General features: G+C 74.0%; 17 protein-coding genes and 2 pseudogenes. 12 read left to right on the top strand and 7 right to left on the bottom strand.

Annotated features, from left to right (window positions below):
* Window positions 1-139: 139 nt before the first annotated feature.
* Window positions 140-1,180, bottom strand: a complete 1,041-nt coding sequence (locus ACZ63H_RS26955; protein WP_469869253.1) for a hypothetical protein — start codon at window positions 1,178-1,180, stop codon at window positions 140-142.
* 216 nt (window positions 1,181-1,396) lie between these two features.
* On the opposite strand from ACZ63H_RS26955, the gene ACZ63H_RS26950 reads away from it, so the two are divergent.
* Complete coding sequence (locus ACZ63H_RS26950; protein ID WP_469869251.1) at window positions 1,397-1,885, top strand: hypothetical protein; 489 nt, start codon at window positions 1,397-1,399, stop codon at window positions 1,883-1,885.
* Window positions 1,886-1,898: 13 nt separating this feature from the next.
* On the opposite strand, the gene ACZ63H_RS26945 is transcribed toward ACZ63H_RS26950, so the two are convergent.
* From ACZ63H_RS26945 to ACZ63H_RS26935, 3 genes are all read right to left on the bottom strand, one after another.
* Window positions 1,899-2,396, bottom strand: a complete 498-nt coding sequence (locus ACZ63H_RS26945) for a DUF3618 domain-containing protein (protein ID WP_469869250.1) — start codon at window positions 2,394-2,396, stop codon at window positions 1,899-1,901.
* Window positions 2,393-2,821: a phage holin family protein gene (locus ACZ63H_RS26940; protein ID WP_469869248.1), complete on the bottom strand. Its 429-nt coding sequence runs from the start codon at window positions 2,819-2,821 to the stop codon at window positions 2,393-2,395. The genes ACZ63H_RS26945 and ACZ63H_RS26940 overlap by 4 nt, the downstream gene beginning before the upstream one ends.
* Window positions 2,822-3,248: 427 nt before the next feature.
* Window positions 3,249-4,241 (bottom strand): dienelactone hydrolase family protein, encoded by a 993-nt coding sequence (locus ACZ63H_RS26935; RefSeq protein ID WP_469869246.1) that lies wholly within the window; start codon window positions 4,239-4,241, stop codon window positions 3,249-3,251.
* A 438-nt stretch (window positions 4,242-4,679) separates the two neighbouring features.
* On the opposite strand from ACZ63H_RS26935, the gene ACZ63H_RS26930 reads away from it, so the two are divergent.
* Complete coding sequence (locus tag ACZ63H_RS26930) at window positions 4,680-6,497, top strand: rhamnogalacturonan lyase (RefSeq protein ID WP_469869257.1); 1,818 nt, start codon at window positions 4,680-4,682, stop codon at window positions 6,495-6,497.
* Window positions 6,498-6,641: 144 nt separating this feature from the next.
* Here the strand turns inward: ACZ63H_RS26930 and ACZ63H_RS26925 are convergent, their stop codons facing one another.
* From ACZ63H_RS26925 to lpdA, 3 genes are all read right to left on the bottom strand, one after another.
* Entirely contained in the window at window positions 6,642-7,658 is a 1,017-nt protein-coding gene (locus tag ACZ63H_RS26925) for a zinc-dependent alcohol dehydrogenase family protein (protein ID WP_469869244.1), read from the bottom strand.
* A 292-nt stretch (window positions 7,659-7,950) separates the two neighbouring features.
* Window positions 7,951-8,667: an MIP family channel protein gene (locus ACZ63H_RS26920; RefSeq protein WP_469869255.1), complete on the bottom strand. Its 717-nt coding sequence runs from the start codon at window positions 8,665-8,667 to the stop codon at window positions 7,951-7,953.
* A gap of 392 nt (window positions 8,668-9,059) precedes the next feature.
* Window positions 9,060-10,460: a dihydrolipoyl dehydrogenase gene (gene lpdA / locus ACZ63H_RS26915; protein ID WP_469869242.1), complete on the bottom strand. Its 1,401-nt coding sequence runs from the start codon at window positions 10,458-10,460 to the stop codon at window positions 9,060-9,062.
* A 1,209-nt stretch (window positions 10,461-11,669) separates the two neighbouring features.
* Here lpdA and ACZ63H_RS26910 point away from each other — a divergent pair.
* The 10 genes and pseudogenes from ACZ63H_RS26910 to ACZ63H_RS26865 all read left to right on the top strand — a co-directional run bounded on the left by ACZ63H_RS26910 (window position 11,670) and on the right by ACZ63H_RS26865 (window position 52,201).
* Window positions 11,670-13,577, top strand: a complete 1,908-nt coding sequence (locus tag ACZ63H_RS26910) for an acyl-CoA dehydrogenase (protein ID WP_469869240.1) — start codon at window positions 11,670-11,672, stop codon at window positions 13,575-13,577.
* A gap of 61 nt (window positions 13,578-13,638) precedes the next feature.
* Window positions 13,639-26,868, top strand: coding sequence for a type I polyketide synthase (locus tag ACZ63H_RS26905; protein WP_469869238.1), 13,230 nt, complete (start codon window positions 13,639-13,641; stop codon window positions 26,866-26,868).
* Between the two features lie 89 nt (window positions 26,869-26,957).
* Window positions 26,958-32,315, top strand: a pseudogene (locus ACZ63H_RS26900) (type I polyketide synthase); the annotation flags it as partial.
* A gap of 54 nt (window positions 32,316-32,369) precedes the next feature.
* Window positions 32,370-41,876 carry an SDR family NAD(P)-dependent oxidoreductase gene (locus ACZ63H_RS26895; protein ID WP_469869236.1) on the top strand — a complete coding sequence of 3,169 codons (9,507 nt, stop codon included), beginning with the start codon at window positions 32,370-32,372 and terminating at the stop codon, window positions 41,874-41,876.
* A gap of 26 nt (window positions 41,877-41,902) precedes the next feature.
* Window positions 41,903-46,042: pseudogene (locus ACZ63H_RS26890) on the top strand (type I polyketide synthase); the annotation flags it as partial.
* Window positions 46,039-46,800, top strand: coding sequence for a thioesterase II family protein (locus ACZ63H_RS26885; RefSeq protein ID WP_469869234.1), 762 nt, complete (start codon window positions 46,039-46,041; stop codon window positions 46,798-46,800). The pseudogene ACZ63H_RS26890 and the gene ACZ63H_RS26885, both read left to right, overlap by 4 nt.
* A gap of 67 nt (window positions 46,801-46,867) precedes the next feature.
* The gene (locus ACZ63H_RS26880; RefSeq protein ID WP_469869232.1) at window positions 46,868-48,298 is read left to right on the top strand and encodes an MFS transporter; all 1,431 of its coding nucleotides are present in this window, start codon (window positions 46,868-46,870) and stop codon (window positions 48,296-48,298) included.
* Between the two features lie 40 nt (window positions 48,299-48,338).
* Window positions 48,339-49,532, top strand: a complete 1,194-nt coding sequence (locus tag ACZ63H_RS26875; RefSeq protein ID WP_469869230.1) for a cytochrome P450 family protein — start codon at window positions 48,339-48,341, stop codon at window positions 49,530-49,532.
* A 78-nt stretch (window positions 49,533-49,610) separates the two neighbouring features.
* Window positions 49,611-50,951 carry a crotonyl-CoA carboxylase/reductase gene (gene ccrA, locus ACZ63H_RS26870; RefSeq protein ID WP_469869228.1) on the top strand — a complete coding sequence of 447 codons (1,341 nt, stop codon included), beginning with the start codon at window positions 49,611-49,613 and terminating at the stop codon, window positions 50,949-50,951.
* 38 nt (window positions 50,952-50,989) lie between these two features.
* Complete coding sequence (locus tag ACZ63H_RS26865; protein WP_469869226.1) at window positions 50,990-52,201, top strand: cytochrome P450; 1,212 nt, start codon at window positions 50,990-50,992, stop codon at window positions 52,199-52,201.
* Window positions 52,202-52,301: the final 100 nt, after the last annotated feature.

Genomic DNA, 52,301 nt, shown 5'->3' with positions numbered 1-52,301 from the left:
CCCCCCCGGGCCCCCTCCGCAAGCCCCCTCCCACCCCCCCACCCCCCCCCCCCCCCCCCCCCACCCCCCCCCCCCCCCCCCCCCCCTCCCCCCCCCCGCCGCCCGGGGCTCCTCCCGTCATGGGTGCCGGCGCCGCAGCTCAGGTGGTGATCCGGGCGCGGCTGCTGCGGTCGTCGTTCTCCGGGGTGCGCTCGCGGTCCTTCCGCTTGGGGGCGGCGAGTTCCGTCTCCTGGTGGTTGTAGATGCCGATCGGCTTCGGCGCCAGCTTCTGCTTGTTCTCGGTCACCTTGGCGCGGGTGCGCACCACGGCGTAGAGGTCGGAGGCCGTGGCGGCTCCCGTCTTGTACTGCTCGTACTGCTCGGGCGTCAGGTACTTGGCCTTGAAGACCTGGAGCACCGCCTCCGCGCCGAGCCCGCCCTTCACCACGACCTCCTGGGACGCCTTGGCGAAGTTCTCGGCGCTGCCGCCGCTGTCGCCGAAGACGGCGGCGAGCTGCTCGGGGTCGGTCGTGTCGTAGACCCTGCCCTCCACGACCCTGGCCCCCTCGGGCAGCTTCACCTTGGCGATGCGTGACTCGTTCTCCGCGGCCCACGCCGCGGCCGTCTTCAGGCTGCGGGTGAAGGAGACCCAGGACGACTTGACCTTCGCCCTGCTGCCGGCGCGGATGTGATCGGCGGCGGACTTGGTGACATCGTGGCCGACCGGCGGGCGCAGGCCGTTGCGCAGGGGCAGTTCCTCGGGGCGGAGCGTGCGGTAGAAGACGTTGGGGTCCTCGCTCTCCGACTCGCCCTCGGATTCCGGGTGGACGTCGCGGTAGCGGGGCATGATGGCGCGCAGCGCCTGCTCGGACAGGCTGTCCCGCTCGTCGGGGTGCGCGGCGCGCAGGCGGTCCAGCTCCTTCGTCTTCTTGGCCCGCAGCAGCTGGGTCGCGAGCACGACGCGCTGCTCGGGGGAGAGGCCGCCGGTCTCCACGGACTGCTTGGAGCGCGGGTCGGTCACGGCGACCCGCTGCACCACGGGGGCGAGGGCCCGGACCGCCGCGGCGTTGCCCGCGGTGCGCTGGAGGTGGAGCAGCGCCCCGGGGGCCGGCGCGTGCGTGCCCGGACGCGGTGCCCGCGCGGGCGCCCGACGTTCCTCGTCCTGCGCACTCCGTCGCGCTCGATGTCCCTGGGCGTACATACACCGCTCCTTTGCCGGGTCAGCTCCCGCGCAGCGTACCGCGCCTCCTCGCTCCGGCAGGGGGGCACGTCGCGGTGCCGTCGCCGTCATGTCACGAACGTGTCCTGAGCGCGTGCGAGAGGCAACGGGGGCGACCCCACCGGTCATCAAGGAGGGCAGAAGGCCACACGGGCGCACAGTCGCCCGGATCGCACGCCAACGAAGGACGGACCCAGCATGCGCACTCGGAAGATCCCGGCACTGACCATCACCGCCGTGGCCCTCGGCCTGGCACTGACGGCGTGCAGCGACGACGGCACCGCCGACACGTCCCCTTCCGCTTCCGCGAGCGACTCGTCGGCCACGGCCACGGCCACGAGCACCCCGCAGCCCGACACGGCGAAGGGCGAACCGTCGGGCGCGCCCGGCACGTCGTCGGGCGCGCCCGCCAAGTCCGCCCCCGCGGAGGGCACATCGTCGGGCGCGTCCACCAAGGCCGCCATGAAGTGCACGGACCGGATCGACTACGCGGGCGACCCGCGTTCCAACGCCGAGATCAACTCCATCGGCGCCGAGACGGGGACGTGTCCGCCGGTCCAGAAGCCGGCGTCCGACGACAAGAAGTGCACCGACCAGCTCGACTACGCGGGCGACGTGCGTTCCAACGCCGAGATCAACTCCATCGGCGCGGAAACGGGCACGTGCCCGCCGGTCAAGCGGAAGTAGCGCGCCGCTTCGGCTACCTCTTGCGGCGGCACGCCAGCCACAGCACGAGTGCCGTGCCGCCGGCGAGCAGCAGTGTGCGGTTGTCGCGGGTCCAGCGCGCGGTTTCGGCGGTGGTCCGGCGCACCGGCTCGGGTGCCTTCTCCTGCCACAGCCGGCCCGCCTGGGCGGCCTTGTCGCGGGTCTGGCCGGCCACGCGGCTCGCCTTGTCCTTGAGGAGCGGCTGTGCCTGATGAGCGAGGTCGCCCGCCTTGTCCTTCAGCTGCGCGGCCTTCACGGCGGCCTGCTCCTTCACGTCGGCGGCCTTCACGGCCGCCTGTTCCTTGACGTCGGCGGCCTTCGCCGCGGCCTGTTCCCTCACATCCGCGGCCTTCTCCTGAGCACGGGCCTTGACGTCGGTCTTCGCCGCGAGTGCCTCGACCGTCTCGCCCAGCTCGTGCCGGGTCTGCTCGACCTGCTCGCGCAGTTCCTCGGGGCTCGCGGCGGTGGGCTCGTCGTGGGGCGGCTGGGTCATCGGTGCGCACTCTCCTTGATCTCGGCCACGTCGGCCTTGACGTTCTCGATCGTCTGCTGCGGTGCGGGCGGCGCGGCCTCGGCGAACTGCTTCTTCCCGGTCAGCGCCATCACCCCGGCGACAACGCCGAGCACGGCGGTGACGATCAGGGCCGCGGCCCACACCGGCAGCACCACGGCCAGAGCCGCGATCACGGTGGCGACCAGGGCCTGGAGCATCAGGAACCCGACCAGCCCGGCGCCGCCGAACAGTCCGCCGCCCTTGCCGTAGCGCTTGCCTTTTTCCTTCATCTCCGCCTGCGCCAGGCGCAGCTCGCCCCGCACCAGATCGGTCAGCTGCTGCGAGGCCCGCTGGACCAGCTCACCCACCGGTTCGGACCCGTGCGCCCGATGGCCTGCCTCATAGTGGGGCTGCGTACTGGACACGGTGATCACCTTCCCGATGTGCTGTGCATGGCATGCGGTACTTCCGTCTCGCAGACGCGGGTACCCAGGTCCCGGCGGTTCACCGGCCCGGCATCGGTGGCCGCGGGGAGCAGGTCGCCCTTCGTGTCACCGGCCGCGATCCGGAGCGTGCCGGCCCTGACGTCCCCGGCTGCCCCAGCCGACCGGGCAGCGGCCGCCGGGATCGGCCGTGGTGGAGTCGACGGCCGGCCGGACCGTCACCGCTGAGACGGTGGCCGTGGTGCGCGGGGTGCTCGCGCGGTCCCGGCGTGCGGCCCGGGCGTGCGGTCCGTGCCGCCGAGGCGTGGCCGGGGGCCGGGCTCGGCATCCGGGGGCCGGTGCACGCCGCCGGCCGCGTCGGCACGGGGGCCGCGCGGCCGGCGGACGGGTGGGGCCGGCTGACGACCGGTCAGGGGCGTGCCGGCAGCGGCGCCGATCCGGCGGCCCGGGCGTCGGCCGTCGTGCCGGCCGGCAGCAGCGGGCACGTGGCGCGGTACTTCGAGACGCCGGACGGATCGGCCAACGTCGGGCACAGGAACGGGGCGTAGCGGGCGTCCTGGTCCACGAACGTCTTCAGCCAGGGGATCAGGATCCGCGTCACCTGCGCGTTGGCCCGGGTGGGGAAGAGGTGGTCCGCCCCGGTGAGCTGGAGGTACGCGCTCTGCGTCGTGGCCGGCAGGGCGGCGGACAGCCCGTCGAGGTACGACGGGGTGACCGTGGTGTCCGCCGCGCCGCCCATGATCATCGTCGGTACCCGGTCGGCCGTCGGGCTCCCCGACGGCTTGAACGGGGCCAGGCCGACGGCGGCCTTCAGCGACGGCCGCCGCTCGGCCGCGACCAGCGCTCCGCCCCCGCCCATGGAGTGGCCCACCACCGACAGCCGGGCCGGGTCCACCCGGTCGCGCACCGGGCTCTTCTGGGTGAGGTAGTCCAGCGCGGCCAGCAACTGCGTGCCCCGCGCGGTGTCGAAGTCGGTACGGCTGTTGGTCTCCACGCCGATCACGACGAAACCGAACGAGGCCAGCCAGTGCCCCATCCACGCCTCCTCGTCGGCGAAGCGCGCGGTGTAGCCGGGCACGATCGCGACCGCGCCCCAGGTGCCCTGGCTCCTGTCGGTCGGGTAGTAGATCATGCCGCCGTTGAAACCGTTCCCGGGAGCCACGCTCAGCTGGGCGGTGGCGAACGTGCCCCGGGTGGCCGCGACACTGGCGAGCGTGGGGTCCGGGCCCCGCTGGTAGGGGCTTCCGGTGGGCGCCGCCGGAGCCGTGTGGTGCGGGGCGGGGGCGGCGGTCGCCGGGGCCGTCGTCGCCACGGCGGGGGTGAGCAGTCCGAGGAACACCGCCGACAGGACGGCGATCCGCCGCCACGGCCTCCGGACGGCTTGTGCGGGTGCAACGGGCATGGGAAGGAGCCTCCTTGACGGACAAGGGAGCAGCCGGAGAGCCGGGCGTGCGTGCGGGGGCGCGGCTCGAAGGGGGTGTGAACGCTCCCGGAAGGTGGGGGGTGGGGGCGGGTGAGCGGGGGCGCGAGCCGGGTACGGGAGCCCGGGATGCCGCGCCCCGGACCGAGGGGAGCGCTCCCGCGCGCTCCCCGGCGCATCACGCAGTTTCCCGACGGCCCTCCTGACTGTCAATCAGGAGGCGGGAGAAAGCCACGGATCCCAACACTGCCGAACACGAACCCTGACGGAATCCTTGACCCCGCGTCGGGTCCTCCCTAACCTCACACGCCGTGGGAGCGTTCCCATCGCCATCCTTCGGAGGCCAGCGTGACCGACGCACACCCGCTCGCCCGCACCCCGCGGCGCTTCCGGAGCACGGCACACCGGCTGACCGTCGGCCTGTCCGCCGCCGCGCTGGCCCTCACCGCGCTCGCCGGACTGCCGGGGACCGCGCACGCGGCGACCGCCCGGCAGGTGGAACGCCTCGACCGGGGCCTGACCAGCGTCCACACCGGCAGCGGCAACCTGGTCTCCTGGCGCTGGCTCGCCACCGATCCGAACGACGTGGCGTTCAACGTCTACCGCGGCGGCACCAAGCTCAACTCCTCACCCGTGACCGCCTCGACGAACTACTTCGACCCCGGCGCCCCCGACTCGGCCGACTACACGGTGCGCGCGGTGGTGGGCGGCGCCGAGCAGCCCGCCTCGGAGCACGCGCTCCAGTTCCGGCCCGGCTATCTCGACGTACCGATCTCACCGCCGGCCGGCGGCACCACCCCGGACGGGGTGGCGTACACCTACGAGGCCAACGACGCCAGTGCCGGCGACCTCGACGGCGACGGCCGGCTCGACCTGGTCCTGAAGTGGCAGCCGACCAACGCCAAGGACAACTCCCAGTCCGGGTACACCGGCAACACCTACGTCGACGGCATACGGCTGGACGGCACCCGCCTGTGGCGCGTCGACCTGGGCCGCAACATCCGCTCCGGCGCCCACTACACGCAGTTCCAGGTGTACGACTACGACGGCGACGGCAAGGCCGAGGTGGCGGTGAAGACCGCCGACGGCACCCGGGACGGCACCGGCGCGGTCATCGGCGACGCCTCGGCCGACCACCGCAACTCCAGCGGCTACGTCCTGTCCGGCCCCGAGTACCTGACCATGTTCAACGGGCAGACCGGCAAGGCGATGCAGAGCGTCGACTACGTCCCGGCCCGCGGCACGGTCTCCTCCTGGGGCGACTCCTACGGCAACCGCGTCGACCGCTTCCTCGCCGGCACCGCCTACCTGGACGGCGCCCGCCCCTCCCTGATCACGGCGCGCGGCTACTACACCCGTACCGTCGTCGCCGCCTGGGACTGGCGGGGCGGCCGGTTCACCCGCCGCTGGACCTTCGACACCAACTCCTCCACCAACTCCGGCAAGGGGTACGACGGCCAGGGCAACCACGCCCTGTCGGTCGCGGACGTGGACGCCGACGGCAGGGACGAGATCGTCTACGGCGCGATGACCGTGGACGACAACGGCGCCGGCCTGTGGACCACCCGGATGGGGCACGGCGACGCGGCGCACCTCGGCGACCTCGACCCGTCCCGGCCGGGCCTGGAGTACTTCAAGGTGGACGAGGAGTCGGGCAAGCCGGGCTCCTGGATGGCCGACGCGCGCACCGGGCAGATCCTGTGGCAGACCGCCTCGGGCTCCGACAACGGCCGGGGCGTCGCGGGCGACGTCTACGCCGGCAGCCCGGGCGCCGAGGCGTGGTCGGCCTCCGACACCACCCTGCGCTCCGCCACCGGCGCCTCCCTGGGCCGGGAACCGTCCAGCGTCAACTTCCTGTCGTGGTGGGACGGCGACACCGTCCGCGAACTCCTCGACGGCACCCACATCGACAAGTACGGCACCTCCGGTGACACCCGCCTGCTGACCGGCTCCGGGGTCTCCTCGAACAACGGCACCAAGTCCACGCCCGCGCTGTCCGGGGACCTCCTCGGCGACTGGCGCGAGGAGGTCGTCTGGCGGACCGCCGACAACCGGGCCCTGCGGATCTACTCGACGCCGTACCAGACCGGCACCAGGATCACCACGCTGCTCCACGACACCCAGTACCGTACGGCTCTGGCCTGGCAGAACACCGCCTACAACCAGCCGCCGCACCCGAGCTTCTTCCTCGGTGCCGACATGCCCACCGCGCCCCGGCCCACCGTCTACACGCCCTGAACGGCGAACGCGGGCGGGCCCGTCGGGGGAACACGGGCCCGCCCGCGCGGCGCGCCGGGGGTCGGCCGGTGGGGACGGTGACGGTCCGTGACCGGTGGTCCCCGAGGGGAGGGGCAAGGCCGGCCGGGGCCCGCCGGGGCTTGATCAGGGCTTGAGGAGGGTTTTGACGGCGCGGCGCTCGTCCATGGCCCGGTAGCCCTCGGCGACCTGCTCCAGGGGGAGGGTGAGGTCGAAGACCTTGCCGGGGTCGATGCGGCCGCTCAGGACGAGGTCGATCAGGTCGGGCAGGTAGCGGCGTACGGGGGCGGGGCCGCCACGCAGGCCGACGTGGGAGAAGAACAGCTCCTGGCCGTCGATCGCCACCTCGTGGGGGACGCCGACGAAGCCGACGCTGCCACCGGGGCGGGCCGAGCGCAGGGCCTGCCGCATGGCCTCGGCGGTGCCGACGCACTCCAGGACCGCGTCGGCGCCGATGCCGCCGGTCAGGTCCTTGACACGGGCGACGCCCTCCTCGCCACGCTCGGTGACGATGTCGGTGGCGCCGAACTCCCGGGCGAGCCGCTGCCGGGGCTCGTGGCGGCTCATGGCGATGATCCGGTCCGCGCCCAGCTCCTTGGCGGCGATGACTCCGCACAGGCCGACCGCGCCGTCACCGACCACCACGGCGGTCGAGCCGGGCCGGACCTCGGCGGCCAGCGCGGCGTACCAGCCGGTGCCCATCACGTCGGACACGGCCAGCAGACCGGGCCAGAACTCCTCGTCCGGCACGTCCCGGGTGGCGACCAGGGTGCCGTCGGCGTGCGGGATGCGGACGTACTCGGCCTGGCACGTGCTCATGAACTCGCGGTGCAGGCAGTTGGACTGCCAGCCGTTGCGGCAGTTGGCGCAGGTGTTGTCCGAGGTCGCGAACGACCCGACGACGAACCGGCCCGGCTCGACGGAGGTGACCTCGCTGCCGACCTCCTCGACGAAACCGACGTACTCGTGGCCCATCGGGTGCGGCTCGCCGAGCGGCTCCAGACCCCGGTACGGCCACAGGTCGGAGCCGCACACACAGGTGACGGCGGTGCGGATCACCGCGTCCGTCGGTTCGAGGATCCTCGGCGCGTCGAGGTTCTCCAGGCGTATGTCGCGGGGGGCGTGGATCACTGTTCCGCGCATGGGGTGAAGTCCTTACGTGCTGGTGGGGCGGGTCGCCGGGGCGGCGCGGGGACGCCGCCGGGGCCGGCCCGTGTGTGGTTTGCCCGACGCGCCGTTCGCCCGACCGGGCGCGCGACGCCGACGCCGGTGTCCTCGGCGGGCTGCCCGGCGGGGCACACCCGGGAGCGCCAGGGGCGCGGCCGGCATGTGCCACCTCTTCCAGGTAACCGGCTTTCCGGCCGATCAGCGAGTCACCGGCGAGGGGTGTACCGCCGGTACACCCCTTCCGCCCCGTGCGGGTCGTACCGCCGACTCAGGTGGCCGCCACCTCGTCGGCGATCGTGCGCTCCTCGCCCGTCGGGTGCGTCACGTGGTGGACGAGCGCCGCGAGCAGCCCGCCGACCAGCGGCGCGACGATGAACAACCACAGCTGCGACAGCGCGGGGCCACCGGCGAACAGGGCCGGGCCGAGGCTGCGCGCCGGATTGACCGACGTGCCGGTCAGCGGGATGCCGAGGAGGTGGATGACGGCGAGGGCGATGCCGATCGGGAGGCCGTCGAAGCCGACGACCGCGACCCGGTGCGTCACCCCGAGCACCACGAACACGAGGAGGAAGGTGAGGACGACCTCGGCGAGGAACGCGCCGCCGGTGTTGATGTGCACCGCGGACCGGTCCCCGTAGCCGTTGCTGCCGAAGGCGCCGTCGGCGTGGAAGCCGGGCACCTGCTTGGCGAGCAGGAAGAGCAGGGCCGCCCCGGCGATGCCGCCGGCGAACTGCGCGATCCAGTAGCCGATCGCGGTGACCACGTCGATGCGGCGGGCGCACAGCATGCCCAGGGTCACCGCCGGATTGACGTGGCACCCGGAGATCGGCCCGAGCGCGTAGGCGAGGGCGAGCAGCACGAAGCCGAAGGCCAGCGCGATCCCCAAGGTGCCGAGGAACTCGACCCCCAGCACCGCGCAGCCCACGGCGAAGAAGACCAGAAGCAGAGTCCCGAGGAACTCCGACGCCAACGCCCGCGTGCGCATCGCCATCGCCACCACCCTCACCTACGCCGATTTCAGTCGTGTCGTAAGGAAGCCTCGGCCGGACGGGGTACGCGCGCCCGTCGGAGGGCCGTGATACGGGGCCGAAGGAGTGACGGACGGACCTTGCCGGCCCCGCCCCGGTCGCCTCGCGACGGCAGCGCGTGCGACTCCGGCGGGCCGGCCGACGAGGGCTTGGCCGTCCTGGGGGCCGGCGGCGGACATGCCTTGCGGGCGGACCGGCGCCGGCCCCCGCTGGAAGGGGCCGGTGCTCGCGGAGCGCGGAGGGAGAGCCCGCCACCGGCGCAAAGTCCCAGAGAAGTCCCACGGACGTAGCTGCCCCCTGTCCGACCTGCGGTGAGGCAGGTCGGACAGGGGGCAGCGACACCGGCACATCACATGTTGATCATGTGACCGGCCAGGCCGTGGACGGCCTCCTTGACCGCCTCGCCGAGCGTCGGGTGCGCGTGCACGTTGCGGGCGACCTCGTGGACCGTGAGGTCCCACTGCTGGGCGAGCGTCAGCTCGGGCAGCAGTTCGGTGACCTCGGGGCCGATGAGGTGGGCGCCGAGCAGCTCACCGTGCGTGCCGTCGCTGATGATCTTCACGAAGCCGACGGGGTGCCCCAGACCGTGCGCCTTGCCGTTGGCGGTGAAGGGGAACTTGGCCACCTGGACGTCGTAGCCCCGCTCGCGTGCCTGGGCCTCCGTCCAGCCGAAGCTGGCCACCTGCGGCTGGCAGTAGGTGGCCCGCGGAATCATGGTGTAGTCCAGCTCCATGGTCTCCGCGTCGGCGATGGTCTCCGCCGCCACGACACCCATGGACTCGGCGGCGTGCGCCAGCATCAGCTTGGCGGTGACGTCACCGATCGCGAAGATGTGCGGCACGCTGGTGCGGCACCGCCCGTCGACGTCGATGGCGCCGCGCTCGGTGAGGCGCACCCCGGTGTTCTCCAGGCCGTAGCCCTGGACGTTCGGCGCGAAGCCGATGGCCTGGAGCACCTTGTCCGTCTCCAGGGTCCGGCGCTCGCCGTTCTTGTCGACGGTCACCCGGACCCGCGGGCCGGAGTCGTCGATGCTCACCACGGCGGTGCCGGTGAGCACCTCGATGCCGAGCCTGCGGTAGTGCTTCGCCAGTTCCTTGGAGATCTCCTCGTCCTCCAGCGGGACCATGCGGTCGAGGAACTCCACGATGGTGACGTCCACGCCGTAGCTGCGCAGCACGTAGGCGAATTCCACACCGATGGCGCCGGCGCCCGCGATGACGATGCTGTCCGGCAGCGTCTCGCTGAGGATCTGGCTCTCGTAGGTGACCACGCGGTCCGACAGGGAGGTGCCGGGCAGCAGCCGGGGAGTGGCGCCGGCGGCGATGATGCAGTGGCCGAAAGTCACCGTCTCCGTGTGCCCGTCCGAGTGGGTCACCGTCAGGGTGTGGTCGTCGGCGAAGACACCCCGCCCCTCGAACTGGGTGATGGCGTTCTTCTTCATCAGATAGTGAACGCCCTTGACCCGGCCGTCGGCGACCTTGCGGCTGCGCTCGTGGGCCACCCGGTAGTCCGCGGACACATGGTCGCCCACGGTGATTCCGTACGCCTTGGCCTCGTTCGTGACGAACTGCACCATCTCGGCGTTGCGCAGCAGTGCCTTGGAGGGGATGCAGCCGACGTTGAGGCAGACACCTCCCCAGTACCGCTCCTCCACCACCGCGGTGGACAGGCCCAGTTGCGCGCTGCGAACCGCGGCGGTGTAGCCGCCCGGGCCCGCTCCTAGAACAACGACATCGAAATGTTGGCTCACAAGGAGTTGATCCTTGTCCGGCTGCGGCGTCACGCGCAACCCACTCGAATCGGCCCTGACGGGCGCCCAGTTGGTGTGGTGAGGCTACCAACAGCCGATCGGTCCGCCGGGAGTGATCTTCGACACTCCTGTTCTGGAGGCGGCCCGTCCGGTGCCGTGATAGGTATTGATCGGCCGTGGCGAGATGCCAACGCAGCGTGGCTGAAAGCTGCGAACGGCTGCAGAGCAACGTGTCTAAGGGGGATAGGCGACGTGCCTGACGGTGCGGAGATCAGTTGTGCCCGGGTGTTCCCGGGGGGCGAACCAGGCGCAGACGCCTCCGCTCTCCGCGCGGCCACCCCGAGTCACCCGACGGCGCCGGCCGAGCCGGCCGGCCCGTCCGTCCCGACCGTGTCCTCCGCCCTCCGCCCGTCGTTAACCCGCACCGGCACGCCCGGCACGCCCGGCACGCCCGGCACGCCCGGCACGCCCGGCACGCCCGGCACGCCCGGCACGCCCGGCACGCCCGGCACGCCCGGCACGCCCGGCCCGGCCGCACACCGGACCGCCGCGGACGACACCCGGACCGGCCTCACGCAGGCCCGCCCGCACCCGCTCCGCCCGGAGGGCCGCGACCCCTCCACCCCGCCCCACCGCCGCATCCGCCGACGCGGCACCGCCCTCCCGTCCGACCGCCACCATCCGCAGACCGACGGCAGCGCCCCCGTACCCTCCGTGCCGCCCCTCCCGGCCGCCGGCGACCTCGTCGCCGCGCCGCCCCCGGCACACGTGAGCCTCATCCGGCCCCGGGCCGGGCAACCGCACCACCGCGAACGAGAACTGACGCCCCATCGGCACCGCCGCACCGGTGCCCCCGCACCCTTCACCCGCGAGGCGCGGCCCGACGCGGCCGCACGCCCGATCCGCGGACTTCGCACCCGGACCGCACGTCCGGGCGAAGCGCCGCCGGCGCGGACCAGGACGTCCCCGCACCCGCACGACTGACCCGTCCCGGGAGCCACGGAACGGTTCCGCGGTTCCCGCCTGCCCACATCAGCTCACCTCACCCTTCGCTCACCACCGCCCGCGGGCCGGCCGCCGTGCCGCCGCGTGCCCGGACGCGGCCGCCGCGGCCCCGCTTGCCGCCCGCCGCGCCCGTGCGGCGGCGCGCGCCCGCGCGCCCACGCCTTCACACACCGACGACGAAGACGGAACAGGGGAACCATCACCATGGCACCAGGCACCTCACCGCGCGACACCCTGTCCTCGCTCGTGCACGGCGACTCCTACCGCGAGGCGCTGCCGCGACTGACCGAGATCTTCGCGCCGGAGCTGTTCGCCAGACCGTCCGGCCTGGCCGACCAGGACCGCCACACGCTCACCTACCAGCGACTGCGGCACATCAACGACCAACTCGACCTGAGCACACCGCTGTTGACCCAGCGCGACCTGCTCTTCCCGCTGCTGGAATGGGTCGCCCTCGCCGACCCCTCCCTCTTCTACGCCTTCTTCCTGCACCACTGCACGACGGTCGGCGCCCTGCTGGAGTTCGGCGCGGGCCGCGACGACCTCGACGACATCGTGGCCCGGCTCGCGTCCACCGAGACGGTGGGCGCCCTGCTGATGACCGAACTCGGCCACGGCAACAGCAACGCCGCCGTGCGCACCGAGGCCGTCTACGACCCGGACACCCGCGAGTTCGTCCTCACCACCCCCGGCCCGGAAGCCGTCAAGTACCCGCCGAGCGTGGCGTGTGCGGGCCTCGCCCGGCTCGGCATCGTCACGGCCAAGCTCGTCGTCGGCGGAGAGGACCGCGGGCTGTTCTGCTTCGTCGTCCCCCTCCGGGACGCCACCGGACCCTGCCCGGGCGTGGTGATCGAACCGCAGGACTCGGCCCCCATCCTGCCCCTCGACTGGGCGACCGTCTCCTTCCACGGCGTACGCGTCCCCTTCCGCAACTGGTTGCGCGACTCCGCCTCGATCGACGAGGACGGCACCTTCACCGACACCCTCAGCACCCCCGCGCTGCGCTCCCGGCAGGCATCCCGGCTGATCCGCTACGTCTGGGAGGTGGCCGCCGTCGGCCTCGCCGCCGTGACCCGGGCCTCGGCCGCCGTCGCCGTACGGCACGCCCACGCCCGCCACACCAACGGCACCTTCGCCGGATTCGCCGACCCCATGCCGGTCATCCGCTACCGCAACCAGCAGCGCACCCTGTTCGGCGCCCTGTCCGCCGCCTACGTGTCCGCCATGGCCGCGAAGTCCTTCTCCGGACCCGAGCCGGTCGGCCGCAGCGCCGGCGAGATCCGCACCCTGTTCACGCTGAAGGCGGAGATCGACCGGATCGCCGAGCGCGTCACCGCCGACACCCGCGCCGCCTCCGGAGTCCTCGGCTTCAGCCCGAGCAACCGCTTCCTGGACTACCAGGGCCTCGCCCACGCCTTCAACGCCGCCGGACTGAGCACCCAGGTCCTCCATCTCAACGCCGCCTGGACCATGGCCCTCGGCTTCGACTACGAGCCGCCCGCCGACGAGTCCGCCGCGACCGAGGGCCTCGACCTGCGCGACCCGGCGAGGTGGCGGGCGCTGGCCGGCACCCGGGAACGGCGCCTGCACGCGCGCCTGGTCGCCGAACTCGGCGCCGCCCGGGCCGCCGGTCTCGGCGAGTTCGACGTCTGGAACGACCGCTTCGACCTGGCCGAACAGCTCGCCGAGGCACACGCCCTGCGCCTGCTGGTCGACCTGGTCCGCACCGAGACCGACGCCCTGCCGGACGCCGGGACCCGGCGCACGGCCCTCGACCTGTGCTCCCTGCACCTGCTGGGCGAGATCTCCGCGCACAGCGGCTGGTACCTCGCCGAGGGACTGATCACCGCCGAGGAGGCCGGCGCCCTGCCCGGCCTGCTCGACCGGATCTGCGCCGACGTCGCCCCGCACGCCCTGGAACTGGCCGACGCCCTGGACGTGCCCTACGACCTCGTCGGCGCGCCCATCGCGCACGCCGACTACGCGACCGCGTTCACCAAGACCACGTTCACGCCCGCGTCCGACGCCGCCACGGTCTTCGAGACCCCGTCCGGCGGGACCCCGTCCGGCGCCGCCGCGTCACCCGAGTCCGCGCTCGCCGACCCCGCGTAGCCGGGACGGAACCGCCCGCTCACCCGTCCTGGACCGCCCTGCCCCGAAGGTTTGCAGCATCATGCGAGATTCCTCCCAGGCCCGCGCCCGGCTCACGTCCGACACCTCCGCCGACACCGCCACCGGCACGCCGGCCGGCACCTCCGCCGGCACCGGGGCCGCCTCCCGGGACGCTTCGCCGGCCGAGGCCATCGCCGTCGTCGGCATGGCCTGCCGGCTGCCCGGTGCCTCCGGCCCCGACGCGTTCGCCCGGCTCCTGCGCGACGGCGTCGACGCCGTCCGGGAAGTCCCCGCCGACCGCTGGGACGCGGCGGAGCACACCGGCGAGGCGACGGACACACCCGGCGCGCGCACCCGGTGGGGCGGCTTCCTCGACGACGTGGACCGGTTCGACGCGGCCTTCTTCGGCATCTCCCCGCGCGAGGCCACCGCGATGGACCCGCAGCAGCGGATCACGCTGGAACTCGGCTGGGAGGCGCTGGAGGACGCCGGGATCCTCCCGGAGTCGCTGCGCGGCACCGACACGGGCGTCTTCGTCGGCGCGATCTGGGACGACTACGCCACGCTCGCCCGCCGCCGGGGCACCACCGGCATCACCCCGCACACCCTCACCGGCCTCCAGCGCGGCATCATCGCCAACCGCCTGTCCTACGTCCTCGGCCTGCGCGGACCCAGCATGACCGTGGACAGCGGCCAGTCCTCCTCCCTCACCGCCGTCCACCTGGCCTGCGAGAGCCTGCGCGGCGGCGAGACCCGCGTCGCCCTCGCCGGCGGCGTCAACCTCGACCTGGTCCCCGAAAGCGCCCTGACCGTCGCCGAGTTCGGCGCCCTCTCGCCCGACGGCCGCTGCTTCACCTTCGACAGCCGCGCGGGCGGCATCGTGCGCGGCGAGGGCGGCGGCCTCGTCGTCCTCAAGCGGCTGTCCGACGCGCTCGCCGACGGCGACCGCGTCCACTGCCTGATCCGGGGCAGCGCCGTCAACAACGACGGCGGCGGCGCCGGCCTCGCCAGCCCCAGCCGCGAGGCCCAGGCCGACGTCCTGCGCCGCGCCTACCGCAACGCCGGAGTGCGCCCGGCCGACGTCCGGTACGTCGAACTGCACGGCACCGGCACCCGGGTCGGCGACCCGATCGAGGCCGCCGCCCTCGGCGAGGTGCTCGGCGCCGGCCGGCCGGCCGACGCCCCGCTGCTCGTCGGCTCGGTCAAGACCAACATCGGGCACCTGGAAGGCGCCGCCGGCATCGCCGGTCTCCTCAAGACCGCGCTCGCCCTCAAGCACCGGGAACTCCCCCCGAGCCTCCACTTCCGCACCCCCAACCCGGACATCCCGCTGGCCGAGCTGCGACTGAAGGTCCGCACCGAGAACGGCCCCTGGCCGGGGGACGACGGCCCGCTGATCGCCGGCGTCAGCTCCTTCGGGGTCGGCGGCACCAACTGCCATGTGGTGCTGGAGGACTGGCGGCAGGACACGGAGTCCGACGGTGCCGGCGACGCACCGTCCCCGGGCCGGGCCGCCACCTCCACCGCGACCGACACCGTGGAAACCGGTTCCGCCCCCGTACCGTGGCCGATCTCCGCCAGGACCGAGGCGGCCCTGCGCGGGCAGGCCCGGGCACTGCTCGACCGGCTGGACGACACCGTGCCCCCGGCGCACATCGGCCACTCCCTGGCCACCACCCGTACCGCCTTCCCGCACCGGGCCGTCCTCCTCGGCACCACCACCGAGGACTTCCGCGCCCGCCTGACCGACCTGGCCGCCGGCCGCCCGGCCACCGGACTCGTCCAGGGCGTCGCCCCCCGCCCGACGGGCCGGCCCGTCTTCGTCTTCCCCGGCCAGGGATCCCAGTGGGCCGGCATGGCCGTCGGCCTCATGGACACCTCGCCGGTCTTCGCCGCCCACATCCGACGCTGCGAACAGGCACTCGCCCCGCACGTCCCCTGGTCGCTCACGCACGTGCTGCGCGGCGGCAGCGAGACCGACCCCGAGCTGTCCCTCGACCGCCTCGACGTCGTCCACCCGGTCCTGTTCGCGGTGATGGTCTCCCTCGCCGAGCTGTGGCGCTCCCACGGCGTCGAACCCGGAGCCGTCGTCGGCCACTCGCAGGGCGAGATCGCCGCCGCGCACGTGGCCGGCGCGTTCTCCCTGGAGGAGGCGGCCCGCGTGGTCGCCCTGCGCAGCAAGGCGTTCGCGCTGCTGGCCGGCACCGGCGGCATGGCCTCGATCGCGCTGCCCGCCGCCGAGGTCGCGGACCTCCTCACCCCGTGGGCCGACCGGCTGTCCATCGCCGCGATCAACGGCCCCCGCGCCGTCACCGTCTCCGGCGACGTGCCCGCCCTGCACGAGCTGATCGCCCGGTGCGAGAACCGGGACATCCGCGTCCGCCTGCTGCCCATCGACTGCGCCGGCCACTCCGCGCACGTCGAGCGGATCCGCGAACCCCTGCTGGACCTGCTCGGCACCGTGACCCCCAGGTCCGCCGAGGTGCCGTTCTACTCGACCGTCGAAGGCCGCTGGCTGGACACCGCCGGGCTCGACGCCCAGTACTGGTACCGCAACTCCCGGCGCACCGTCGGCTTCGAACCCGCCGTACGGGCCCTCGCCGAAGCCGGACACGTAACGTTCATCGAGGTCAGCCCGCACCCCATCCTCGCCGCCGGCATCCAGGAGACCGTCGAGGACTCCTCCTCCGCCAAAGCACTCGTCGTCGGCTCCCTGCGGCGCGGCGAGGGCGGACCCGACCGGATGCTCACCGCCCTGGCCGAGGCGTCCGTGCACGGTGTCGCCGTCGACTGGTCCACGGCCTACGCCGGCACCGGCGCCCGCCGCGTCGACCTGCCCACCTACGCCTTCCAGCGCCGCCGGTTCTGGCTGGACGCACCGGCCGCCACCCGCACCGCGCCGACCACCCCCGGCACACCGGCGCCCGCCCCGGAGGCGGACGACGACACCGCCGCCGACGAGGCACCGCTGCGCGAGCGGTGGGCCGCGCTCGGCGAGAAGGCGAGCCAGGACGCGGCCCTCGACCTGGTCCGCACCCACCTCGGCGTCGTGCTCGGCACCGACGGAACCGACGAGATCGACGTCGAGGCGTCCTTCCGTGAGCTGGGCTTCGACTCGATGATGGCCGTCGAGCTGCGGAACCGGCTGAACACGGCGACGGGGCTGCGGCTGCCGAGCACGGTCGTCTTCGACCACCCGTCCGCCGCCGCCCTGGCCCGCTTCCTGCGCGCCGAACTGCTCGGGCTGTCCCCGACCGACCCGCAGACCGCCCCACCGCTCCCCACGGGCGGCGCCGACACCGACACCGAGCCGGTGGCGATCGTGGGGATGGGGTGCCGGTTCCCGGGTGGGGTGGGTTCGCCGGAGGAGTTGTGGCGGCTGGTGGTGTCCGGTGCGGACGCCGTGTCGTCGTGGCCGGCGGACCGGGGCTGGGACGTGGAGGGGCTGTACGACCCGGATCCGGACGCGGTGGGCAAGTCGTACTCGCGGTCGGGTGGTTTCCTGTACGACGCGGCGGAGTTCGACGCCGGGTTCTTCGGGATCTCGCCGCGTGAGGCGCTGGCGATGGATCCGCAGCAGCGGTTGCTGCTGGAGACATCGTGGGAGGCGTTCGAGCGGGCGGGCATCGACCCGGCGTCGCTGCGCGGCAGCCGGACCGGCGTCTACGTCGGCGCCATGGTCCAGGAGTACGGCCCCCGCCTCGCCGACGCCACCCCCGAGAGCGAGGGCTACCTCCTCACCGGCACGCACGGCAGCGTCACCGCGGGCCGGTTGTCGTACACGTTCGGTCTGGAGGGGCCGGCGGTGACGGTGGACACGGCGTGTTCGTCGTCGTTGGTGGCGTTGCACCTGGCGGTGCAGGCGCTGCGGCGTGGTGAGTGCTCGATGGCGCTGGCGGGCGGTGCCACGGTGATGTCGTCACCCGGCCTGTTCGTGGAGTTCAGCAGGCAGCGGGGGCTGGCGGCGGACGGTCGGTGCAAGGCGTTCGCCGAGGGCGCGGACGGTACCGGCTGGGCCGAGGGCGTGGGTGTGCTGGTGGTGGAGCGGTTGTCGGACGCCCTGCGGTTGGGGCATCCGGTGCTGGCCGTGGTCCGGGGTACGGCCGTCAACCAGGACGGTGCGAGCAATGGTCTGACGGCGCCGAACGGATTGTCGCAGCAGCGGGTGATCCGGCAGGCGCTGGCGGACGCCCGGCTGAGCCCGGCGGACGTGGACGTGGTCGAGGCCCACGGGACGGGGACGCGGCTGGGCGACCCCATCGAGGCCCAGGCGCTCATCGCCTCCTACGGACAGGAGCGACCCGAAGAAAATCCGCTGTTCCTGGGGTCGTTGAAGTCGAACATCGGTCACACGCAGGCGGCCGCGGGCGTGGGTGGGGTCATCAAGATGGTGATGGCGCTGCGTAATGGTGTGCTGCCGAAGACCCTGCACGTGGACGCGCCGTCGTCGCACGTGGACTGGTCGGCCGGTGCAGTGGAGCTGCTGACCGAGGAACGCGAGTGGCCCGCGCTCGACCGGCCGCGCCGGGCCGCCGTCTCGTCCTTCGGCATGAGCGGGACCAACGCGCATGTGATCGTGGAGCAGGGTCCCGAGCCGGAGGTCGTCGCCTCCGTCGAGTCCCGGGGGCTGCTTCCGTGGGTGGTGTCGGGCAAGTCGGAGGGGGCGTTGCGGGCGCAGGCGGAGGCTCTGCGCGCGTTCGTGGCCGATCGTCCGGGGCTTGATGTTGCTGGTGTGGCGGCTGGGTTGGTGGGGTCGCGGTCGGTGTTCGAGCACCGGGGTGTGGTGGTCGGCCGGGATCGGGATGAGGTGTTGGCGGGTTTGGGGGCGTTGGCGTCGGGGGGTGTGGTGCCGGGTGTGGTGACGGGTGTGGGTGTCGCCGGTCGGCGTGTGGTGTTCGTGTTTCCTGGTCAGGGGTCGCAGTGGGTGGGTATGGCGGCTGGGTTGTGGGAGTCGTCGGGGGTGTTCGCGGGGGCGATGGAGCGGTGTGAGGCCGCGTTGGCTCCGTTCGTGGACTGGTCGTTGTCGGCGGTGGTGCGGGGTGAGGAGGGTGCGCCGGGGTTGGACCGGGTGGATGTGGTGCAGCCGGTGTTGTTCGCGGTGATGGTGTCGTTGGCGCAGTTGTGGCGGTCGTGTGGTGTGGAGCCGGCGGCTGTGGTGGGGCATTCGCAGGGGGAGATCGCGGCTGCTGCGGTGTCGGGTGCGCTGTCGCTGGAGGACGCGGCGCGGGTGGTGGCGTTGCGCAGCAAGGCGTTGGGTGTGCTGGCGGGGCGTGGCGGGATGGTGTCCGTGGCACTACCCGTCGAGCGGGTCCAGGGTTTGCTGGGTGAGGGGTTGTCGGTGGCCGCCGTCAACGGGCCGGCCTCCACGGTGGTCTCCGGTGACGTGGATGCGCTGGATGCGTTGCTGGCCCAGTGCGAGGCGGACGGTGTCCGGGCCCGTCGTATCCCGGTCGACTATGCCTCGCACTCCGCTCATGTCGAGCAGATCCGTGAGGAGTTGCTGGCACTGCTGGAGCCGGTGCGGCCTCAGGTGGGTCAAGTGCCGTTCTACTCCTCGGTCACCGGTCAGGCGGTGGACGGCTCCGAGCTGGACGGGGAGTACTGGTACACGAATCTGCGTCGGACGGTCGATTTCCATGGTGCGACGAGGGCTCTTCTCGCGGATGGTTTCGATGCGTTCGTGGAGGTGAGTGCGCATCCGGTGCTGACGGCGTCGGTGGAGGAGAGTGTCGAGGAGGCGGATGCCGGGGCGGTGGTGCTGGGCACGCTGCGTCGTAACGAGGACGAGCAGCGGCGTTTCACCCTCGCCCTGGCGGAGGCTTTCGTCGCGGGGCTGGACGTCGACTGGGGTCTTGAGGGCCGGATGTCGGACTTCCTTGACCTGCCGACGTATGCCTTCCAGCGGGAGCGGTACTGGCTCGACGGGTCGGCCGGTGCTGTGGCCCCGGATGCCGGGGACCCGGAGGAGAGCCGGTTCTGGGCGGCCGTGGACCGCGAGGACCGGGCGGAACTCGCCGAACTGCTCGGTGTGGACGACGCCGCCCGGCTGGACGAGGTCGTGGGGCTGCTCGGTCCTTGGCGCAGGGACAACCGGGAGCGCACCGAGACCGACGCCTGGCACTACCGCGTGGACTGGCGGCCGGTGCCCGAGGCGCGGTCGGTGTCGCTCGGCGGGGCCTGGCTGCTGGCCGTTCCCGGCGGTGCGCCGGCCCATCCGTGGGCGGAGCCGGTCGAAGAGGCCCTGTCGGCGGCCGGCGCCCGGGTCGTACGGCTGACCGTGGAGGCGGACGACGACCGGGAGCGGCTGGCCCGGCGGGTCACCGAAGCGGTCGGCGGGCTCGACGGTGTCACGCCGGCCGGGGTCCTCTCCCTCCCGGACTTGGCCGCCCCGGCGGACGCGGCGAGCCCGGATGCCCGGATGCTCACGGCCGCCCCGGCCCGCGCGCTGCTGCTGATCCAGGCGCTCGGCGACGCCGCCGTGTCCGCACCCCTGTGGTGCCTGACCAGCGGAGCCGTCCAGGTGCCCGGCGCCGGGACGGCGATACGGCCCGATCAGGCACAGGTGTGGGGCATCGGCCTGGTGGCCGCGCTGGAGCACTCCGAGCGCTGGGGCGGCCTGGCCGACCTGCCCGAGACCCCCGACCCGAGGGTGCTGCGCGCGCTGTGCGGCGTGCTCGCCGGGAAGCGGGGCGAGGACCAGCTCGCGCTGCGCCCGTCCGGGGTGTTCGCCCGGCGGCTGGTACGGGTCGCCCGCAAGGCACCGCACGGCCGCCCGGCCTGGCAGCCGCGCGGAACCGTCCTGATCACCGGCGGCACCGGCGGTGTCGGCCGCCGCTTCGCCCGCCGGCTCGCGGCCGACGGCGCCGCGCACCTCGTCCTCACCAGCCGCCGGGGCCGCTCCGCGCCCGGCGCCGAGGAACTGGAGGCCGAGCTGACCGCCCTCGGCATACGGGTCACCATCGCGGCCTGCGATGTCGCGGACCGGGACGCGCTCGCCGCACTCGTCGCCCGGGTCACCGCCGACGGCGAGCCCGTGCGCGCCGTCGTCCACGCGGCCGGTACGACCGAGACCGCGCCGCTCGCCGAAACGGACCTGGACCTGCTGACCCGGCTCACCTCCGCGAAGGTGCTGGGCGCCCACCACCTGGACGACCTCTTCCGCGACACCGACCTGGACGCGTTCGTCCTCTTCTCCTCCGGCGCCGGAATCTGGGGCGGCGGCGGACAGGGCGCGTACGCGGCGGCCAACGCCTACCTCGACGCGCTCGCCCTGCGGCGCCGGGCCCGCGGACAAACCGCCCTGTCGGTGGCCTGGGGCCTGTGGGGCGGCGGCGGAATGGCCGCCGGCGAGGTCGGCGACCGGATCCTCAGCCGGGGCGTGCGGGTCATGGACCCGGACCGGGCGGTCGCCGCGCTCGCCCCCGCCACGGCGGGCACGGACCCGACCAGGATCGTCGCCGACATCGACTGGGAGGTCTTCGCACCCCAGTTCACCGCCGTGCGGCCCGCCCCGCTGCTCTCCGACCTGCCCGAGGTGCGGGAGGCGCTGGCCGAGCCGGACGGCACGCCGGCGGGACCGGCCGCCGGCACCGCCTCCTCGACGCTGCTCGACGGACTGAGCGAGGCGGAGCAGTACCCCGCCGTGCTGGATCTGGTCCGGACCCAGGCCGCCGCGGCGCTCGGCCACAGCGCGCCGGACGCCGTCGAGGCCGACCGCGCCTTCCGTGAGCTGGGCTTCGACTCGATGATGGCCGTCGAGCTGCGGAACCGGCTGAACACGGCGACGGGGCTGCGGCTGCCGAGCACGGTCGTCTTCGACCACCCGTCGGCCGCCTCCCTCGCCCGCTTCGTGCGCGCCCGGCTGCTGGGGCTGTCCGGTGACCCGGCCGAGGTGGAGCCCTCGCCGCCGGCGCTCCCGGGCGATGCCGACGCCGACGCGGAACCGGTGGCGATCGTGGGCATCGGTTGCCGTTACCCCGGCGGCGTCGGCTCCCCGGAGGACCTGTGGCGGCTGGTCGTCACGGGAACGGACGCGGTGTCGGGCTTCCCCGCCGACCGCGGCTGGGACCTGGAGGGGCTGTACGACCCGGACCCGGACGCGGTGGGCAAGTCGTACACCCGGTCCGGTGGTTTCCTGCACGACGCGGCGGAGTTCGACGCCGGGTTCTTCGGGATCTCGCCGCGTGAGGCGCTGGCGATGGATCCGCAGCAGCGGTTGCTGCTGGAGACGTCGTGGGAGGCGTTCGAGCGGGCGGGCATCGACCCGGCGTCGCTGCGCGGCAGCCGGACCGGCGTCTACATGGGCGCCATGGTCCAGGACTACGGGCACCGCCTGCACCAGGGCACGGCCGAGACGGAGGGCCACATCCTGACCGGCACCACCGGAAGCGTGGTCTCGGGCCGGCTGTCGTACACGTTCGGCCTGGAGGGGCCGGCCGTCACCGTCGACACCGGATGCTCCTCCTCCCTGGTCACCCTGCACCTCGCGGTGCGCGCGCTGCGCAGCGGTGAATGCTCCCTGGCCCTGGCCGGCGGAGTGACGGTCATGCCGACCCCCGGCCCCTTCATCGAGTTCAGCAGGCAGCGGGGGCTGGCGGCGGACGGCCGGTGCAAGGCGTTCGCCGAGGCCGCCGACGGCACGGGCTGGTCCGAGGGTGTGGGCGTGCTGGTGGTGGAGCGGTTGTCGGACGCCCTGCGGCTGGGGCACCCGGTGCTGGCCGTGGTCCGGGGGAGTGCGGTCAACCAGGACGGTGCGAGCAATGGTCTGACGGCGCCGAACGGGTTGTCGCAGCAGCGGGTGATCCGGCAGGCGCTGGCGGATGCCCGGCTGAGCCCGGCGGACGTGGACGTGGTCGAGGCGCACGGGACGGGGACGCGGCTGGGCGACCCCATCGAGGCCCAGGCACTGCTGGCCACCTACGGCCAGGAACGGACTGGCGAAGTGCCCCTGTTCCTGGGCTCGTTCAAGTCGAACGTCGGTCATACACAGGCGGCCGCGGGCGTGGGTGGGGTCATCAAGATGGTGATGGCGCTGCGTAATGGTGTGCTGCCGAAGACCCTGCACGTGGACGCGCCGTCGTCGCACGTGGACTGGTCGGCCGGTGCGGTGGAGCTGCTGACCGAGGAACGGGAGTGGCCCGACGTCGACCGCCCCCGCCGGGCCGGTGTGTCCGCGTTCGGCGTCGGCGGGACCAACGCGCACGTCGTCATCGAACAGCCGCCCGTGACCACGCCTGACGACTCCGGGCCCGAGGACGGTGCACCCGGTGTGGTGCCGTGGGTGGTGTCGGGCAAGTCGGAGGGGGCGTTGCGGGCGCAGGCGGAGGCTCTGCGCGCGTTCGTGGCCGGGCGTGCTGATGTGGATCTGGCTGGTGTGGCGGCTGGGTTGGTGGGGTCGCGGTCGGTGTTCGAGCACCGGGGTGTGGTGGTCGGTCGGGATCGGGATGAGGTGTTGGCGGGTTTGGGGGCGTTGGCGTCGGGGGGTGTGGCGCCGGGTGTGGTGACGGGTGTGGGTGTCGCCGGTCGGCGTGTGGTGTTCGTGTTTCCTGGTCAGGGGTCGCAGTGGGTGGGTATGGCGGCTGGGTTGTGGGAGTCGTCGGGGGTGTTCGCGGGGGCGATGGAGCGGTGTGAGGCCGCGTTGGCTCCGTTCGTGGACTGGTCGTTGTCGGCGGTGGTGCGGGGAGAAGCGGACGCGCCGGGGTTGGACCGGGTGGATGTGGTGCAGCCGGTGTTGTTCGCGGTGATGGTGTCGTTGGCGGAGTTGTGGCGGTCGTGTGGTGTGGTGCCGGCGGCTGTGGTGGGGCATTCGCAGGGGGAGATCGCGGCTGCTGCGGTGTCGGGTGCGTTGTCGTTGGAGGACGCGGCGCGGGTGGTGGCGTTGCGGAGCAAGGCGTTGGGTGTGCTGGCGGGGCGTGGCGGGATGGTGTCCGTGGCGCTTCCCGTCCATGAGGCTCAGGGCTTGTTGGGTGAGGGGTTGTCGGTGGCCGCCGTCAACGGGCCGGCCTCCACGGTGGTCTCCGGTGACGTGGATGCGCTGGAAATGCTGTTGGCGCGCTGTGAGGCCGATGGTGTCCGGGCCCGTCGTATCCCGGTGGACTACGCCTCGCACTCCGCTCATGTCGAGCAGATCCGTGAGGAGTTGCTGGCACTGCTGGAGCCGGTGCGGCCCCGGGCAGGGCAGGTGCCGTTGTATTCGTCGGTGACGGGCCAGGTCGTCGATGGCTCGGAGTTGGATGCCGGGTACTGGTACACGAATCTGCGTCGGACGGTTGATTTCCATGGTGCGACGAGGGCTCTTCTCGCGGATGGTTTTGACGCGTTCGTGGAGGTGAGTGCGCATCCGGTGCTGACGGCGTCGGTGGAGGAGAGTGCCGAGGAGGCGGATGCCGGGGCGGTGGTGCTGGGCACCCTGCGTCGTAACGAGGACGAGCAGCGGCGTTTCACCCTCGCCCTGGCGGAGGCTTTCGTGGCGGGGCTGGACGTCGACTGGGGTCTTGAGGGCCGGATGTCGGACTTCTTGGAGTTGCCGACGTATGCGTTCCAGCGGGAGCGGTACTGGCTTGAGCCGGTCCGGTCGGGTGGGGGTGATCCTGCTGATCTGGGTCTGGAGGGGCTTGGGCACGGTTTGTTGGGTGTGTTGGTGCCGGTGCCGGATTCCGATGGTGTGGTGCTGACGGGGTCGTTGTCGTTGCGGTCGCGGCCGTGGCTGGCGGAGCACGCGGTGTTCGGTACGGCGTTGCTTCCGGGGACGGCCTTCGTGGAGATGGCCCTCCGCGCCGGAGCGGAAGCCGGCACCCCCGTGGTGCGGGACCTGGTGCTGGAGGCGCCGCTGCTGGTGCCGGACCAGGGCGAGGCACGGCTCCACGTGAGCGTGGGCGGAGTGGACGAGGACGGTTGCCGGACGCTGGTGGTGCGCTCCCGTACCGACCGGGATTGGACGGTGCACGCCCGGGGCCTCCTGGCTCCCGAGGCGGTGGACGAGCCCGTCCTCCCGCCGGTGGCGTGGCCGCCGGTGGGCGTGGAGTCGGTGGATGTCTCGGCGTTGTACGAGGATTTCGGTGCCGCCGGGTATGACTATGGGCCTCTTTTCCGGGGTGTGCGTGCGGTGTGGCGCGGGGCCGGGGAGGTGTTCGCGGAGGTCGAGTTGCCGTCCGGTGGCGGTGAGGGCTTTGCGTTGCATCCGGCGTTGCTGGACGCGGCTCTGCACGCGTTGGTGTTGATCGATCCGGATGCGGATGGTGTCGGTGTGCCGAGGCTGCCGTTCTCGTGGGCGGGTGTGTCGCTGGTGTCCTCCGGTGCGAGGGCGCTGCGTGTGCGGATCGCGGAGGCGGGCGAGGGCGCGGTGTCCTTGTCGGCGACCGATGCGGCGGGACGGCCGGTGGTGTCCGTGGACTCCCTGGCGCTGCGCGCCGTCAGTCCTGAGCAACTGCGGGCCGGGCAGGAGGGCCTGTACCGGGTGGAGTGGCAGCCAGTCCAGGCCGCTTCCGCGTCCGCGACTGATGGTGACCACCTGGTCCTGGGTGCCGACCTGGACCTGTCCGCTCTCGGTGACTCCGTGCCCGGCATCGTCGTGGCCCCCGTCGTGACGGGTGAGTTCCCGGAGGAGGATCGCCTGGCCGGTGAGGCGCGGGCGGTCACCGGGCGGGTGCTCGGACTGGTGCAGCGGTTCCTGGGTGAGGAGCGGTGGTCGTCGTCGCGGTTGGTGGTGGTCACCCGTGGTGCGGTGGCGGTGCGGCCGGGCGAGGATGTGCCGGACCTGGCGGCCGCGCCGGTGTGGGGGCTGGTGCGCTCGGCGCAGCGGGAGCACCCCGACCGGCTGTGGCTGGTCGACGGGGCCGAGCCGGAGTCGGTGTCCACGCTGCCGCTGAAGCGGGAGCCTCAGTTGGCGGTGCGGGACGGCGCGTTGTTCGCGCCGAGGCTGGTGCGGCACCGTCCTTCCGCCGCCGACGCGGGCGCGGGTCTGGCCGGGACGGTGCTGCTGACGGGTGGTACCGGCACCGTGGGTGCCCTGGTGGCCCGGCATCTGGTCGTCGCGCATGGTGTGCGGGATCTGCTGCTGACCAGCCGGCGTGGTGAACGGGCGCCGGGTGTCGCCGGATTGGTGTCCGAGCTGACCGGGTTGGGTGCCCGGGTGACGGTCGTGGCCTGTGATGTGGCGGACGCCGATGCGCTGGCCGGTGTGCTGGCGGGGATCCCGGAGGACCGGCCGCTGTCGGCGGTGGTCCACGCGGCGGGTGTGCTGGACGACGCCGTGGTCACCGGACTGACGCCCGGCCACCTGGACCGGGTGCTGCGGCCGAAGGTCGACGCCGCGCTCAACCTGCACCGGCTCACCCGCCACCACCCCCTCAAGGCGTTCATCCTCTTCTCGGGAGCGGCGGCCACCTTCGGGAGCGCAGGGCAGGCGCACTACGCGGCGGCCAACATGTTCCTGGAGGCGCTGGCGGCACACCGTGCGGCGGCCGGGCTGCCCGGAACCGCCCTCGGCTGGGGCTTCTGGGCCGAGCGCAGCGAGATGACGGAACACCTCGACACGGTCGCGATGCGCCGCATCTCCGGGATCGGCCTCGCCGAGATGACCTCGGAGCAGGGGCTCGGACTGTTCGACGCGGCGGTGGCCGCCGGGCAGGCGTTCGTCCTGCCCGCCCTGCTCAACGAGGCGAGCCTGCGGGAGCAGGCCGCCGCCGGCAGCCTGCCGGCCGTCCTGCGGGAACTGGTCCGCAGGCCCGCGCGGCAGGCCGCCGCCCCGGCGGACACCGGTCCGGTCACGGACGCCGGCACGCTGGCCGAGCGGCTGGCGGCGGCCCCCGAGGCGGAGCGGACGGAGCAACTGCGCGCCTTGGTCTGCGCCCAGGCCGCCGGGGTCCTCGGCCACGCGTCGGCGACCGCCGTCCAGGCCCACCAGACCTTCAAGGAGCTGGGGTTCGACTCCTTGGGCGCGGTGGAGCTGCGCAACCGCCTGATGCGGGCCACGGGCCTGCGCCTGTCGGCCACGCTGGCCTTCGACTATCCGACACCGGCCGCGCTCGCCGACCACCTGTGGGACGCGCTGCGGCCGGACGAGGAGACGTTGGCCGACCGGGTGCTGGGCGACCTCGACGAACTGGAGTCGGCGCTCGCCACGCTGGCCCCCGACGAACAGGCCCGCGACCGCGTCCTGAGCCGGATGCAGCAACTCGTCGCCAAGCACCTCGGTGCCGGGTCCGCAGCCGACGGCGAACCGTCGGGCGCCGAACGGTTCGACGCGGCCAGCGACGACGAGCTGTTCGACTTCCTCGACAAAGGCATCTGACACCGGGGCCGGGCGACGGACCGCCAGAACTTTCACGCAAGGGGGAGAAAGTGAACACCGAGGACAAGCTGCGCTCGTACCTCAAGCAGGCTGCCGCCGATCTGCACGACACCCGTGAGCGCCTGCGCAAGGCGCAGGACGACGCCCACGAGCCGGTGGCGATCGTGGGGATGGGGTGCCGGTTCCCGGGTGGGGTGGGTTCGCCGGAGGAGTTGTGGCGGCTGGTGGTGTCCGGTGCGGACGCCGTGTCGTCGTGGCCGGCGGACCGGGGCTGGGACGTGGAAGGGTTGTACGACCCGGATCCGGACGCGGTGGGCAAGTCGTACTCGCGGTCGGGTGGTTTCCTGTACGACGCGGCGGAGTTCGACGCCGACTTCTTCGGTATCTCTCCTCGCGAGGCCCTGGCGACCGACCCGCAGCAGCGGTTGCTGCTGGAGACATCCTGGGAGGCGTTCGAGCGGGCGGGCATCGACCCGGCGTCGCTGCGCGGCAGCCGTACCGGCGTCTACATGGGTCTGATGTACCAGGACTACGGGTCCCGGGTCGGCAAGGCCCCCGAGGAACTGGAGGGCTACCTCCTCAACGGCAGCGCGGGGAGCATCGCCGCGGGCCGGTTGTCGTACACGTTCGGTCTGGAAGGGCCGGCGGTGACGGTGGACACGGCGTGTTCGTCGTCGTTGGTGGCGTTGCACCTGGCGGTGCAGGCGCTGCGGCGGGGTGAGTGCTCGATGGCGTTGGCGGGCGGTGCCACGGTGATGTCGTCGCCCGGCCTGTTCGTGGAGTTCAGCCGACAGCGCGGCATGTCTCCCGACGGGCGGTGCAAGGCGTTCGCCGAGGCCGCCGACGGCACGGGTTGGGCCGAAGGTGTGGGCGTCCTCGTCGTGGAGCGGTTGTCGGACGCCCTGCGGTTGGGGCATCCGGTGCTGGCCGTGGTGCGGGGGAGTGCGGTCAATCAGGACGGTGCGAGCAATGGTCTGACTGCGCCGAACGGTCCTTCGCAGCAGCGGGTGATCCGGCAGGCGCTCGCCGACGCCCGGCTCACCGCCGCCGACGTGGACGCCGTGGAGGCGCACGGGACGGGGACGCGGCTGGGCGATCCCATCGAGGCGCAGGCGCTGCTGGCCACCTACGGGCAGGAGCGGCCCGGTGATCGGCCGCTGTACCTCGGCTCGTTGAAGTCGAACATCGGGCACGCTCAGGCGGCTGCGGGTGTGGGTGGGGTCATCAAGATGGTGATGGCGCTGCGTAATGGTGTGCTGCCGAAGACCCTGCATGTGGATGTGCCGTCGTCGCACGTGGACTGGTCGGCGGGTGCGGTAGAGCTGCTGACCGAGGATCGTGAGTGGCCCGACGTCGACCGCCCCCGCCGGGCCGGTGTGTCCGCGTTCGGTGCCAGTGGCACGAACGCGCATGTGATCGTGGAGCAGGGTCCCGAGCCGGAGGTCGTCGCCTCCGTCGAGTCCCGGGGGCTGCTTCCGTGGGTGGTGTCGGGCAAGTCGGAGGGGGCGTTGCGGGCGCAGGCGGAGGCTCTGCGTGCGTTCGTGGTCGGGCGTGCTGATGTGGATCTGGCTGGTGTGGCGGCTGGGTTGGTGGGGTCGCGGTCGGTGTTCGAGCACCGGGGTGTGGTGGTCGGCCGGGATCGGGATGAGGTGTTGGCGGGTCTGGGGGCGTTGGCGTCGGGGGGTGTGGCGCCGGGTGTGGTGACGGGTGTGGGTGCCGGCGGTCGGCGTGTGGTGTTCGTGTTTCCTGGTCAGGGGTCGCAGTGGGTGGGTATGGCGGCTGGGTTGTGGGAGTCGTCGGGGGTGTTCGCGGGGGCGATGGAGCGGTGTGAGGCCGCGTTGGCTCCGTTCGTGGACTGGTCGTTGTCGGCGGTGGTGCGGGGTGAGGAGGGTGCGCCGGGGTTGGACCGGGTGGATGTGGTGCAGCCGGTGTTGTTCGCGGTGATGGTGTCGTTGGCGCAGTTGTGGCGGTCGTGTGGTGTGGTGCCGGCGGCTGTGGTGGGGCATTCGCAGGGTGAGATCGCGGCTGCTGCGGTGTCGGGTGCGTTGTCGCTGGAGGACGCGGCGCGGGTGGTGGCGTTGCGGAGCAAGGCGTTGGGTGTGCTGGCGGGGCGTGGCGGGATGGTGTCCGTGGCGCTACCCGTCCATGAGGCTCAGGGTTTGCTGGGTGAGGGGTTGTCGGTGGCCGCCGTCAACGGGCCGGCCTCCACGGTGGTCTCCGGTGACGTGGATGCGCTGGAAGTGCTGTTGGCGCGCTGTGAGGCCGATGGTGTCCGGGCCCGTCGTATCCCGGTCGACTACGCCTCGCACTCCGCTCATGTCGAGCAGATCCGCGACGACTTGAAGGACCTCCTCCAGGCCGTACGACCCCGGGCGGGGCAAGTGCCGTTCTACTCCTCGGTCACCGGTCAGGTGGTGGACGGCTCCGAGCTGGACGGGGAGTACTGGTACACGAATCTGCGTCGGACGGTTGATTTCCATGGTGCGACGAGGGCTCTTCTCGCGGATGGTTTTGACGCGTTCGTGGAGGTGAGTGCGCATCCGGTGCTGACGGCGTCGGTGGAGGAGAGTGCCGAGGAGGCGGATGCCGGGGCGGTGGTGCTGGGCACCCTGCGTCGTAACGAGGACGAGCAGCGGCGTTTCACCCTCGCCCTGGCGGAGGCTTTCGTCGCGGGGCTGGACGTCGACTGGGGTCTTGAGGGCCGGATGTCGGACTTCTTGGAGTTGCCGACGTATGCGTTCCAGCGGGAGCGGTACTGGCTTGAGCCGGTCCGGTCGGGTGTGGGTGATCCTGCTGATCTGGGTCTGGAGGGGCTTGGGCACGGTTTGTTGGGTGTGTTGGTGCCGGTGCCGGATTCCGATGGTGTGGTGCTGACGGGGTCGTTGTCGTTGCGGTCGCGGCCGTGGCTGGCGGAGCACGCGGTGTTCGGTACGGCGTTGCTTCCGGGGACGGCCTTCGTGGAGATGGCCCTCCGCGCCGGGGCCGAGGTCGGTGCCGGGACCGTGGAGGAACTGGTGCTGGAGGCACCGCTGCTGCTCGCGGACGAGGAGGACGTCCGTCTGCACGTGAGCGTGGCCGGCGCGGACGACTCCGGACGCCGTGCGGTCGTCGTCCGCTCCCGCTCCGGGGACGAGGAGTGGACCGTCCACGCGCGCGGAGTGGTCGCGCCCCCCGCCCCCGGTGAGCAGGCCGCTCCCGTCGTCTGGCCGCCGGTGGGTGCGGAACCGGTGGATGTCTCGTCGCTGTATGACGATTTCGGTGCTGCCGGGTATGACTATGGGCCTCTTTTCCGGGGTGTGCGTGCGGTGTGGCGCGGGGCCGGGGAGGTGTTCGCGGAGGTCGAGTTGCCGTCCGGTGGCGGTGAGGGCTTCGCGTTGCATCCGGCGTTGCTGGACGCGGCTCTGCACGCGCTGGTGTTGATCGATCCGGATGCGGATGGTGTCGGCGTGCCGCGGCTGCCGTTCTCGTGGGCGGGTGTGTCGCTGGTGTCCTCCGGTGCGAGGGCGCTGCGCGTGCGGATCGCCGAGGCGGGCGAGGGCGCGGTGTCCCTGGCGGCGACCGATACGGCGGGACGGCCGGTGGTGTCCGTGGACTCCCTGGCGCTGCGCGCCGTCAGCCCCGAGCAACTGCGGGCCGGACAGGAGCACCTCTACCGCCTGGAGTGGCAGCAGGTTCCGGCCGCGCCCACGACCGCCGACGGCTGCCTCGTCCTCGATCCCGACCTGGAACTCCCGACCCTCGGCGAGCCGGCGCCCGGCATCGTCGTGGCCCCGGTCGTGACGGGTGAGGACGATGTGGCCGGGGAGGCGCGCACGATCACCGCCCGGGTCCTGGCGCTGGTGCAGCGCTTCCTGAGCGAAGAGGCTTGGGCTTCCTCGCGGTTGGTGGTGGTCACCCGTGGTGCGGTGGCGGTGCGGCCGGGCGAGGATGTGCCGGACCTGGCGGCCGCCCCGGTGTGGGGGCTGGTGCGCTCGGCGCAGCGGGAGCACCCCGACCGGCTGTGGCTGGTCGACGGCGCCGACGAGGCGAAGGCCGCGAGTCTCGCCGTAGGAGACGAGCCTCAGTTGGCGGTGCGGGACGGGGCGTTGTTCGCGCCGAGGCTGGTGCGGCACCGTGCGTCCACCGCCGACGCGGGCGCGGGTCTGGCCGGGACGGTGCTGCTCACGGGTGGTACCGGCACCGTGGGTGCCCTGGTGGCCCGGCATCTGGTCGTCGCGCATGGTGTGCGGGATCTGCTGCTGACCAGCCGGCGTGGTGAACGGGCGCCGGGTGTCGCCGGGTTGGTGTCCGAGCTGACCGGGTTGGGTGCCCGGGTGACGGTCGTGGCCTGTGATGTGGCGGACGCCGATGCGCTGGCCGGTGTGCTGGCGGGGATCCCGGAGGACCGGCCGCTGTCGGCGGTGGTCCACGCGGCGGGTGTGCTGGACGACGCCGTGGTCACCGGACTGACGCCGGGCCACCTGGACCGGGTGCTGCGGCCGAAGGTCGACGCCGCGCTCAACCTGCACCGGCTCACCCGCCACCACCCCCTCAAGGCGTTCATCCTGTTCTCCTCCGCGGCCGGTGTGCTCGGCAGCCCCGGGCAGGGCAACTACGCGGCGGCCAACGTGTTCCTGGACGCCCTCGCCGCGCACCGTGCCGCGGCCGGGCTGCCGGCGCTGTCCCTGCCGTGGGGGCTGTGGAGCGAGCGCAGCGAACTGACGGCGTCGGTCACCGAGGCGGGCGGGTCCGGGGTGCTGGGCCTGTCGTCCGAGGAGGCGCTCAGGCTCCTCGACGCGGCATGGGGGTCCGCCGAACCCGTGCTGGCGCCGGTCCGCCTCGACCACGCGGTGCTCCGCCGCCAGGACGCGCTGTCGCCCGTGCTGCGGCACGAGGTGCGCCGCCCCGGGAACGCCGGGCGGACCGCCGTACGGGCCGCGACCACGTCCGCCCGGGAACGGCTGCTCGGGCTGCCGGAGGAGGAGCGCGGGGCGGCCCTGCTGGACCTGGTGCGCACCCACGCCGCCGCCGTGCTGGGGCACACCGCGACCGGTTCGGTGACGGCGGAACGCGCCTTCAAGGAGCTGGGCTTCGACTCCCTCACCGCCGTCCAGTTGCGCAACCGGCTGAGCGCGGCGACCGGGGTGAAGCTCCCGCCGACCGTCGTGTTCGACCACCCGACCCCGGCCGACCTGGCCGACCACCTCCACGGCGGACTGTTCGGCGCCGGTGAGGAGCCGCGGACCGACTCCGTCGGCGTTCTCGCGGAGCTGGACCGGCTGGAGTCCGCCCTGCTCTCCTCCGCCGCCCGGCTCGCGGACCCGGAGCAGGTGTCGTCCCGGCTGCGCGCCCTCGCCGCGAAGGTCGCGGGCGCGGGGGACGGCGGCGCGGACATCGACCAGGAAATCGCCTCGGCCACAGCTGACGAGCTGCTCGGCCTCATCGACAAGGAATTCGGCTCCGTGTGACCCGGACCCGTCCCGGGCGATGAGCGGCACCTTCCACGCGATCTTCGAAAGGCATTGGGCAAGGCGATGGCAGAGCAGGAAAAACTCCTTGAGTACCTGAAGCGGATGACGGCCGACCTCCGGCAGGCGAACCAGAGGCTCGGCGACGTCGACGCCAAGGCGCACGAGCCGGTGGCCATCGTCGGGATCGGCTGCCGGTTCCCCGGCGGGGTGCGGTCACCGGAGGAGCTGTGGGAGCTGGTGGCGGGCGGCTCGGACGCGATCTCCGGGTTCCCCGTCGACCGGGGCTGGGACCTGGACGGTCTCTACGACCCGGACCCGGAGGCGCGCGGGAAGGTCTACGCCCGCGAGGGCGGTTTCCTGCACGACGCGGCGGAGTTCGACGCCGGGTTCTTCGGGATATCGCCGCGTGAGGCGCTGGCGATGGATCCGCAGCAGCGGCTGCTGCTGGAGACGTCGTGGGAGGCCGTCGAGCGGGCGGGCATCGACCCGGCGTCGCTGCGCGGCAGCCGTACCGGCGTCTACATGGGCCTGATGTACCACGACTACGCCGTCCACGCCGCCGGGGTGCCGGAGGACCTGGAGGGTCACCTCGGCACCGGCACGGCGGGCAGCATCGCGGCCGGACGCATCGCGTACACCTTCGGTTTGGAGGGCCCCACCCTCACGGTGGACACGGCGTGTTCGTCGTCGCTGGTCACCCTGCACCTGGCGGTGCAGGCGCTGCGGCGGGGCGAGTGTGAGATGGCGCTGGCGGGCGGGGTGACGGTGATGTCGTCGCCGGCCGCGTTCCTGGACTTCAGCCGGCAGCGAGGGCTGTCCCCGGACGGGCGGTGCAAGGCGTTCGCGGAGGACGCGGACGGCACCGGCTTCGGCGAGGGTGTGGGCGTCCTCGTCGTGGAGCGGTTGTCGGACGCCCTGCGGTTGGGGCATCCGGTGCTGGCCGTGGTGCGGGGGAGTGCGGTCAATCAGGACGGTGCGAGCAATGGTCTGACTGCGCCGAACGGTCCTTCGCAGCAGCGGGTGATCCGCCAGGCGCTCGCCGATGCCCGGCTCAGCGCCGCCGACGTGGACGCGGTGGAGGCGCACGGGACGGGGACGCGACTGGGCGACCCGATCGAGGCCCAGGCACTCCTCGCGACCTACGGGCAGGAACGCCCCGCCGGACAGCCCTTGTTCCTGGGGTCGTTGAAGTCGAACATCGGGCACGCTCAGGCTGCCGCCGGTGTGGGTGGGGTCATCAAGATGGTGATGGCGCTGCGCAATGGTGTGCTGCCGAAGACCCTGCACGTGGACGCGCCGTCGTCGCACGTGGACTGGTCGGCGGGCGCGGTGGAGCTGCTGACCGAGCGGCGGGAGTGGCCCGACGTCGACCGGCCGCGCCGGGCCGCCGTGTCCTCCTTCGGGCTGAGCGGCACCAACGCCCACGTCATCCTCGAACAGGTCACCGCTCCGGAACCGGAAGCGGTCTCCCGCCCGCCGCACGGGTCGCTGCCCTGGGTGCTGTCGGCCAAGTCCGAGGCGGCGCTGCGCGCGCAGGCCGAGCGGCTGCACGCCTTCGTCGCCGAGCGACCCGGACTCGACCTGGTCGACACCGCGTACTCGCTGCTGCGCCGCCGCGCCGGCTTCGACCACCGGGCGGTCGTCCTGGCCGGGGACCGCGCCGGACTGCTGGCCGGCCTCGCCGCCCTGGCCGCCGGCGAACCCTCCCCGCACGTGGTCCGGGGCACGCGCGACGACGGCAGACTGGCCTTCCTGTTCACCTTCCAGGGCAGCCAGCGCCTCGGCATGGGCCGCGAGTTGTACGGCGCCTTCCCCGCCTACGCGGCGGCCTTCGACGAGGTGTGCGCCGCCCTCGACCCACGTCTCGGACGGCCGCTGAAGGACATCGTCTTCGCGGCCGAGGACACCCCCGAGGCCGCGCTGCTGGCCCAGGCCGAGTACGGCCACCCGGCGGTGTTCGCCCTGGAGGTCGCCCTCTACCGGCTCCTCGAACACTGGGGCATCCGGCCCGACGTCGTCTTCGGCGGCTCCAACGGCGACTCGGCCCTCCTGCACGTGACCGGGGCGCTGTCCCTGGAGGACGCGGCGGCCTTCGTCACCACCCGGGGCCGGCTGCTCCAGCAGACCCCGCCCGGCGGCACCATGGTCGCGATCGAGGCGTCCGAGGAGGAGGTCCGCGCCTCCCTGGAGGGCCGCACCGGCACCGTGGACATCGCCCTGGTCAACGGCCCCCGCCAGGTCGTCGTCTCCGGTGACGAGGAACTCGTCGCGCGCATCGGCGAGGAATGGCGGGCCGCCGGCCGGCGCACCCACCGGATGTCCTTCGGCCGGGCGTTCCACTCCGCGCACATGGAACCGGTCCTCGAACCGTTCGTCGCCGCCGTCCGGGGCCTGGACCTCCACCGGCCGCGCATTCCCGTCGTCAACTGCCTCGACGGCCGGCTCGCCGACCCGGACGAGCTGTGCTCCCCGGAATACTGGGGCCGCCACGTCCGGGGCGCCGTACGGTTCCTGGACGGCATGCGCACCCTGGAGGCCGAGGGCGTGCGCACCTACCTGGAACTCGGCCCGGTCGCGATGCAGTCCCTGATGGGCCGCGAATGCCTCGCCGAGGACAGCGACGCCGTGCTGCTGCCCACCCTCGCCGAGGGCCGCCCCGAGCCCGACACCCTGCTGACGGCCCTCGCCCACCTGTACGCGCGCGGCGCCGACATCGACGCCGACGCCTTCTTCGGGCACCTCGCCCCGCGCCGCACCGACCTGCCCACCTACGCCTTCGACCACGCCCACTACTGGCTCGCCGACTCCCCGGCCACCGGCCCCGCCCGCCCCGCCGAACTGGGCCTCGGCGCCGCCGACCACCCCCTGCTGGGCGCGGCGGTGTCGGTGGCCGGCGCCGACGAACTGCTGCTCACCGGGCGGCTGTCGGTGCGCACCCACCCGTGGCTCGCGGACCACGCGGTGGCCGGTACGGTGCTGCTGCCCGGCACCGCCCTCGCCGACCTGGCGCTCCACGCGGCCGACCTGTCCGGCTGCCGCGAGATCGGGCAGCTGACCCTGGAGTCCCCGCTCGTCCTGCCCGAACACGGCGCCGTACAGGTCCAGTTGGCCGTCGCGGCCGCCGACGGGACGGGCCGCAGGGAACTGACCGTCTTCGCCCGGCCCGACGACGCGCCCGACCGGCCCTGGACCCGGCACGCCACCGCCACCCTGATCCCGGGCGGCCCCGGCGAACCCGGCTTCGACCTCGCCGTCTGGCCGCCGCGGGACGCCCGGCCGCTGCCCGTGGACACCCTGTACGACGACCTCGCCGCCGCCGGGCTCGACTACGGCCCCGCCTTCCGGGGCGTCCGCGCGGCCTGGCGGCGCGGCACCGAGATCTACGCCGAGGTCGCCCTGACCGGCGAGCCGGCCGAGGGCTACGGCGTCCACCCCGCCCTGCTGGACAGCGCGCTGCACGCCTGGAGCCTCGCCGCACCGGCCGGCCGGGACCGGCCGCGGCTGCCGTTCCACTGGTCCGGCGTACGGCTCCACGCGACCGGCGCCGACACGCTCCGGGTGCGGCTGGCCCCGGCCGGCCAGGACGCGATGAGCCTCGCGGTCGCCGACCCGACCGGAGCGCCGGTGGCGTCCGTCGACGTGCTGACGGTACGCCCCGTCACCGCCGACGCGCTGCGCACCCCGCCCGTCGCGGACGCCCTGTACCGGCTCGACTGGCTGCCCGCGGACCCGGCGGAGCCGCTGGCCCCCGGCCGCTGGGCCGGCGTCGGCCCCGCCGCGGACGACCACTACCCGGACCTGGCGGCCCTCGCCGCCGCGCTCGACGACGGGACGCCCCTGCCGGACGCCGTCGTCGTCCACGAGCGTCCCGGACCGAACGACCTGCACGACGCCGTCCACCGCACGCTGCGGCTGCTGCGCGACTGGCTGGCCGACGACCGCTTCGCCGCCGCCCGCCTGGTCCTCGTCACCGGCGGCGCGACGGGGGAGCAGGTCACCCACCCGGCCGCCGCCGCGCTGCACGGCCTGGTCCGCTCCGCGCAGACCGAGCACCCCGGCCGGTTCGTCCTGGTCGACACCGACCGGCCCGAAGCCCCGCCGACGGAGGCCGTGCTCGGCACCGAGCCGCAGTTCCGCGTCCGCGCCGGCACCTGGTCGGTGGCCCGGCTGGTACGGGCGGAGGCCACCGGCGGGGCCCCGGCCGCCGCGGAGTCCACAACGTCCGCCCCCGCCTTCCGCCCCGGCGGAACCGTGCTGATCACCGGCGGCACCGGCACCCTCGGCGCCGCCCTGGCGCGGCATCTGGTGACGGCGCACGGGGTGCGGCACCTGCTGCTCACCAGCCGGCGGGGCCCGGCCGCGGAGGGCGCCGAGGAACTGGTGGCCGACCTGGGCGCGCTCGGCGCCACCGTGTCGGTCGTCGCCTGCGACGTGGCCGACCGGACCGCCCTCGCCGCGACCCTCGCCGGCATCCCCGCCGCACACCCGCTGACCGGCGTCGTGCACGCGGCCGGGGTCGTCGCCGACGGGCTGCTGGAATCCCTCACCCCGGAGCAGGCCGACGCGGTGCTGCGGCCCAAGGCCGACGCCGCACTGCACCTCCACGCACTCACCCGGGACGCGGACCTGGACCAGTTCGTGCTGTTCTCCTCCGCCGCCGGGGTGTTCGGCGGCGCGGGACAGGGCGCGTACGCGGCGGCCAACGCCTTCCTGGACGGCCTGGCCGCCCACCGCCGCGCGGCCGGCCTGCCCGCGCTGTCGCTGGCCTGGGGCCTGTGGGGCGAGCGCAGCGGCATCACCGGCCACCTGGCCGGGACGGACCTCGCGCGCATCGAACGGGCCGGGTTCGTCCCGCTCACCGTCCAGGACGGACTCGCGCTCTTCGACGCCTGCCTCACCGCCGGCCGGGCGGCCCTGCTGCCGATGCGCCTGGACACCGCGCCCCGCCCCGGCCGGGAGGTGCCGCCGCTGCTCGGCGGGCTGGTCCGCACCGCCCGCCGCGCCGCCCGGACCGCCGCCGCGCCCGCCACGACGCTGCGCGACCGGCTGCTCGCACTGCCCGCCGCCGAACGCGACGGCCTGCTCCTCGACCTGGTCCGCACCCACGCCGCGACCGTCCTCGGCCACACGGCACCCGACGCCATCGGCGCCCGGCACACCTTCCGCGACCTCGGCGTCGACTCGCTCAGCGCCGTCGAACTGCGCAACGCGCTCAGCCCCCTCACCGGGCTGGCCCTGCCCCCCACCCTCGTCTTCGACTACCCGACCCCGGCCGCGCTGGCGGAGTACCTGCGCCGGGAAATCCTGGCCGAGCACGCCGACACCGACACCCCCCGGCCCGCTGCCGGCACCGGTGCGGAGGACGAGCCGGTGGCCATCGTCGGGATCGGCTGCCGGTTCCCCGGCGGGGTGCGGTCCCCGGAGGAGCTGTGGGAGCTGGTGGCGGGCGGTTCGGACGCGATCTCCGGGTTCCCCGTCGACCGGGGCTGGGACCTGGACGGTCTCTACGACCCGGACCCCGGCGTACGCGACAAGGTGTACACCCGCGAGGGCGGTTTCCTGCACGACGCCGCCGAGTTCGACGCGGCCTTCTTCGGGATCTCGCCGCGTGAGGCGCTGGCGATGGATCCGCAGCAGCGGTTGCTGCTGGAGACGTCGTGGGAGGCCGTCGAGCGGGCGGGCATCGACCCGGCGTCGCTGCGCGGCAGCCGTACCGGCGTCTACATGGGCCTGATGAACCGCGACTACCTCACCCGGCTGCGCGCCATCCCCGAGGAACTGGAGGCGTTCCGCGGCACCGGCACGGCGGGCAGTGTGGCGGCCGGCCGGCTGTCGTACACCTTCGGCCTGGAGGGCCCGGCCGTCACGGTCGATACGGCGTGTTCGTCGTCGCTGGTCACCCTGCACCTGGCGGTGCAGGCGCTGCGGCGGGGCGAGTGCTCGATGGCGTTGGCGGGCGGGGTGACGGTGATGTCGTCGCCGGCCGCGTTCCTGGACTTCAGCCGGCAGCGGGGGCTGTCCCCCGACGGGCGGTGCAAGGCGTTCGCCGAGGGCGCGGACGGCACCGGCTGGGCCGAGGGCGCCGGTGTGCTGGTGGTGGAGCGGTTGTCGGACGCCCTGCGGCTGGGGCATCCGGTGCTGGCCGTAGTGCGGGGCAGCGCCGTCAACCAGGACGGTGCGAGTAACGGGTTGACCGCGCCGAACGGTCCTTCGCAGCAGCGGGTGATCCGGCAGGCGCTCGCCGACGCCCGGCTCACCGCCGCCGACGTGGACGCGGTGGAGGCGCACGGGACGGGGACGCGGCTGGGCGATCCCATCGAGGCCCAGGCACTCCTCGCGACCTACGGGCAGGAACGCCCCGCCGGGCAGCCCCTGTATCTGGGGTCGTTGAAGTCGAACATCGGGCACGCTCAGGCTGCCGCCGGTGTGGGTGGGGTCATCAAGATGGTGATGGCGCTGCGCAATGGTGTGCTGCCGAAGACCCTGCATGTGGACGCGCCGTCGTCGCATGTGGACTGGTCGGCGGGCGCGGTGGAGCTGCTGACCGAGCGGCGGGAGTGGCCGGACGTCGACCGGCCGCGCCGGGCCGCCGTGTCCTCCTTCGGGCTGAGCGGCACCAACGCCCACGTCATCCTCGAACAGGCCCCCGCACCCGAAGGGGCCCCGCAGGCGGACCTCACCCCGGTCCCCTGGGTGGTTTCCGGCAAGACCGAGACGGCGCTGCGCGCGCAGGCCGAGCGGCTGCACGCCTTCGTCACCGCACGCCCCGGACTCGACCTGGCCGCGGCCGGGCACGCCCTGCTGACCACCCGGACCACGTTCGAACACCGCGCCGTGGTACTCGCCCAGGACCGCGCCGAACTCCTGCGCGGACTGGCCGCCGTGGCCGCCGGAGAACCCGCCGCCGAGGTCGCCGAGGGCCGGCGCGGCTCCGGCCGGCTCGCGGTCCTCTTCACCGGCCAGGGCAGCCAGCGCCTGGGCATGGGACGGGGGTTGTACGACACCTACCCCGTCTTCGCGACGGCCTTCGACGAGGTGTGCGCCGCCCTCGACCCGCATCTCGGGCGGCCCCTGAAGGACGTCGTCTTCGCCGGCGCGGACAGCCCCGAGGCCGGGTTGATCCATCGGACCGGGTTCACCCAGCCCGCCGTGTTCGCCCTGGAGGTCGCCCTCTACCGCCTCCTCGAACACTGGGGCGTCCGGCCCGACGCCGTGGCCGGGCACTCCATCGGCGAACTGGCCGCCGCACACGTCACCGGCGTCCTCTCGCTGCCGGACGCCGCCGCCCTGGTCGCGGCCCGCGGACGGCTGATGCAGGACCTGCCGGCGGGCGGCGCCATGATCGCCGTACAGGCCACCGAGTCCGAAGTCCTGCCCCTCATCGGCGAAAGGGCGGACCGGGTCGGCGTCGCCGCCGTCAACGGGCCCGCCGCCGTCGTCCTGTCCGGCGCCGAGGACGCCGTACTGGACATCGCCGAGCGGCTGCGCGAGCGGGGCCGCAAGACCAAGCGGCTGGAGGTCAGCCACGCCTTCCACTCACCGCTCATGGACCCCATGCTCGACGCCTTCGCCGAGGTGGCGCGGAGCGTCCGGTACGCCGGGGCCGGCACGCCGTTCGTCTCCACCGTGACCGGCGGACCGGTGCCGGCGGAGGAACCGGGCCGCCCCGAGTACTGGGTACGGCACGTACGGCAGCCCGTGCGCTTCCACGACGCCGTGACCGCCCTGGCAGCCGACGGGGTGACCACCTTCCTGGAGGTCGGCCCGGACGGCGTGCTGTCCGCGATGGGCCCCAACTGCCTTGCCGAAAACGCCGATTCGGTCACCTTCGTGCCGAGCCTGCGCGGTGGCGCCGACGAGGCGCGGAGCCTCGCCAAGGCCGTGATCCGGCTGCACGCGCACGGCGTCGCCGTGGACTGGGCGGCGTTCAGCGGCACCCCGGTGGACTGGTCGGCGGCGTTCGACGGCCTCCGACCGCCCCGCGCCGAGCTGCCCACCTACGCCTTCCAGCGGCAGCGGTACTGGCTCGACGCGCCGCCCGCCGGCCCGGAGGACCTGGGCGCGGCCGGGCTCGGCACGGCGGACCACCCGCTGCTGGGCGCCGCCGTCGAACTGCCCGGCACCGACGGGATGGTGTTCACCGGACGCCTCACCGCCGGCACCCACCCCTGGCTCGCCGGGCACACCCTCGGCGGAACGCCGGTGCTGCCCGCCTCGGCCGTGCTGGAGACCGTCCTGCGCGCCGGGGACGAGACCGGCTGCGGCGCGATCGGGGACCTCGCCCTGGACGCCCCGCTCGTCCTGCCGGCGCGGGGAGCGGTCCGGCTGCGCCTGACCGTCGGCCCGTTCGCCGACGGCCACCGCACCGTCGAACTGCACACGCGGCCCGAGAGCGCGTCCGGCCCCGGCGGCTGGACCCGCAACGCCCACGGCACCCTGCGCCCCGCCGGGCCGGCCCCGGCCGACGCCCCGGCCGCGGGCCCCGCCCCGGAAGGTCCCGCCGCCGAGACCCCGCCCACGGACACCACCCCCACCACCTGGCCCCCCACCGGCGCCGAACCGGTCGCGGCCGACGAGCTGTACGGGCTGCTCGCGGCGGCCGGGCTCGCGCACGGGCCGGCGCTCCGGGCCGTACGGGCCGTGTGGCGCCGGGACACGGAGCTGTTCGCCGAGGTCGCCCTCGGGGCGGACGAGGCGCGGGACGCGGACCGGTACGGCATCCACCCCGTCCTGCTGGACGGCGCGCTGCACCCGCTGGGCCTGACCGGTCCGGCCGGGCCGCTGCCCGTCACCTGGTCCGGCCTCACCCTGCACGCCACCGGGGCCACGAGCGTCCGGGTCCGGATCACCCCGGTCGCGCCGGACGCCGTCTCGGTGCTGCTGACCGACCCGGCCGGACTGCCGGTAGCCTCCGCCGACCGGGTGGGACTGGGCCCCGTACCGGCCGGCCCGCCCCGCCCGGCGGCGGACCGCACCGGCCCGGCGGCGGACCGCACCACCCCCGCGTCCCCGCCGGTCCGGCGCGCGGTCACGGCCGCGCCCGCCGCCGCGCCCGGGGCCCGGGAGCGGCTGCTCGCGCTGGCACCGGACGAGCGGGCCCGCGCCCTGCTGGACATCGTCCGCCGGGGCACCGCCGTGGTCTTCGGGCACGCCGGTCCCGACGACGTGGACCCGGGGCAGTCCTTCAAGGACATCGGCATCGACTCGCTCACCGCCGTGGAACTGCGCGACCGGGTGACGGCGGCCACCGGCCTCCAGGTACCGCCGACCGTGCTGTTCGACTGCCCCACCCCCGCCGCGCTCGCCGAGCGGCTGGCGGAGGAGGCCGCGGCCGAGCTGTCCGGTGTCCGCGCACTCCACCGCGAACTGGACCGGCTGGAGGAGCTGCTGGCCGCGCTGCCCGGCGCGGGCCCCGAACACGAGGAGATCCACGCCCGGCTGCGGGCCCTCACCGGCGCCCCGGAGCGGCCGGTGGACCGCCCGGCGGCGACCGACCTGGAGTCGGCCACCGCCGAGGAGATCTTCGACCTGCTGGACGCCGAACTGGAGTCGCCGTGAGCACGGAAACTGTGACCAACGAGGCGAAGTACCTCGACTACCTCAAGCGCGCGACGGCCGACCTGCGCGAGGCCCGGCGGCAGGTGCGCGAGCTGACCGAGAGCCGGCACGAACCGGTGGCGATCATCGGCATGAGCTGCCGCTATCCGGGCGGGGTCGAGGACCCGGACGGGCTGTGGGAGCTGGTGTCCGAGGGCCGGGACGCCATCACCGGCTTCCCGGACAACCGGGGCTGGCCGGACGACGTGGCGGGCCGGGGCGGATTCCTGCACCACGCCGACGAGTTCGACGCCGACTTCTTCGGCATCTCCCCGCGCGAGGCGCTGGCCATGGACCCCCAGCAGCGGCTGCTGATGGAGGCGGCCTGGGAGGTGTTCGAGGCGGCCGGGCTGGACCCGTCGGCCGTCCGGGGCGAACCGGTCGGCGTCTTCACCGGACTGAACCTGCACGACTACGCCACCCGGGCCGAGGCCATCCCCGCCGAGGCGATGGGCTACCTGAGCACCGGCAACTCCGGCAGCGTCGCCTCCGGGCGGATCGCCTACTTCCTCGGCCTGGAGGGACCGGCCCTCACCGTCGACACCGCCTGCTCCTCCTCCCTGGTGGCGCTGCACCTGGCCGCGCAGGCGCTGCGGCGCGGGGAGTGCGCGATGGCCCTGGCGGGCGGCGCCACCGTGATGAGCTCGCCCGGCGCGTTCGCGGACTTCGGCGCCCAGGGCGGGCTGGCCCCCGACGGCCGCTGCAAGTCGTTCGCCGCCGCGGCCGACGGCACCGCCTGGGGCGAGGGCGTGGGTCTGCTGTTGCTGGAACGGCTGTCCGACGCCCGGCGGCTCGGACACCCGGTGCTGGCCGTGGTGCGGGGCAGCGCGGTCAACCAGGACGGCGCCAGCAACGGCCTGACCGCGCCCAACGGCCGGGCCCAGCGCCGGGTGATCCGGCAGGCACTGGCCGACGCCCGGCTGAAGCCCGGGGACGTCGACGCCGTCGAGGCGCACGGCACCGGCACCCGGCTCGGCGACCCCATCGAGGCCCAGGCCCTGCTCGCCACCTACGGCCAGAACCGGCCGGCCGGACGGCCGCTGCGGCTCGGCTCGCTGAAGTCGAACATCGGTCACACCATGGCGGCGGCCGGCGTCGGCGGTGTGATCAAGATGGTGCAGGCCATGCGCCACGGCACCCTGCCCCGCACCCTGCACGTCGACGAGCCGTCCCCGCGGATCGACTGGTCGGCGGGGTCCGTCGAGCTGCTGACCGAGGCCCGGCCGTGGCCCCGCGCGGACCACCCGCGCCGCGCCGCCGTCTCCTCCTTCGGCATGAGCGGCACCAACGCCCACGTCATCCTGGAACAGCACGAGGAACCCGCCGAGCCCCCGGCACCCCCCGGCGAACCCGCGCCCGGCACGACGGCCACCGCGGCGACCACCGCGACGACCACCGCGGCGACCACCGCGGCGACCACCGCGGCGGCCCCGGCCGGAGCCGCCCCCGGGACGGCCCGGGCCGGCGCGGTCGCCCCCGGGACAGTCCCGGCCGGTGCCGCCGCCGCCGGCGTGGCCTCGGCCGGTGCCGCCACCGCCGCAACACCGGCCACGGCAAACCCGGAGGCGGCCGTCGGGGAGGCGGACCCGGCCGGACCGGCCCCCGCCGACGCACCCCCCGCCACCCCCCTCCCCTTCCTCCTCTCCGCCCGCACCCCCGCAGCCCTGCGGGCGCAGGCCGGCCGGCTGCGGGCGCATCTGGCCGAGCGTCCGGAGCTGTCCGTCGCCGACGTCGCCTGGTCGTTGGCCACCGGGCGGGCCGCGCTGGACCACCGCGCGGTCGTGGTCGCCGACGGCCGGGACGGGCTGCTGGCCCGGCTCGGCGCCCTGGCGGACGGGCAGGACGCCCCGGGGACGGTGCGCGGCGCCACCGCCGCCCGCGCGGCCGGCCGTACCGCCTTCGTCTTCCCCGGCCAGGGCTCCCAGTGGCCGGGCATGGCCACCGGGCTCGCCGCCGCCTCCCCGGTGTTCCGGGACCGCCTGCGGGCCTGCGAGGAGGCGCTCGCCCCGCACGTGGACTGGTCGCTGGCCGCCGTGCTGCGCGGCGAGCCGGACGCGCCCTCGCTGGACCGGGTGGACGTGGTCCAGCCCGCCCTGTTCGCCGTGATGGTGTCGCTGGCCGCCCTGTGGCGATCCTACGGCGTCGAGCCGGACGCCGTCGCCGGGCACTCGCAGGGCGAGATCGCGGCGGCCTGTGTCGCCGGCGCCCTGTCGCTGGAGGACGCCGCGCTGGTGGTCGCGCTGCGCAGCCGGGTACTGACCCGGCTGGCCGGAGGCGGCGGCATGGTGTCGGTCGCGCTCCCCGCCGGGCAGGTGACCCCCCGGCTCGCCCCGTGGGCGGACCGGCTCGCCGTCGCCGCCGTCAACGGCCCCGGCACCACCGTGGTGGCGGGCGAGGCCGCCGCCCTGGACGCGTTCCGCGCGGCCGCCGAGGCGGACGGGGTGCGGGTGCGCCGCATCCCGGTGGACTACGCCTCCCACTCGCCGCAGGTCGAGGCCGTCCGCGAGGACGTGCTCGCCCGGCTGGCCGCCGTCACGCCCAAGCCCGCCGACATACCCTTCTACTCGTCCGTCACCGGCACCCGGCTCACCGGCACCGAGCTGGACGCCGGGTACTGGTACCGCAACCTGCGCCGGACCGTGCGGTTCGAGGAGACGGTACGGCTGCTCGTCCAGGACGGCGTCCGGTACTTCGTGGAGGCGAGCCCGCACCCCGTGCTCGCCGGCGGCACCACGGAGACCGCCGAGACCACCGGGGCCGGGCACGCCGTCACGGTGACCGGCTCCCTGGTGCGCGACGAGGGACACCCCGGCCGCTTCCTGGCCTCGGCGGCCGAACTCCACGTGCGCGGCGGCGCCGTCGACTTCACCGCCGCCCTCCCGGCCGGACGGCGCGTGGAACTGCCCCGCTACGCCTTCCAGCGGCGCTCGTACTGGCTGGCGTCCACCCCCGCCGTCGCCCTGCCCGCCGCGTCCGCGCCCGCGCCCGCCGCCGCGGCGCAGGACACCGAGACGCTGCCCACACTCCTGGCCCGGCTCGCCGACGACACGGAACGGACGGCCGCGGTCACCGGCCACGTCCGCGCGGCCGCCGCCGCCGTCCTGGGCCACGCCGGCCCGGAGGACGTCGACCCGGACCGGTCCTTCGTGGAACTCGGGTTCGAATCCCTGACCGCGCTCCACCTGCGCAACCGGCTCCGCGACTCCACCGGGCTGCCGCTGCCCGCCACCCTGGTCTTCGACCACCCCACGGCGCGCGCGCTGGCCGCCCACCTCGCCGAGCGGCTGGCCGGCACGCCCGGCGAACCGGCCGGCGACCCGCTGACCGGGCTGTTCCGGCAGGCCCACCGCACCGGCAGACTCACCGAGGGCTTCACGCTGCTGACCGCCGCCGCAGCACTGCGACCCGACTTCGCCCGGCGCGCCGACGCCGACCGCTGGCCCGCCCCGGTCCGGATCACCGCCGGCACCGGAGACCTCGCCGTGCTGTGCTTCCCCTCGCTCAGCGCCGTCTCCGGACCGCAGGAGTACCTGCGGCTCGGCGCGGCCCTCGGCTCCGCCGGCGAGGTGTGGGCGCTGCCGCACCCCGGCTTCGCCCCCGGCGAACCGCTGCCCCGCACCGCCGGGGCGCTGACCGCCGCGCACGCCGAGACCGCCCTCGAACTGGCCGCCGGCCGCCCGCTGGTGCTGCTCGGCCGGTCCTCCGGCGGCTGGATCGCGCACGCCGTCGCCGAACACCTGGCCGCGGCCGGCACCCCGGCCGCCGCCGTCGTCCTGGCCGACACCTTCTCCCGCGCCGCCGACCGCTCCAGCACCCGGCTGATGGTCTCGCAGCTGCTGGAGAACGAGGAGGCCGCCGAACTCCTCGACGACCAGCGGCTGGTGGCGATGGGCGGCTACTTCCGGGCCTTCGCCGACTGGACCCCGCACCCCCTGGACACCCCCGTGCTGCTGCTGCGCGCCACCGCCGAGGTGCCCGGCGCCGAGCAGGGCGCACGCGGGGCCGGCTGGGAGCACGCCCAGCACGTGGTCGACGTACCCGGCGACCACTTCTCGATGCTCGACACCCACCATCGGACAACCGCCGACGCCATCGCGTCCTGGCTGCGCACGGAGGTACGGGGATGACCAACACCCCCACCGCACACGAACTCTGGCTCCGCCCCTACCACCCGGCGCCCCAGGACGGCGACCTGACGCTGGTCTGCTTCCCGCACGCCGGCGGCTCCGCCAGCTACTTCCGCCCCCTCGCGGACGCCCTGGCCGACACCGCCGAGGTGCTGCCGGTGCAGTACCCGGGACGGCAGGACCGGCGCGCCGAGCCGCCCCTCACCTCGGTCGCCCGGCTCGCCGACGAGGTCACCGCCGTCCTGCGGTCGCTGCCCCGGCGCCGGCTGGTGCTGTTCGGGCACAGCATGGGCGCCTGCGTGGCCTTCGAGGTGGCCCGCCGGATCGAGCGGGACCCCGGCCTGGACCTGCGCGGACTGATCGCCTCCGGCCGCACCGCCCCGCCCACGCTGCGCGACACCAAGGTCCGCTTCATGGACGACGACGCGGTCATCGCCGAGATCCGCCGCCTGAACGGCACCGACGACCGGCTGCTCCTGGACGACGACGTGATCCGGATGATCATGCCGGCCATCCGCGGCGACTACCTGGCGGTGGAGTCGTACCGGTACGAGCCCGGGCCGCCCCTGCGCTGCCCGGTCAGCGTGCTCGTCGGCGACGACGACCCGCAGGTCAGCCTCGCCGAGGCCGAGCAGTGGCGCGCGCACACCGCGGGCGACTTCCGGCTGCGCGCCTTCCCCGGCGGCCACTTCTACCTGGCCGAGCAGAAGGACCGGGTGGTCCGGGCGCTCGCCGAGGACCTGGCCCGCTTCCGCTGACCGCACCCCCTCGCGGGCCGGCGCCCCCCTCGCCGGCCCCCGCCCCCCGACACAGAAAGAACGATCGATGGCAAACGAAGCGGCTGCCCCGGCACGCCCGCCGTTCGGACTGACCGTCCTCGCCGTGTCCCTGCCGATGTTCATGGTCGCGCTGGACAACCTGGTGGTCACCAACGCCCTCGCGTCCATCCGGCGCGACCTGGACGCCTCGGTGCAGGGCCTGCAGTGGGTCACCAACAGCTACATCCTCGGCTTCGCCGGCCTGCTGCTGGTCGCGGCCGGACTCGGCGACCGCTACGGGCGCCGCAAGGTGTTCGTCACCGGGCTCACGCTGTTCGTGCTGTTCTCCGTCGGCTGCGCGCTGTCCACCTCCACCGGCGCGCTCATCACGCTGCGCGCCCTGCAGGGCATGAGCGCGGCGGCCGTCCTGCCGCTGTCGCTGACCATGCTGACCGTGGCCGTGCCGCCGGAGAAGCGGGGCGTGGCCATCGGCGTGTGGTCCAGCATCAGCAGCCTCGCCGTCGGCATCGCCCCGCTGATCGGCGGCGCCGTCACCACCGGCATCGGCTGGCACTGGCTGTTCTGGCTGAACGTCCCGATCGGGCTCGTCGCCGTGCCGCTGGTGCTGCGCGTGCACCGCGAGAGCCGGGGCGCGGCCGCCGGACTGGACCCGCTCGGGCTGCTGCTCGGCGCGGCCGGCGTGCTCGCCCTCGTCTGGGCCATCGTGGACAGCAGCGACCACGGCTGGACCTCCGGCCGCGTCCTCGGCCTGTACGCCGCCGCGGCCGTCCTGCTGGTGGCGTTCGTGCTGTGGGAGCGCCGCGCCCCCGCACCGCTGCTGCCGTTGCGGATCTACCGCAGCCGCGCCTTCACCCTGACCAACATCTCGTCCCTGGCGGTGTACTTCGGGCTGTTCGGGTCGATCTTCTTCCTCGCCCAGTACCTCCAGGTGGCCCGCGGCCACTCGCCGTTCGTGGCCGGCCTGTGGACCCTGCCCTGGGCCGTCATGCCGACGATCTGCGCCCCGTACGCGGGCAAGCTCATCCCCAAGGTGGGCCCGGCCCGGCTGATCGCGGCCGGACTCGCACTGGCCGCCGTGGGCCTGGCCTGGTGCGCGCTGATCTCCGACCCGGCCACCGCGGACTGGCAGATGGTGGTGCCGTACATGCTGTGCGGCATCGGCACCGGACTGATCTTCGCGCCGAGCGCGACCGTCGTGGTCAGCTCCGTCCAGCCGCAGGACATCGGCAAGGCCTCCGGCACCAACGCCACCGTCCGGGAGATCGGCAGCGCCCTCGGCATCGCCGTCCTCACCACCGTGTTCACCGCCCGCGGCGGCACCTACACCTCCGCGCGGGCCTTCACCGACGCGATGATCCCCGGCCTGTGGATCTGCGTCGCGGTCCTGCTGGCCGGCGGCGCGGTCGCGCTGGGCATCCCGGCCCTCAGGCCCCCCGCCGCCGCACCCGCGCCGGCCCGGCAGCCCGCCCTCGACTGAGCCCCGCACCCCGCCCCGACACACAAGGAGCACACCCCGCATGGTCACCTTCGCCGACCTGTACGCCGACTACGGCGTGAAGACCCCGCACCACCTCTTCGAGCGCCTGCGCGAGGACCGTCCGCTCTTCCAGGTCGAACTGCCCAACGGCGTACCGCTGTGGCTGGTCACCCGGTACGCCGACTGCCGCGCCGGACTCGGCGACGCCCGGCTGTCCAACCGCATCGGCACCCGGATCGTCGCCCAGGACGTCCTGCCCGCCGAGATCCGCGCCAGCATGGGCACCCACATGCTCCGGGTCGACGGCACCGACCACACCCGGCTGCGGCGCCTGGTCTCCTCGGTGTTCACCGCCAAGCGGATCGAGCACCTCAGGCCGATGATCGAGCAGATGACCGGCGACCTGCTGGACAAGATGGCCGTCCAGGAACAGCCCGACGCCATCCGCGACCTCGCCTACCCGCTGCCCATGCAGGTCATCTGCGAGCTGCTCGGGGTGCCCGTCGCCGACCACGAGCGCTTCCGCACCTGGTCCAACGCCTACCTGGCGGGCGTCGGCACCCAGAACTTCCCCGTCGACGTGGTCACCGAGTTCGTCCACTACGTCCGCGACCTCGTCGCGCAGAAGCGGGCCGAACCGGACGACAAGCTGCTGTCCGCGATGATCGCCGCCCGCGACGACGAGGACCGGCTCGCCGAGCACGAGCTGACCTCGATGTGCTTCCTGCTCATCATCGCCGGCTACGAGACCACCGTGAACCTCCTCGGCAACGGCACCGCCCTGCTGCTGGACCGGCCCGAACTGGCCGCGCGGCTGCGCGCCGACCACGACGCCATCCCGGCCGCCGTGGAGGAGTTCCTGCGCTTCGAGAGCCCGGTACCCGGCGCGAGCTTCCGCGTCGCCACCGAGACCCTGGAACTGGGCGGGCAGACCATCGAGGAGGGCGAACTCGTCCTGATCTCGCTGCTGTCCGCCAACCGCGACGAGCAGGTCTTCGACGACTCGATGACCTTCGACGCCGAGCGCGCCCCCAACCAGCACATGGCCTTCGGCTACGGCATGCACTACTGCCTGGGCGCCCCGCTGGCCCGGCTGGAGGCGCACATCGCCTTCCGCCAGCTGCTGGAGCGCTTCCCCCGCATGGAGCGCCAGGACCCGGCCGCCGAACTGCGCTGGCGCCCGGGCCTGGTGATGCGCGGACTGACCGAACTGCCCGTGAAGCTCAACCAGTAGCCCCCGCCCCCGGTGGCGGCCCGCCCGGGCCGCCACCCGGCACGACCGAAAGCCTTCTAGACCCACGGGAGTTGAGTGGTGACAGCCGACCTGGTGGCCGCGATCGAGTCGCCGGACGCCGAGACCCGCGACTTCGCCGCCCTGCCGGTACCGGAGTCCTACCGGGCCGCCGTGCTGTTCAAGGACGAGCAGCACATGTTCGACGGCATCCCGGTCGCCGACCGGGAACCCGCCAAGGCCCTGCACATCGGCGACGTACCCACCCCCGAGCCCGGCCCCGGCGAGGCACTGATCGCCGTCATGGCCAGCTCCGTCAACTACAACACGGTGTGGAGCGCGCTGTTCTCGCCCGTGCCGACCTTCGCGTTCCTCGAACGCTACGCCCGCACCGGCGGCCCCGCCGCCAGGCACGACCAGCCCTACCACGTGATCGGCTCCGACCTGTCCGGCGTGGTCCTGCGCACCGGCCCCGGAGTGCGCCGCTGGCACCCCGGCGACCGCGTGGTGGCCCACTGCCTGTCCGTCGAGCTGGAGGACGCGGCCGGCCACGACGACACCATGCTCGACCCCGAGCAGCGGATCTGGGGCTTCGAGACCAACTACGGCGGACTGGCCCAGCTCGCGCTGGTGAAGGCCAACCAGCTCATGCCCAAGGCCGCCCACCTGACCTGGGAGGAGGCCGCCGCGCCCGGCCTGGTCAACTCCACCGCCTACCGCCAGCTCGTCTCGCGCAACGGCGCCGGCATGAAGGTCGGCGACACCGTGCTGATCTGGGGCGCCGGCGGCGGACTCGGCTCCTACGCCACCCAGTACGCGCTGGCGGGGGGCGCGATACCGATCTGCGTGGTCTCCAGCCCGCAGAAGGCGGAGATCTGCCGCGCCATGGGCGTCGAGGCGATCATCGACCGGAACGCGGAGGACTACCGCTTCTGGCGCGACGAGGACACCCAGGACCCCCGCGAGTGGAAGCGGCTGGGCAGCCGGATCCGCGAGCTGACCGGCGGCGAGGACGTGGACATCGTCTTCGAGCACCCGGGCCGCGAGACCTTCGGCGCCTCCGTGTACGTCGCCCGGCGCGGCGGCACCATCGTGACCTGTGCCTCCACCTCCGGTTACCGGCACGAGTTCGACAACCGCTACCTCTGGATGCACCTGAAGCGGATCATCGGCTCGCACTTCGCCAACTACCGCGAGGCGTGGGAGGCCAACCGGCTCGTCGTCAAGGGCCGCATCCACCCCACGCTGTCGCGCACCTACCCGCTCGACGGCATCGGCCAGGCCGTCGGCGACGTCCACCGCAACCGCCACCACGGCAAGGTCGGAGTGCTCTGCCTCGCCCCGCGCGAGGGCCTGGGCGTCACCGACCCGGCGCTGCGCGAGCGGCACGAGCCGGCCATCAACCGCTTCCGCACCGCCTGACCCCCACCCGCAGGCCCACACAGATTGGCACTCCGCACGTGACCGACGACACGGTCGACAACGCCCCCCTCGCCTACCCCTTCGAGCGGCCCACCGCGCTCGAACCGGCCCCCGAGTACCGGCGGCTGCGCGAGACCTGCCCGGTCTCCGGCATCCGCATGCCCAGCGGGGACCCGGCCCTGCTGGTCACCGACTACGAAGCGGTGCGCACGGTGCTGTCCGACACCCGGTTCAGCCGGGCCGCCACCGCCCGCCCCGGCGCCCCCCGCATCGGCACCGAACCGCAGAACGCCAAGAACCTGCTCACCATGGACCCGCCGGAGCACACCCGGGTGCGCCGGCTGGTCTCCCGGGAGTTCACCGCCCGCCGGGTGGCGGCGCTGCGCCCGCGCGTCCAGGCCCGCACCGACGAACTGCTGGACGCCATGGAGCGCACCGGCTCCCCGGCCGACCTCGTCCCCGCGCTCGCCTTCCCGCTGCCCGTGACCGTCATCTGCGAACTCCTCGGGGTCCCGCTGGACGAACGCGAGCAGATCGCCGAGTGGTCCGGCACCGTCCTGTCCACCGTCTCCCTGCCCGTCGAGCGGATCGTCGCCGCCCACAACGGCCTCGCCGGCTACCTCGGCGGGCTCATCGCCGCCAAGCGGCACCGGCCCGGCGACGACCTGCTGTCCGCCCTGGTGTCGATCCACGAGGCCGACGCCGAACGCCTCGACGAGGAGGAACTGCTGCACCTGGCGATCACCCTCCTCATCGCCGGACACGAGACCACCACCAACCAGATCGGCAACAGCGTCCTCGCGCTGCTGACCCACCCCGACCAGCTGGCGGCGGTCCGCCGGGACCCCGCCGCCGTCCCGGCCGCGGTGGAGGAGCTGCTGCGGTTCGTCCCGCCGGGCGACGAGGCGACCCTGCGCATCGCCACCGAGGACGTGCAGCTGGGCGACACCCTCGTGCCCGCGGGCACCGCCGTCCTCGCCTCGCTGGCCTCCGCCAACCGCGACGCCGCCCAGTACACCGGCGCCGACACCCTCGACGTCGCCCGCGTCCCGGGCGCCCAGCACCTGACCTTCGGCTACGGCGTCCACTACTGCCTCGGCGCCGGACTGGCCCGGCTGGAGCTGGAGATCGCCCTCGGCAGCCTGCTGCGCAGGTTCCCCACCCTCCGCCTGGACATCCCGGCCGACGAGGTGCCCCGGTCCGCGGGCCGGCTGATCCACGGCGTGACCTCGCTGCCCGTCGCCTGGTAGCCCCGGCCCGGGGGGGGGGGGGGGGGGGGGGGGGGGGGGGGGGGGGGGGGGGGGGGGGGGGGGGGGGGGGGGGGGGGGGGGGGGGAGATGAACGCGATAG

The sequence above is a fragment of the Streptomyces sp. NPDC104831 genome, from assembly GCF_055583025.1.
Note: the sequence above shows the minus strand (reverse complement) of the source record. Positions and strands in the feature narration are given on the sequence as shown.

Bases quoted from the DNA above. Each gene is read 5' to 3' on its own strand.
- ACZ63H_RS26905 (WP_469869238.1), top strand. From the start codon at position 13,639: ATGCGAGATTCCTCCCAGGCCCGCGCCCGGCTCACGTCCGACACCTCC.
- ACZ63H_RS26875 (WP_469869230.1), top strand. From the start codon at position 48,339: ATGGTCACCTTCGCCGACCTGTACGCCGACTACGGCGTGAAGACCCCG.
- ACZ63H_RS26955 (WP_469869253.1), bottom strand. From the start codon at position 1,180: ATGTACGCCCAGGGACATCGAGCGCGACGGAGTGCGCAGGACGAGGAA.
- ACZ63H_RS26925 (WP_469869244.1), bottom strand. From the start codon at position 7,658: ATGCGCGGAACAGTGATCCACGCCCCCCGCGACATACGCCTGGAGAAC.
- ACZ63H_RS26885 (WP_469869234.1), top strand. From the start codon at position 46,039: ATGACCAACACCCCCACCGCACACGAACTCTGGCTCCGCCCCTACCAC.
- ACZ63H_RS26880 (WP_469869232.1), top strand. From the start codon at position 46,868: ATGGCAAACGAAGCGGCTGCCCCGGCACGCCCGCCGTTCGGACTGACC.
- ACZ63H_RS26945 (WP_469869250.1), bottom strand. From the start codon at position 2,396: ATGACCCAGCCGCCCCACGACGAGCCCACCGCCGCGAGCCCCGAGGAA.
- ACZ63H_RS26920 (WP_469869255.1), bottom strand. From the start codon at position 8,667: ATGCGCACGCGGGCGTTGGCGTCGGAGTTCCTCGGGACTCTGCTTCTG.
- ACZ63H_RS26935 (WP_469869246.1), bottom strand. From the start codon at position 4,241: ATGCCCGTTGCACCCGCACAAGCCGTCCGGAGGCCGTGGCGGCGGATC.
- ACZ63H_RS26950 (WP_469869251.1), top strand. From the start codon at position 1,397: ATGCGCACTCGGAAGATCCCGGCACTGACCATCACCGCCGTGGCCCTC.
- ACZ63H_RS26910 (WP_469869240.1), top strand. From the start codon at position 11,670: ATGGCACCAGGCACCTCACCGCGCGACACCCTGTCCTCGCTCGTGCAC.